General features: G+C 69.1%; 55 protein-coding genes and 1 tRNA gene. 28 read left to right on the forward strand and 28 right to left on the reverse strand.

Going from position 1 to position 56,376, the window contains the following annotated elements:
- The first annotated feature begins 225 nt into the window (after positions 1 to 225).
- From AD72_RS11700 to AD72_RS11710, 3 genes are read left to right on the forward strand one after another with little or no spacing between them, the layout of a single operon-like run.
- Positions 226 to 714 carry a DUF6319 family protein gene (locus AD72_RS11700; RefSeq protein WP_031466499.1) on the forward strand — a complete coding sequence of 163 codons (489 nt, stop codon included), beginning with the start codon at positions 226 to 228 and terminating at the stop codon, positions 712 to 714.
- A gap of 16 nt (positions 715 to 730) precedes the next feature.
- Positions 731 to 1,933 carry a Na+/H+ antiporter NhaA gene (gene nhaA, locus AD72_RS11705; RefSeq protein WP_031466500.1) on the forward strand — a complete coding sequence of 401 codons (1,203 nt, stop codon included), beginning with the start codon at positions 731 to 733 and terminating at the stop codon, positions 1,931 to 1,933.
- A gap of 30 nt (positions 1,934 to 1,963) precedes the next feature.
- A complete protein-coding gene (locus AD72_RS11710) occupies positions 1,964 to 2,488 on the forward strand; it encodes a phage holin family protein (protein WP_031466501.1) in 525 nt (174 codons plus the stop codon).
- A 1-nt stretch (position 2,489) separates the two neighbouring features.
- On the opposite strand, the gene AD72_RS11715 is transcribed toward AD72_RS11710, so the two are convergent.
- The 4 genes from AD72_RS11715 to nth are packed head-to-tail and all read right to left on the reverse strand — an operon-like array spanning position 2,490 to position 5,721.
- Positions 2,490 to 3,674: a MarP family serine protease gene (locus AD72_RS11715; RefSeq protein ID WP_031466502.1), complete on the reverse strand. Its 1,185-nt coding sequence runs from the start codon at positions 3,672 to 3,674 to the stop codon at positions 2,490 to 2,492.
- Positions 3,671 to 4,414: an NUDIX hydrolase gene (locus tag AD72_RS11720; protein ID WP_051898516.1), complete on the reverse strand. Its 744-nt coding sequence runs from the start codon at positions 4,412 to 4,414 to the stop codon at positions 3,671 to 3,673. Before AD72_RS11720 ends, AD72_RS11715 begins: the two co-directional genes overlap by 4 nt.
- On the reverse strand, positions 4,415 to 5,035 hold the full coding sequence (locus AD72_RS11725) for a TlpA family protein disulfide reductase (protein ID WP_031466504.1): 621 nt from the start codon (positions 5,033 to 5,035) through the stop codon (positions 4,415 to 4,417).
- Positions 5,035 to 5,721, reverse strand: coding sequence for an endonuclease III (gene nth, locus AD72_RS11730; protein ID WP_083933491.1), 687 nt, complete (start codon positions 5,719 to 5,721; stop codon positions 5,035 to 5,037). The genes AD72_RS11725 and nth overlap by 1 nt, the downstream gene beginning before the upstream one ends.
- Positions 5,722 to 5,898: 177 nt before the next feature.
- Between nth and AD72_RS11735 the strand changes: the two genes are divergently transcribed.
- The 3 genes from AD72_RS11735 to AD72_RS11745 all read left to right on the forward strand — a co-directional run bounded on the left by AD72_RS11735 (position 5,899) and on the right by AD72_RS11745 (position 8,643).
- A complete protein-coding gene (locus AD72_RS11735) occupies positions 5,899 to 6,150 on the forward strand; it encodes a hypothetical protein (RefSeq protein WP_026197202.1) in 252 nt (83 codons plus the stop codon).
- A gap of 63 nt (positions 6,151 to 6,213) precedes the next feature.
- On the forward strand, positions 6,214 to 6,888 hold the full coding sequence (locus AD72_RS11740) for a Crp/Fnr family transcriptional regulator (RefSeq protein ID WP_031466506.1): 675 nt from the start codon (positions 6,214 to 6,216) through the stop codon (positions 6,886 to 6,888).
- Between the two features lie 561 nt (positions 6,889 to 7,449).
- Positions 7,450 to 8,643, forward strand: coding sequence for an MFS transporter (locus AD72_RS11745; RefSeq protein ID WP_156365144.1), 1,194 nt, complete (start codon positions 7,450 to 7,452; stop codon positions 8,641 to 8,643).
- Here AD72_RS11745 and AD72_RS11750 read toward each other — a convergent pair.
- The gene (locus AD72_RS11750; RefSeq protein WP_031466508.1) at positions 8,627 to 10,048 is read right to left on the reverse strand and encodes a CehA/McbA family metallohydrolase; all 1,422 of its coding nucleotides are present in this window, start codon (positions 10,046 to 10,048) and stop codon (positions 8,627 to 8,629) included. The genes AD72_RS11745 and AD72_RS11750 overlap by 17 nt on opposite strands.
- 92 nt (positions 10,049 to 10,140) lie before the next feature.
- Between AD72_RS11750 and dnaN the strand changes: the two genes are divergently transcribed.
- Positions 10,141 to 11,223 (forward strand): DNA polymerase III subunit beta, encoded by a 1,083-nt coding sequence (dnaN, locus tag AD72_RS11755; protein ID WP_031466509.1) that lies wholly within the window; start codon positions 10,141 to 10,143, stop codon positions 11,221 to 11,223.
- On the opposite strand, the gene AD72_RS11760 is transcribed toward dnaN, so the two are convergent.
- Together AD72_RS11760 and AD72_RS11765 are read right to left on the reverse strand one after the other, a co-directional pair.
- Positions 11,224 to 12,006: an MBL fold metallo-hydrolase gene (locus tag AD72_RS11760; protein WP_031466510.1), complete on the reverse strand. Its 783-nt coding sequence runs from the start codon at positions 12,004 to 12,006 to the stop codon at positions 11,224 to 11,226.
- The gene (locus AD72_RS11765; protein ID WP_231644800.1) at positions 12,003 to 12,881 is read right to left on the reverse strand and encodes an NUDIX hydrolase; all 879 of its coding nucleotides are present in this window, start codon (positions 12,879 to 12,881) and stop codon (positions 12,003 to 12,005) included. Before AD72_RS11765 ends, AD72_RS11760 begins: the two co-directional genes overlap by 4 nt.
- 50 nt (positions 12,882 to 12,931) lie before the next feature.
- Between AD72_RS11765 and AD72_RS11770 the strand changes: the two genes are divergently transcribed.
- On the forward strand, positions 12,932 to 13,819 hold the full coding sequence (locus AD72_RS11770; protein WP_082468888.1) for a Gfo/Idh/MocA family protein: 888 nt from the start codon (positions 12,932 to 12,934) through the stop codon (positions 13,817 to 13,819).
- A gap of 23 nt (positions 13,820 to 13,842) precedes the next feature.
- Here the strand turns inward: AD72_RS11770 and AD72_RS11775 are convergent, their stop codons facing one another.
- Together AD72_RS11775 and sp36 are read right to left on the reverse strand one after the other, a co-directional pair.
- On the reverse strand, positions 13,843 to 14,331 hold the full coding sequence (locus tag AD72_RS11775; RefSeq protein ID WP_051898518.1) for a RidA family protein: 489 nt from the start codon (positions 14,329 to 14,331) through the stop codon (positions 13,843 to 13,845).
- On the reverse strand, positions 14,328 to 14,483 hold the full coding sequence (sp36, locus tag AD72_RS35565; RefSeq protein WP_082468889.1) for a Sp36 family protein: 156 nt from the start codon (positions 14,481 to 14,483) through the stop codon (positions 14,328 to 14,330). Before sp36 ends, AD72_RS11775 begins: the two co-directional genes overlap by 4 nt.
- 128 nt (positions 14,484 to 14,611) lie before the next feature.
- Here sp36 and bagA point away from each other — a divergent pair, with 128 nt between their 5' ends.
- Together bagA and bagB are read left to right on the forward strand one after the other, a co-directional pair.
- Entirely contained in the window at positions 14,612 to 15,628 is a 1,017-nt protein-coding gene (gene bagA / locus AD72_RS11780; RefSeq protein WP_037345508.1) for an ATPase BagA, read from the forward strand.
- Positions 15,618 to 16,748, forward strand: coding sequence for an ATPase BagB (gene bagB / locus AD72_RS11785; RefSeq protein ID WP_031466515.1), 1,131 nt, complete (start codon positions 15,618 to 15,620; stop codon positions 16,746 to 16,748). Before bagA ends, bagB begins: the two co-directional genes overlap by 11 nt.
- Before the next feature lie 26 nt (positions 16,749 to 16,774).
- On the opposite strand, the gene AD72_RS11790 is transcribed toward bagB, so the two are convergent.
- Positions 16,775 to 17,074: a WhiB family transcriptional regulator gene (locus tag AD72_RS11790; RefSeq protein WP_020497233.1), complete on the reverse strand. Its 300-nt coding sequence runs from the start codon at positions 17,072 to 17,074 to the stop codon at positions 16,775 to 16,777.
- Positions 17,075 to 17,353: 279 nt separating this feature from the next.
- Between AD72_RS11790 and AD72_RS11795 the strand changes: the two genes are divergently transcribed.
- The 5 genes from AD72_RS11795 (at position 17,354) to AD72_RS11815 (ending at position 21,983) form a co-directional block, all read left to right on the forward strand.
- Positions 17,354 to 19,678: a penicillin-binding protein gene (locus AD72_RS11795; protein ID WP_051898519.1), complete on the forward strand. Its 2,325-nt coding sequence runs from the start codon at positions 17,354 to 17,356 to the stop codon at positions 19,676 to 19,678.
- A gap of 344 nt (positions 19,679 to 20,022) precedes the next feature.
- Positions 20,023 to 20,973: a metallophosphoesterase gene (locus AD72_RS11800; RefSeq protein ID WP_031466517.1), complete on the forward strand. Its 951-nt coding sequence runs from the start codon at positions 20,023 to 20,025 to the stop codon at positions 20,971 to 20,973.
- A 19-nt stretch (positions 20,974 to 20,992) separates the two neighbouring features.
- Positions 20,993 to 21,066, forward strand: a tRNA-Pro gene (locus tag AD72_RS11805).
- Positions 21,067 to 21,173: 107 nt separating this feature from the next.
- Positions 21,174 to 21,647, forward strand: coding sequence for a GNAT family N-acetyltransferase (locus AD72_RS11810; RefSeq protein WP_031466518.1), 474 nt, complete (start codon positions 21,174 to 21,176; stop codon positions 21,645 to 21,647).
- Between the two features lie 9 nt (positions 21,648 to 21,656).
- Complete coding sequence (locus tag AD72_RS11815) at positions 21,657 to 21,983, forward strand: hypothetical protein (protein ID WP_031466519.1); 327 nt, start codon at positions 21,657 to 21,659, stop codon at positions 21,981 to 21,983.
- Here the strand turns inward: AD72_RS11815 and AD72_RS11820 are convergent.
- On the reverse strand, positions 21,980 to 22,633 hold the full coding sequence (locus tag AD72_RS11820; RefSeq protein ID WP_037345492.1) for a vitamin K epoxide reductase family protein: 654 nt from the start codon (positions 22,631 to 22,633) through the stop codon (positions 21,980 to 21,982). The genes AD72_RS11815 and AD72_RS11820 overlap by 4 nt on opposite strands.
- Before the next feature lie 25 nt (positions 22,634 to 22,658).
- Here AD72_RS11820 and AD72_RS11825 point away from each other — a divergent pair, with 25 nt between their 5' ends.
- Complete coding sequence (locus tag AD72_RS11825; RefSeq protein ID WP_031466521.1) at positions 22,659 to 24,482, forward strand: prolyl oligopeptidase family serine peptidase; 1,824 nt, start codon at positions 22,659 to 22,661, stop codon at positions 24,480 to 24,482.
- An 84-nt stretch (positions 24,483 to 24,566) separates the two neighbouring features.
- On the opposite strand, the gene AD72_RS11830 is transcribed toward AD72_RS11825, so the two are convergent.
- Together AD72_RS11830 and AD72_RS11835 are read right to left on the reverse strand one after the other, a co-directional pair.
- Positions 24,567 to 25,010, reverse strand: a complete 444-nt coding sequence (locus tag AD72_RS11830) for an organic hydroperoxide resistance protein (protein ID WP_031466522.1) — start codon at positions 25,008 to 25,010, stop codon at positions 24,567 to 24,569.
- Positions 25,011 to 25,061: 51 nt separating this feature from the next.
- The gene (locus tag AD72_RS11835) at positions 25,062 to 25,622 is read right to left on the reverse strand and encodes an NADPH-dependent FMN reductase (protein ID WP_031466523.1); all 561 of its coding nucleotides are present in this window, start codon (positions 25,620 to 25,622) and stop codon (positions 25,062 to 25,064) included.
- Positions 25,623 to 25,693: 71 nt separating this feature from the next.
- Here AD72_RS11835 and AD72_RS11840 point away from each other — a divergent pair, with 71 nt between their 5' ends.
- Positions 25,694 to 27,112 (forward strand): alpha/beta hydrolase fold domain-containing protein, encoded by a 1,419-nt coding sequence (locus AD72_RS11840; RefSeq protein ID WP_082468890.1) that lies wholly within the window; start codon positions 25,694 to 25,696, stop codon positions 27,110 to 27,112.
- 99 nt (positions 27,113 to 27,211) lie between these two features.
- Here AD72_RS11840 and AD72_RS11845 read toward each other — a convergent pair whose 3' ends face one another.
- On the reverse strand, positions 27,212 to 27,556 hold the full coding sequence (locus tag AD72_RS11845; RefSeq protein ID WP_031466525.1) for a metallopeptidase family protein: 345 nt from the start codon (positions 27,554 to 27,556) through the stop codon (positions 27,212 to 27,214).
- A gap of 5 nt (positions 27,557 to 27,561) precedes the next feature.
- Complete coding sequence (locus tag AD72_RS11850) at positions 27,562 to 28,440, reverse strand: septum formation family protein (RefSeq protein WP_051898520.1); 879 nt, start codon at positions 28,438 to 28,440, stop codon at positions 27,562 to 27,564.
- An 84-nt stretch (positions 28,441 to 28,524) separates the two neighbouring features.
- Here AD72_RS11850 and AD72_RS11855 point away from each other — a divergent pair, with 84 nt between their 5' ends.
- The 9 genes from AD72_RS11855 (at position 28,525) to AD72_RS11895 (ending at position 38,402) form a co-directional block, all read left to right on the forward strand.
- A complete protein-coding gene (locus tag AD72_RS11855) occupies positions 28,525 to 29,163 on the forward strand; it encodes a hypothetical protein (RefSeq protein ID WP_031466527.1) in 639 nt (212 codons plus the stop codon).
- Complete coding sequence (locus AD72_RS11860) at positions 29,164 to 30,327, forward strand: glutathionylspermidine synthase family protein (RefSeq protein WP_031466528.1); 1,164 nt, start codon at positions 29,164 to 29,166, stop codon at positions 30,325 to 30,327. It abuts the gene before it with no gap.
- A gap of 104 nt (positions 30,328 to 30,431) precedes the next feature.
- A complete protein-coding gene (locus AD72_RS11865) occupies positions 30,432 to 31,988 on the forward strand; it encodes an alkaline phosphatase D family protein (protein WP_031466529.1) in 1,557 nt (518 codons plus the stop codon).
- 116 nt (positions 31,989 to 32,104) lie between these two features.
- Positions 32,105 to 33,292, forward strand: a complete 1,188-nt coding sequence (locus AD72_RS11870) for a macrolide family glycosyltransferase (protein ID WP_031466530.1) — start codon at positions 32,105 to 32,107, stop codon at positions 33,290 to 33,292.
- 83 nt (positions 33,293 to 33,375) lie between these two features.
- Positions 33,376 to 34,575, forward strand: coding sequence for an ROK family protein (locus AD72_RS11875; RefSeq protein ID WP_037345495.1), 1,200 nt, complete (start codon positions 33,376 to 33,378; stop codon positions 34,573 to 34,575).
- Entirely contained in the window at positions 34,566 to 35,762 is a 1,197-nt protein-coding gene (locus AD72_RS11880) for an alanine racemase (RefSeq protein WP_031466532.1), read from the forward strand. The genes AD72_RS11875 and AD72_RS11880 overlap by 10 nt, the downstream gene beginning before the upstream one ends.
- Before the next feature lie 22 nt (positions 35,763 to 35,784).
- On the forward strand, positions 35,785 to 37,221 hold the full coding sequence (locus tag AD72_RS11885; protein WP_031466533.1) for an APC family permease: 1,437 nt from the start codon (positions 35,785 to 35,787) through the stop codon (positions 37,219 to 37,221).
- The gene (locus AD72_RS11890) at positions 37,196 to 38,119 is read left to right on the forward strand and encodes an ROK family protein (protein ID WP_082468893.1); all 924 of its coding nucleotides are present in this window, start codon (positions 37,196 to 37,198) and stop codon (positions 38,117 to 38,119) included. Before AD72_RS11885 ends, AD72_RS11890 begins: the two co-directional genes overlap by 26 nt.
- A gap of 7 nt (positions 38,120 to 38,126) precedes the next feature.
- A complete protein-coding gene (locus tag AD72_RS11895; RefSeq protein WP_031466535.1) occupies positions 38,127 to 38,402 on the forward strand; it encodes a DUF2277 domain-containing protein in 276 nt (91 codons plus the stop codon).
- 12 nt (positions 38,403 to 38,414) lie between these two features.
- Here AD72_RS11895 and AD72_RS11900 read toward each other — a convergent pair whose 3' ends face one another.
- From AD72_RS11900 to AD72_RS11915, 4 genes are all read right to left on the reverse strand, one after another.
- The gene (locus tag AD72_RS11900) at positions 38,415 to 39,332 is read right to left on the reverse strand and encodes a UbiA family prenyltransferase (protein ID WP_156365143.1); all 918 of its coding nucleotides are present in this window, start codon (positions 39,330 to 39,332) and stop codon (positions 38,415 to 38,417) included.
- Positions 39,333 to 39,431: 99 nt separating this feature from the next.
- Positions 39,432 to 42,104: a serine/threonine-protein kinase gene (locus AD72_RS11905; protein ID WP_037345497.1), complete on the reverse strand. Its 2,673-nt coding sequence runs from the start codon at positions 42,102 to 42,104 to the stop codon at positions 39,432 to 39,434.
- A complete protein-coding gene (locus AD72_RS11910) occupies positions 42,104 to 43,111 on the reverse strand; it encodes a glutamate ABC transporter substrate-binding protein (protein ID WP_037345499.1) in 1,008 nt (335 codons plus the stop codon). Before AD72_RS11910 ends, AD72_RS11905 begins: the two co-directional genes overlap by 1 nt.
- Positions 43,108 to 44,481 (reverse strand): hypothetical protein, encoded by a 1,374-nt coding sequence (locus tag AD72_RS11915; RefSeq protein WP_051898522.1) that lies wholly within the window; start codon positions 44,479 to 44,481, stop codon positions 43,108 to 43,110. Before AD72_RS11915 ends, AD72_RS11910 begins: the two co-directional genes overlap by 4 nt.
- A gap of 245 nt (positions 44,482 to 44,726) precedes the next feature.
- On the opposite strand from AD72_RS11915, the gene AD72_RS11920 reads away from it, so the two are divergent.
- Positions 44,727 to 45,359: a DUF4232 domain-containing protein gene (locus tag AD72_RS11920; protein WP_031466540.1), complete on the forward strand. Its 633-nt coding sequence runs from the start codon at positions 44,727 to 44,729 to the stop codon at positions 45,357 to 45,359.
- A 63-nt stretch (positions 45,360 to 45,422) separates the two neighbouring features.
- On the opposite strand, the gene AD72_RS11925 is transcribed toward AD72_RS11920, so the two are convergent.
- The 5 genes from AD72_RS11925 to AD72_RS11945 form a co-directional block, all read right to left on the reverse strand.
- Positions 45,423 to 46,013 (reverse strand): nucleotidyl transferase AbiEii/AbiGii toxin family protein, encoded by a 591-nt coding sequence (locus tag AD72_RS11925; RefSeq protein ID WP_051898523.1) that lies wholly within the window; start codon positions 46,011 to 46,013, stop codon positions 45,423 to 45,425.
- 217 nt (positions 46,014 to 46,230) lie between these two features.
- Complete coding sequence (locus AD72_RS11930) at positions 46,231 to 46,812, reverse strand: type IV toxin-antitoxin system AbiEi family antitoxin domain-containing protein (RefSeq protein WP_031466541.1); 582 nt, start codon at positions 46,810 to 46,812, stop codon at positions 46,231 to 46,233.
- A gap of 64 nt (positions 46,813 to 46,876) precedes the next feature.
- Positions 46,877 to 47,353, reverse strand: a complete 477-nt coding sequence (locus AD72_RS11935; protein ID WP_031466542.1) for a GNAT family N-acetyltransferase — start codon at positions 47,351 to 47,353, stop codon at positions 46,877 to 46,879.
- A gap of 45 nt (positions 47,354 to 47,398) precedes the next feature.
- The gene (locus AD72_RS11940) at positions 47,399 to 48,352 is read right to left on the reverse strand and encodes an esterase/lipase family protein (RefSeq protein WP_031466543.1); all 954 of its coding nucleotides are present in this window, start codon (positions 48,350 to 48,352) and stop codon (positions 47,399 to 47,401) included.
- A gap of 64 nt (positions 48,353 to 48,416) precedes the next feature.
- A complete protein-coding gene (locus AD72_RS11945; RefSeq protein ID WP_031466544.1) occupies positions 48,417 to 49,103 on the reverse strand; it encodes a hypothetical protein in 687 nt (228 codons plus the stop codon).
- Between the two features lie 158 nt (positions 49,104 to 49,261).
- Between AD72_RS11945 and AD72_RS11950 the strand changes: the two genes are divergently transcribed.
- A complete protein-coding gene (locus AD72_RS11950; RefSeq protein ID WP_031466545.1) occupies positions 49,262 to 50,875 on the forward strand; it encodes a peptide chain release factor 3 in 1,614 nt (537 codons plus the stop codon).
- On the opposite strand, the gene AD72_RS11955 is transcribed toward AD72_RS11950, so the two are convergent.
- The 4 genes from AD72_RS11955 to AD72_RS11970 all read right to left on the reverse strand — a co-directional run bounded on the left by AD72_RS11955 (position 50,811) and on the right by AD72_RS11970 (position 56,350).
- Positions 50,811 to 52,895, reverse strand: coding sequence for a CocE/NonD family hydrolase (locus AD72_RS11955; protein WP_231644797.1), 2,085 nt, complete (start codon positions 52,893 to 52,895; stop codon positions 50,811 to 50,813). The two genes, AD72_RS11950 and AD72_RS11955, sit on opposite strands and share 65 nt — an antisense overlap.
- A 177-nt stretch (positions 52,896 to 53,072) precedes the next feature.
- Positions 53,073 to 53,828, reverse strand: a complete 756-nt coding sequence (gene otsB, locus AD72_RS11960) for a trehalose-phosphatase (RefSeq protein WP_051898526.1) — start codon at positions 53,826 to 53,828, stop codon at positions 53,073 to 53,075.
- Positions 53,825 to 55,675 carry a phosphogluconate dehydratase gene (gene edd / locus AD72_RS11965; protein WP_031466548.1) on the reverse strand — a complete coding sequence of 617 codons (1,851 nt, stop codon included), beginning with the start codon at positions 55,673 to 55,675 and terminating at the stop codon, positions 53,825 to 53,827. The genes otsB and edd overlap by 4 nt, the downstream gene beginning before the upstream one ends.
- Before the next feature lie 138 nt (positions 55,676 to 55,813).
- Positions 55,814 to 56,350: a GNAT family N-acetyltransferase gene (locus AD72_RS11970; protein WP_051898527.1), complete on the reverse strand. Its 537-nt coding sequence runs from the start codon at positions 56,348 to 56,350 to the stop codon at positions 55,814 to 55,816.
- Positions 56,351 to 56,376: the final 26 nt, after the last annotated feature.

Below are 56,376 nucleotides of genomic sequence, written 5' to 3' on the forward strand. Positions count from 1 at the left end.
GTGATGGACCAGATCACCAAGGGCCTGCAGGCCGGCGGCGAGGACTGAGCGCCGCACCGGCCAGGGACGCACCGATCGAGCAGGCAAAGCCCCGCCGGGAGCGATTCCGGCGGGGCTTTTCGCCGCCCGGTGCCGCGGGTGCCCGCCGACCCGGAACCCGCGGCATCGAACGCGTGTTCTACAGTGTTGTCCGCGTGAGAGCAGCTGAGCGAGAGGAAACCGCAGGTGACCGCACCGGCCGAGAACGCAGCAGAGGAAACACAGACGCCTTCGGGTGGACTCGCCGCGCAGGCAACCCCGGTCACACCGGATGGCGCCCCGGCGAACGGCCAGGCAGGCGAATCGACTGAACCGGCCGAGGGCAGTGCCGAGGAGGCCCCCAAGCCGAAGCGCGGGCGCCCCAAGGGCGGGGCCCGCAAGACCCGCAGTGTGGAACTGATCCTGACGATCAGCGGCGGCGCGGACGGCGAATGGCAGGCCGACCTGCGGCACGGCACCGAACGGCTCGTGCAGGGGATGATCATTCCCGCGGCTGCGGTCTCCCGCGCCGCCAAGGAGCTGCACCCGGAGATCTCCGGCGGGATCGAGACGGTGCTCGACGAGACCCGCAAGCAGCACCGGGAACGCCTCGAGCAGCTCGAAGCGGAGATGAGCAAGGTCAAGCAGGCCCTCGCCGAACTCGAAGACGAAGAAGAGGAGGCAGACTCCGCCTAACCGGTACGCTTGCCCTGTGACGGACGGTGACGAGGAAACGGACAAGCGGACCCCCGTCGCCGAGTTCGCCCGGTTCCTGCGCACCGAGACCGTGGGCGGCATGGTGCTGCTCGGGGCGGCCGCGCTCGCACTGATCCTGGCCAACTCGCCGCTGGACGAGGTGTACCGCGCGATCCGCGAGTTCACGATCGGGCCTTCCGCGCTGCACCTGAACCTGAGCGTGGAGACCTGGGCCAAGGACGGGCTGCTCGCCCTGTTCTTCTACGTCGCCGGGCTCGAGCTCAAACGCGAGCTCGTGGTCGGCGAGCTGTCCACGGTGAAGGCGGCGACCCTGCCCGCGATCGCCGCGATCGGCGGAATGATCGCGCCCGCGCTGCTCGCCTTCGCCGTCGGCGGCAGCCAGATCGGGGACGCCTGGTCGGTCCCGGTCGCCACGGACATCGCCTTCGCGCTCGGGGTGCTTGCCCTCGCGGGTTCCAGGATGCCCAGCAGCGCGCGGGTCTTCCTGCTCTCCCTGGCGGTGGTGGACGATCTCGGCGCGATCGCGGTGATCGCGATCCTGTTCACCGACTCGATCAACTGGCTCGCCGCGGGCGCCGCTGTCCTGCTGCTCGCGCTGTACTGGTTCTGCCAGCACAAACGTATTCGCACCCCGTTCGTCTACGTGCCGATCGCGCTGCTGACCTGGTACGCGGTGCACGAGGCCGGGGTGCACGCCACCATCGCCGGGGTGCTGCTCGGCCTGCTGACCAGGGTGCGCCCCGATCCGGAGGAGCACGAGGCACCGGCGGTGCGGATGGAGCACCTGCTGCAGCCGTGGTCGGCGGGCCTTGCCGTGCCACTGTTCGCACTGGTCGCGGCCGGGGTACCGGTCAACGGCGAGGCGATGTCGGCGGTGTTCACCGATACGGTTCCGCTCGCGGTGATCGTCGGGCTCATCGTGGGCAAGTTCATCGGGATCACCGGCTTTTCGTTCGCCGCGGTCAAGCTCGGTCTCGGCGCCAAACCCGCGGGGCTCGGCTGGCGGGATGTGGCCGCGGTCTCGATGCTCGGCGGGGTCGGTTTCACCGTGTCGCTGCTGATCGCGGAGCTGTCCCTGACCGGGACGCAGGCCGATCACGCGAAGGCGGCGGTACTGATCGCCTCGGCGGTGGCTTCCCTGCTCGCGGCCGCGATGCTGGTGCGCCGCAGCCGCGTACACACCGACCTGCGTGAGTGATGCGTAAGGCGGCGGGTGCGATGTGGCACGATGAGCCGCGTGAGCACCGAGGAGCAGCAACCACATGGCCGCTTCGAGCCGGCGGTGCCGTCTATCCCGCTGGCCGAGGACAACGCCTACGCGAGCGGCATTCCGCGCAGCGGTGACGGGCAGCAGTCCGTCGGCGCGCTCGTCCGGGACGCCTCGACCCACCTCTCCACGCTCGTGCGCGCCGAGGTCGAACTGGCGAAAGCCGAGGTCACCAAGGAGATCAAGAAGGCGCTGACCGGGAGCATCTTCTTCATCATCGCCCTCGTGGTGCTCGGCTTCAGCGCGTTCTTCTTCTTCATGGCGGTCGCCGAACTGCTCGCCGATGTCGGGCTGTACCGCTCGGCCGCGTACGGGATCGTCTGGGGCGCGATGTTCGTTGTCGCCGCGCTCGCCGGGCTGCTCGGCTTCCTCAAGGTGCGCAAGCTGCGCGCCCCGCAGCGCACGATCGACTCGGCGAAGGACACGGTCGCCGCGCTGCGCAACCGCGGTTCGGCCGAGAAGCCGGACGAGACCCCGCAGAGCTAGTTCACGCCGCGCAGGCCCCGGTGGCGACCCGGCTGGTCGAATCCACGTTCTCCAGCGCGGCGGTGACCTGGCGCCTGGTCAGGGCATAGCCGGTCTCGCTGTCGTTCACCCCGGCACCGAACACCACGCCGAGCACGCTGCCGCCCGGCGTGATCAGCGGCCCGCCGGAGTTCCCGCTGCGCACGGTCGCCCGCAGGATGTAGACCTGGCGGGTCACCCGCTGCGATTCGTAGATGTCCGGGATCCGCAGTGCCTGGTCCTCGCGCACCTTCGCGGCCACCGCGGTGTACGGGCCGTCCAGTGGGTAGCCGAGCACGATCGCGTCCTGCCCGGTGCTCGCCTCCTGCGAGCTGAACTCCAGCGGCCGCGCGTGCAGCGAGGGAGCCGAGAGGATGGCCACGTCCACCTCGGGGTCGTAGTAGACCACCCGGGCCGTGTAGGTGCCGCTCGTCGACTCCACGGTGGTGCTCGTGGTGCCCGCGACCACGTGCGCGTTGGTCATGATCTTGCCGGGCGAGACCACGAAGCCACTGCCCTCGAGCGCGCGCGAACAGGAGGGGGCACGCCCGCGCACCTTCACCACGCTCGGGCGGACCTTGCGCACCACGGCGGAGCGCTGCAGCGCGGTGTTCGGCGGGCCGACCTCGCCGCCGACCGGGGTCTGGGTGAACGGGCTCTCCACGGTCGGGAAGCCCGGGAAGTTCAGCTGCCGGCGCAGCTCCGAGGGCAGGTCCTTCGCGGCCTGGGGCATCAGCGAGTTCACCCCGGCGAGCACCTTGGAGCTGTTGATCGCCGAGACCAGTCCGGGCATTCCCGGCATCCCGGTCAGCGAGAGCAGCACGAACCAGGCCACCACGAGCACCACGGCCGCCTGCAGCACCGCACCGAGAGCGTTGTCCACCCCGGCGACGTGCCGGTTCGTCATCCGCTTCTTGAGTAACCGCCCCAGATAGACGCCGATCGTCTCGCCGACCGCGGCCAGCAGTACCGGGATCCCGACCGAGAGCGCGGCACGCAGACCGAGCGATTCGATCCCGGAGACCAGGGACGGCGCGAGCTTGATCCCGACGACGGCCCCGGCCAGCATCAGCACGATCGCGGGCAGGGTGACCACGAGTCCCTGCTTCGCCCCGATCAGCGCGACCGAGATCGCCAGCAGGATCACGAGCACATCGACCCAGTTCACGCTTGCACCCTCCCCCGCAACGGCGGCATCTCCCGTACGGTCCGCCAGGCCTCGTCGAGCTCGAGCACTCTATCGTGGCCGCGGTCACTACCGGTGTCCCAACCACCCAAGGAGAGCAGACCGGTCAGTACGAGGCCGGTGAAGCCCCAGACGAGCATCCCGGGGACCAGGAAGGCCGGGCCGGTGTACCGCTCGCGCACCCGCACCTGGACGCGATTGGCCGGGTCGAGCAGGTGCCGCATCGGGACCCTGGCCACCGCGGCCGTCTCCTCCGGATCGATCGCGCTCACCGGGACATCCCGGGTCCAATGGGCGAGCACCGGGGTGACCGTGTAGCCGGAGACCGGGATCATCAGCCGGGGAAGCACCCCGATCGGGCGCACCGCGTCCGCGGGAAGGCCCACCTCCTCGCGGGCCTCGCGCAGCGCCGTCTCGACCGGGCCGTGATCCCCCGGTTCGGCCCCGCCGCCGGGAAACGACACCTGTCCGGCGTGCGCACCGAGGGTGTCCGCGCGCAGCTGGAGCACCACGTCCTCGGCACCATCCGCGCCGAAGACCACGAGCACCGCGGCCTCCCGCGTGCCGCCGCCCTGTTTCGCCAGCCGCTGCAGCAGCCCGCCGTCCAGTTCGCCGCTGGCCCCGGTCAGGGTGCGCAGCCAGGAGGGAACCAGCTCCGGGGCGACGAGCGGTCCCGCGAAGGGTTCGCCGGACCAGGCCGGATAGGCGGGGTTGTCAGCCATTCAGCGCTCCTTGTACCGGTCGACGGCCGCGGCGATCGAGTCGGTCTCGGTGAACACCCGCGGTTCGGTGACGAAGTGCACCGCGCCGTCGGCGGTCACCACATAGGAAGCGGGGAGGGCGGGCGGCACCGCGAGCGCCGCCCGCGCCGCGCCGGAGTCGTGCACCGCGGGCAACCGGACCCCGAGCTCGCCGAGCATCGCGCGGCCCTGCTCCGGATCGCTCTGCACCTGCACGAGCAGCACGTTCGCCGCACCCTTGCGGTTGGCGTACTCGGCGAGCCGCGGCAGTTCCTCGCGGCACGGGGCGCACCAGCTCGCCCACACGTTGACCAGGGTGGTCCTCCCCGCGAGCGCGGCCCCCAGGTCCACATCCGAACCGTCCGCGAGGCAGTTCGTGTGCACCCCGCGCAGCTGGGCGACCTGTCCGCCGCTGCCGCCGGGGCACCCCGGCAGGTTCACCCGCACCGGTGGCTGTGCCGCGGAGGTGCGCACCGGGGCGGGGGCGGCCCGATCGGATCCGCCCTGGTCACCGCCACGCGGCCACAGCGCGATGACGCAGGCGAGCACGAGCACCGCGACGACGAGCAGCCACCGCAGTCCCGTTTTCCTGCCCCGGTCCATCAGCCCAGCTCATCCGCGAGCGCGAGCAGGTGCTCCGCCTCCGGGCCCTTCACCAGCGCGGCGGCCTCGTCCCGTCCGGTCGGGCCGATGCCGTAGGAGGGGCACTCCCTGGCCAGGAAGCACGCCCCGCAGGCGGGTTTGCGCGCGTGGCACACCCGCCTGCCGTGGAAGATCACCAGGTGCGAGAGCTGGGTCCAGTCCTTGCGCGGGATGAGCTCACCGATGGCGTGCTCCACCTTGACCGGATCCTCGAGCTCGGTCCATCCCCAGCGGCGCACCAGCCTGCCGAAGTGGGTGTCCACGGTGATCCCGGGGATGCCGAAGGCGTTGCCGAGCACCACGTTCGCGGTCTTGCGCCCGATCCCGGGCAGTTTGACCAGGTCCTCGAGCCGCGCCGGGACCTCACCACCGTGTTTCTCGGTGAGCGCGGCGCCAAGACCGATGATCGAGTTCGCCTTGTTCCGGTAGAAGCCGGTGCTGCGGATGTACTCCTCGAGCTCGGTGCGGTCGGCGCCCGCGTAGTCGGCCGCGGTGCGGTACCTGGCGAACAGCGCGGGGGTCACCTTGTTCACCCGCACATCGGTGCACTGTGCGGACAGGATCGTGGCGACGAGCAGTTGCAGCGGGGTGGTGAAGTCGAGCTCGCAGTGTGCCTCCGGGTACCCGCGGTAGAGCGCGCGCAGCATGCGACGCGCCCGGCGTACCACGGCCAGGTGCGAGGTCGAACGTGCGGTGACGGCCACCAGAACAGGTTACGCATGCCCGTTTCGGCCAGGCGTGACCTGGGGCGAATGCCGGAGCCGACACGCCAGGGGCACCCCATGCGTCACGCGGGTTCGGCCATGAGCCAAGATAAGGACATCATGGCTGCCTGGTTCATCCTCATCGTGCCGTTGGTGATCATGTTCTTTGCGCTGTTCATGGAGCGTGTGGAGCACCGGCTGCGGGATGTCGCACTCCGCGAGGAAGAGGTCGAGGAGTTCCTCGAGCAAGCCCGGCCGGACGAGGTCAGGGCGCTGTACGGGCATGGCATCGGCCGCGCACTTGATATGTTTCGGCTGCGCCGGTCCCCACGCCGTACCTCGCAGACAAAGGCCCAGCGCCCTGCGGCGTAAAGTGCGCCTAGTATGCGACAGTAGTGACCGACCGCACAGCAGATGTAGTCAAGGAGGCACGAGGTGGATGAGGCCCTGGCCCGAGCGGGCATCTTCCAGGGTGTTGAGCCCGCAGCCGTAGAGGCTCTCGTCCAGACCCTGGAGTCAGTCGAGTTCCCGCGCGGCCACGTCATCTTCGCCGAGGGTGAGCCGGGCGACCGCCTGTTCATCATTCAGTCGGGCAAGGTCAAGATCGGCCGCAAGTCGCCGGACGGCCGGGAGAACCTGCTGTCCATCATGGGCCCCTCGGACATGTTCGGTGAGCTCTCGATCTTCGACCCGGGTCCGCGTACCTCGACGGTCACCGCCGTCACCGATGTGCGCGCCTACTCGATGGGCCGCCCCGAGCTGCGTGACTGGATCTCGAAGCGCCCGGAGATCGCCGAGCAGCTGCTCCGTGTGGTCGCGCGCAGGCTGCGGCGCACCAACAACATGCTCGCCGACCTGATCTTCACCGATGTTCCCGGCCGGGTGGCCCGCGCGCTGCTGACCTTCGCGCAGCGGTTCGGCTCCCAGGAGGCCGGTCTGCTCCGGGTCACCCACGACCTGACCCAGGAGGAGATCGCGCAGTACGTCGGTGCTTCCCGGGAGACCGTGAACAAGGCGCTCGCCGACTTCGCGCACCGTGGCTGGCTGCGCCTCGAGGGCAAGAGCGTGCTGATCCTGGACCCGGAGCGGCTCGCCCGTCGCGCACGCTGAACACCTGATCCACGAGAAAGGGCGGCCGGTTCGCGAACCGGCCGCCCTTTCTCGTGTGTTCTCCGGGCACGCAACAGGGGCCAGGCGCCGCCCCCGACGCGGCGCGCTGGCCCCTGTTGTGTGTACGCGGTTTATCCCCGATAACCCGCGCTCCCCTACCCTCCAGCCTCTGGCCCCGAACCTTCAGCCGGGAGGGCGCCTTTTACGGCGTTTGACTTATTGCTGCGTGCCGGTTCCCGAGCAAAGTACCGGCCGCGTGGTGACAGACCCGAGTTCTGTGGTCGATCACCTCACCGCCCCGAATGCGGCTACTTCCGATGATCGCGCCGGTTCGCGTGTCTGTCATTAGGTAAGACTCCCGGGAACCCCAAAACGTTGCGAGCTTGCACGGTTTGAGTCGTCCCTGTTACCGAACCGATATCAAACCCCGGGGCAACCCGTCGTGGTGACCAGACGCACCACAAATTTACTGGTACGCAGGTACTAAAATAAGTCAGACTGGTACTCGTGTCCAGCAACGCCAAACTCGCCGACTACCGCGCCGCGCTCACCCTGCCCTCGATGCGACTGCCCGTGCTCGCATCCTTGCTCGGCCGCATGCCGATCGCCATGGTCAGCATGTCGTTGCTGCTGTTCGCCCGCCAGGAGCTCGGCGCGTTCTGGGTGGCCTCGCTGATCTCCGGGGGCAACCTGATCGGGGTCGCGCTCGGCGCGGTCGCCCAGGGCCGGATGCAGGACCGGCTCGGCCCGACGAAACCGTTGCTGATCGCCTCGGCCGGGCTCATCGTGTTCTCCGTGGCCGAGATCCTCGCGGTGTCCGCCAAGGCCACCCCGGTCCTGCTGGTCGCGCTCTCGGTCGGGATCGGGCTGAGCCAGCCCAACGTCGGCTCGGCCTCCCGGGCACTGTGGCCGCGGGTGCTCACCGATCCGCACCAGCGCCAGGCCGCCTACTCCTACGAGGCGATCAGCCAGGAGGTGTTCTTCATCCTCGGCCCCGGGATCGCCGGTGCGCTGATCGCGCTGCCCTGGCACGGCACCGGTGTCGTGGTCGCGGTCGGCGTGATGGCCTTCGGCGCGGTCGCCTTCGCGCTCACCCCGACCGTGCGTTCCTGGGGACCGGAACAGGAGCAGTCCAAGGCCAGCCTGCTCGGCCCGCTCGCGGCACCGGGTATGCGCACCCTGGCGCTCGGCGCGCTCGGCTTCGGGCTCGCGATCGGGTTCGTCGAGGTCGCCGTGCAGGCCGCCGCGACCCGCTCGGGTGCACCCTCGGCCGGTGGCCTGCTGCTCTCCCTGTGGTCGATCACCTCGGTGCTGGTCGGGGTGTTCTACAGCCTGCGCCCGGTCCCGCGCCCGCTCGGGCTCCGGCTGCCCGCCCTGCTCGGCCTGTTCGGCGTGTTCATCGGCCTGATGTCGCTGCCGGGCGAACTGATCGGGCTCGGCGCGGTGATGCTGGTCGCCGGTTCGATGCTCGCCCCGCAATCGGCGACGCACTCGGTGCTGATCGAGACGGTCGCGCCCAAGCAGATGGCGGGCGAGGCCTTCGCCTGGGTGATCACCGCGGCCACCCTCGGGCTCTCGGTCGGCCAGTCGATCTCCGGACAGCTGGTGGACGCCTCGGGCCCCTCGCTGGCCTTCGTGGTCGCGGGTGCCGCCGCGGTCGTGGTCGCCGCGCTGCTGCTGATGCTGCACCGCACGATCCGGCCGCCGGACACCGCGGCTCCCGCACAGTTCGAACTGGCTACCGCGGGCCGATGAAGATCGGGTTCGTCAGCGCGACCATGGCCGAACCCCGGCGCACCTCGGCCCGCACCCATTTGGTGTAGCGCGGCCGGGTCTCCCAGCTCAGCGGCCCGGTCCCGGTGGCGACCGGGCCCAGCTGGCTGAGCACCCGCGTGGTGCATCCGGGCACGCCGTCGACCTCGAGCTCCACCCGTACCTGGTCACCGGGCCCCGCCCGCAGCCGTTCGCCGATCTCCGCGCGGGCGTTCGCGGTGGCGGCGGTGAACCGCAGGCCGACCTTCGCGGACTCGGCGAGCCAGGAATGCCCGCCGTGCAGACCGGCGAGCAGATCCGCGCGGCGCAGGCTCGCCGCGCGCACCACGGTCTGCGGCAGCCCGACCACATCGGTGGGCTTGTGCGCGTCCGAGTCACCGATCGCCGGGATGAACCTTCCGGTGCGCAGCAGCCCGTCCCAGGTGGTCACCGCGGCCTCGTCGTCCGGGGTCCACGGCCCGTTCCACACCTCGACCAGATCGGCGAGCTCATAGGAGAACTCGTAGGTGCAGCCGAAACAGTCCGCGAACGGATGCGCGGCGATGACCAGTCCACCGGCGGCGTGCACCTGCCTGGTGAACTTCGCGAACGCGCCGGGATCACCCGCGCGGTAGCGCCAGTCGATCCAGGTCCCCGCGGGCAATCCGATCGCAGGCCAGTGCCCGCTGCGGGTGGTGACCTCCTCCCCGTTGAGCATCAGCAGGTCCCCGCGGGCGTGCTCGCCGAGCACCAGCTGCGCGCTGTGCGTGTTGTGCTCGGTCGAGGTGATGAAGTCCAGACCGGCCGCGCGCGCATCCGCCACGAGCTGGTCCAGGGTTCGCTTGCCGTCCGAATACACGGTGTGCAGATGGTTGTCCCCGCAATACCAGGAAGGGCCGCGGTCCCGTGCCGGAGCGGTGAGCGGGGCGGGCACCGGACGGCGTGGCTCGCCCGGTTCGCCGAAGCCGATGGTCACGGTCACGCGGTAACGCATCCCCTGCGGCGCGACCGTGTACGGGCCGAGGCAGACGTGCCAGAGTCCCGGGGTGATCGGTCCCGGGATATAGCCGGGTGTCGCGTCCCCGGCCCGGATCACGAACTGCTCGCGGGCCCCGCCCGAGTACCCGCGGAATTCCCCTTCCGGGCCGAAGATCCCGATATCGCAGGCATTTCCGTACTGACCGGCCGGAGCCTGCGGCTTGTCGTAGGAATAGCCGACCTCGATCCGGTTCGCCCCTTCCGGAACCTCGACGGGCAGGTAGTACCAATCCGGCGCGCCCGGATCGAACCTGCCGTCGATGGTCTTCGCGCTGTCCCTGCCCTGCTGCCCGTTCGCCGCGAAACTCAGCGTCGGCAGGAAAGCAGCGGCCGCGGTACCGGTCGTCAACAGCAGGGTGCGTCGGTCCATGGCGGGCACCCTAGAAGGAGAAGACCACGTGCGGGTGAACGTGCACCCGATTCTGTCCGTTCTTGTCAGACCCCCTCGCTAGCGTCCGGGCCATGGAGTTCACCACGAGCCGCACCGAGCTCGATGCCGCGTGTTCGGCCGCCGTCCGCCTGCTTCCCGCACGGCGATCGGATCCGGTGCTTTCCGGTCTGCTGCTGCACGCGGGCCCTGCCGGGCTGCGTCTTGCCGCCGTGGACAACGAGCGCGCACTGGTCAACGACATCGAGGCGATGGTGCACACCGAGGGTTCGGCCCTGGTGCCCGGGAAACCGTTCGCGGAGACCGTGCACGCCCTCGAGGCCGGGCAGGTCCGGGTGCGCGTCGAGCAACAGGCGCTCGTGCTGCGCACCCCGGGGGCGCGGTTCTCCCTTCCGCTGATGAACCTCGGGCTGCATCCCGGGGTGCGCGAACCACCGCCCGTGCTCGGGGAACTCGACGCCGCCCGGCTCGCCGAACCGCTCGCGGTGGTCGCCGCTGCCTGTTCCACCGATCTCGCGCTGCCGATGTTCACCGGGGTGCGGTTGCGCGGCCGGGCGGGAACACTGCGGATGACCGCGACCGACCGCTATCAGCTCGCGGTGGCCGATCTGCCCTGGGACGGCAAGGATTTCGATGTGCTCGTCCCGGGCAAGGTGCTCGGCGAGGTCACCCGCAGGGCCACCGGAACGGTGCGGTTGCACGGGGACGAGGACCGGTTCGCGCTCGGCTGGTCCGGCGGCGTGGTCAGCACCGCGCTGCTGGCCACCCCGTTCATCGACGAGCAGCGCTATCTCGACGAGGCCGCCGATGCGGTCGTGGAACTCGAGGCAGAGGCGCTCGCCGGGGCGGTGCGCAGGGCGGGCCTGTTCGCCGACGGGCGCGGGGCGGTGCTGCTCGACCTCGGTGAGGACGAGGTGCGGGTGCGCGCGACCGCGGAGGAGGGTGCCGGGTTCGGCACGGCGAGCGAAACCGTGAAGGCCTCGGTGACCGGTCAGCTCGCCCAGCACTTCCGCAGCGCGTACCTGCTCGGCGCGCTGCGTGGGTTCGGCTCGGCCACGGTGCGGATGCGGGTGCTCGACGGCATGCGGCGAACCCTGCTGAGCTCCCCGGATGTGCCCGAACTGCGTTACGTGATCATGCCGATCGTGGGGAGGTGATCATGCGCCGCGCAGATACTCCAGCTGCGCGCGGACCGAGTGCTCCGCGGCGGGCCACAGCGAGCGGTCCACATCGACGTAGACGTGCTCGACCACCTGCCGGGCACTCGCCTCGGGGCCGAGCACCGCCAGCGCCCCGCGCACCTGGTCGAGCCGCTGCTCGCGGTGCTCGAGGTATTCGCGCGCGGTCTCGGCGATATCGCCGAGCTCCGGGCCGTGGCCGGGCAGGCCGATCGCCGCACTGGGGGTATCGGCCAGCCTGCGCAACGAGCCGAGGTAGTCGCCGAGGCTGTCGATCACCGTGGTCCCCTTGCCGAGGATCGTGTCCCCGGTGAGCACGACCGGCCCCGAGGCGCGGTGCACCACGAAGCTCACCGAGTCGTGCGTGTGCCCCGGGGTGTGCAGGACCTCGATGTCGAGCCCGGCCGCGTCCACCCGTTCGCCGTCACCGAGCGCGGTTCCCCCGCCGAGACACAGTTCCGCGTCGAAAGCCCGCACCGGGGCACCGACCCGATCGGCGAACTCGGCGGCCGCGCCGTAGTGGTCCGGATGGTGGTGGGTGATCAGCACCAGCTCCACCGCGCCCGCCGCCTCGGCGAGCACGTCGAGATGGGCGGGATCGGGCTCACCGGGGTCAACGACCACCGAGGCGGCACTGCCCGGGGCGCGCAGCACGAGCGAATTGGTGCCGTCGAGGGTCATCACGCCGGGATTGCGCTGCAGCACAACCGTCGCGAACTCGGTGACCTCGCGCGGTTCGGCATAGGCCGGGTGTCCGGTCATCGCGCTCCTCCTCCACGCCGAATTCCGTCCGGCTCGGTTCCGTTGGCCAGTCCGTTGGCCAGGACTCGCCGGGCCTTCTCGGGGAGCACGAGGAACGCGTCCCCGTTCTCCCGGACCAGCCTCGGCAGCAACGGTTCGATCTCGCGTTCCGCGGCCATCGCCGCTGCGACGCTCGGATGCGCGGCGAGCTCGCTCAGCGTGACCCTGGTCGGCGGCAACAGCACGCTGTGCCCGCGCTCGTGGTCCTCGAGGGCTTCGGCCGGGCGGCGCCAGGACGTGTGATCGGCCTCGCTGGTGTCCCCATCGGCGCGCTGGCCGTCCGGCAACGCGGCCACGAAGAACCGGGTGTCGTACCGGCGCGGTTCACCGACCGGGGTGATCCAGTGCGACCACGGCCGCAGCAGATCCGCGCGCAGCACGAGCTCGTTCGCGGCGAGGAACTCGGCGAAGGACAGCTCCCTGCGCACCAGGGCACCACGGGCCTCGGCGAACTTGCCCGCGTCCGCGACCACGGTGTCCGCGGAGGGGCCCGCCAGCAGCACCCCGGACTCCTCGAAGGTCTCCCGCACGGCCGCGCACACCAGGGCACCGGCGAGCGCGGCATCGCAGCCGAACCTTTCGCCCCACCACGCGGCGGGCTCGCCCGCCCAGGCGATACCGGCATCCGCGTCCCGCGAGTCGACGCCCCCGCCGGGGAACACGGTCATCCCACCGGCGAAGGCCATCTGGGTCACCCTGCGCTGCAGGAACACCTCGGTCCCCGACTCGGGCGCGGCCCGCAGCAGTACGACGGTCGCCGCATCGCGCGGCGTGACCGGTTCGGCCGGTTCCTCATCCGGCACGAACCCGTCCGGCAACTTGATCTGTTCCGGCACCTCATCCACCCGGACACCCTAACGACGAGCCGATCGTTATGGTCCCTGCCGTGAGCAGGATCAAGATCGGACTGGTCGGAGCGGGCCCATGGGCGAACCGGGTGCACGCGCCCTCGATCGCCGCGCATCCGCGCACCGAGCTGGCCGGAATCTGGGCGCGCCGGGACGAAGCCGCACAGCGGGTGGCCGGGGCCAACGGCGGGCAGGTGTTCGGCAGCCTCGAACACCTGTACGCCTCGGTGGACGCGGTGACCTTCGCGGTGCCACCGCAGGTGCAGGCCGAGCACGCGCTCGCCGCGGTACGGGCCGGACGGCACGTGATCCTGGAGAAGCCCATCGCGGCGAGTCTCGAGAGCGCCGAACGACTGGTGGCGGCCATCGAGGCGGCCGGGGTCGCCTCGATGGTGATGCTGACCCGCCGGTTCGCGGACGAGACCCGGAACTGGCTCACCGAGATCGGCGAACGCGAGGACTGGCAGGGCGGGATCGGAACCTGGCTCTCCGGCGCGCTGCTCGGCGGGGAGTACCGCGATTCCGCGTGGCGGCACGAGCGGGGCGCCCTGGACGACATCGGCCCGCACGTGCTCGACCTGGTCGACGCCGCACTCGGCCCGATCACCGAGGTGCGCGCCGCCCAGCACACCGCCGACGGACTGTGGCAGCTGCTGCTCGGCCATCAGGGCGGGCGCACCAGCACGGTGACCCTCTCGCTGCACGTCCCGGTGCGGCCGAGCAGGCTGAAGTTCACCGCCATCGGTCCCGCGGGCGCGAGCTCACTCGAGGGCCGAGAGACCCCGGCCCCGGACAGCTTCGCGATGCTGCTCGACGAGTTCACCGCGATGCTGGACGCGGGCGAGACCAGGCATGCCTGCGACGCACACCGTGGTCTCCACCTGCAGCGCCTGCTGGCCGAGGCCAGGGAACGCGCCGGAAGCTGAGTAGCCGACCGGCGCAGGCTCGTTCAGCCGACCTCGGCGATCAGTTCGACTTCCACCGGGGCACCGAGCGGCAGCTCGGCGACCCCGACCGCGGACCTGGCGTGCGTGCCCGCCTGCTCGAAGATCTCACCGAACAGCTCCGAGGCGCCGTTGAGCACCCCTGGCTGGCCGCCGAAACCGGGCGCGGAGGCGACGAACCCGGTGACCTTCACGATCCGGGTGATCGCATCGACCCCGACGAGCGCGTGCACCGCGGCGAGCGCGTTCAGCGCACAGGTGCGGGCATAGGCCTTCGCGTCCTCCGCGCTGACCTCGGCGCCGACCTTGCCGGTCGCGGCGAGTTCCCCGTTCACGAACGGCAGCTGGCCGGAGGTGTACACGTACGAGCCGCTACGCACCGCGGGCACGTAGGCCGCGACCGGGGTGGCCACCTCGGGAAGCGTGATCCCCAGCTCGGCGAGCCGCTGCGCGTGCCCGGCCGGCCTCGAAGACTCGCTGCCGAGCTCGCTCATGCCTTCTCGCGCTTGAGGTAGGCCACGTGCTGCTCGCCGGTCGGCCCGGGAAGGACGGTGACCAGTTCCCAGCCGTCCTCGCCCCACTGGTCGAGGATCTGCTTCGTGGCGTGCGTGAGCAACGGAACCGTTGAGTACTCCCACTTCGTCATGACCCGAGCCTACGGAGGTTTGACGTCGGCGGCGGCATCGGGTTTCCTACGCGGAAGTAGGTGCCAGCACCCGGTGTCGCCGGGCTCACCCCCGGCGACCGTTCGAGAACGCATAGGCTGAACTGATGATGCCCACCGACCAACCGTGGGACGCCGAACTCGCCCGCGCGCGACTGCACGTCGTCACGGGCAAGGGAGGCACGGGCAAGACCACGGTCGCCACCTCCCTGGCACTCGCGCTCGCGACCGGCGGCAAGCGGGTGCTGCTGGTCGAGGTCGAGGGCCGCCAGGGCATCGCGCAGCTGTTCGACATTCCCCCGCTGCCCTACGCGGAGGAGCACGTGGCGGCCGCGCCGGGCGAGGGCGAGGTGCGCGCGCTCGCGGTGGACACCGAGGCCGCGATGCTCGAGTACCTGGACATGTTCTACAACCTCGGGTTCGCGGGCCGCACCCTGCGCCGGATGGGCGCGATCGAGTTCGCGACCACGCTGGCCCCCGGGCTCCGCGATGTGATCCTCACCGGGAAGGTGAAGGAGACGGTCACCCGCACCGAGGCGCGCGGGCGGCACCTCTACGACCACGTGGTGCTCGACGCGCCGCCGACCGGGCGGATCGTGCCCTTCCTCGACGTCACCCGCGCACTCTCCGATCTGGCCAAGGTCGGCCCGGTACGCGGGCATTCGGACGGCGTGATCAACCTGGTGCACTCCCAGGACACCCGGGTGCATCTGGTGACGCTGCTCGAGGAGATGCCGGTGACCGAGACGCTGGAGGCGATCCGTGATCTGGACGCCGCCGATCTGCGTCCCGGCGCGGTGATCCTGAACCGGGTGCGCCCGCCACGGCTGCCCGCGCGCTCGATCTCCTCGGCCGCCGATGGCCGGGTGGACAAGAACCGGATCCGCGATGGGCTCTCCAGCGCGGGACTGGATCTGCGGCTCGAGGAACTGGAAGGGCTCGTGGAGGAGACCGTGGAACACGCGGTCCGCGTCGACGCCGAGGCTCGCGCCCGCGCCCGGCTCGACGGCACCGACCTCCCGGTGCTGGAACTGCCCGAGCTGACCGAAGGGGTGGATGTGGCCGCCCTCTACGAGCTCGCCGAAGCACTGAACGCACAGGGAGCCGGGGGAAGCCGTGTCAGCTGAGCAAGCGGTGGATGTCGACGGCCTCATCGACGACCGGGACACGAAGGTGATCGTGTGCTGTGGTTCCGGCGGGGTCGGCAAGACCACCACGGCGGCCGCGATCGCGGTGCGCGCGGCCGAGCGGGGCCGCAAGACCGTGGTGCTCACCATCGACCCGGCACGCAGGCTCGCGCAGGCACTCGGGCTCGCCGAGCTGGGCAATCATCCGCGCGCCGTGCAGATCGAGGGATTCGACCCCAAGGGCGAGCTCTCCGCGATGATGCTGGACATGCGGCGCACCTTCGACGACATGGTGCTCGCGCACGCCACGAAGGAGCGCGCCGACGAGATCCTGGCGAATCCCTTCTACCAGACGATCTCGGCGAACTTCTCCGGAACGCAGGAATACATGGCGATGGAGAAGCTCGGCCAGCTCGCGCAGACCGGGCAGTGGGATCTGATCGTGGTGGACACCCCGCCCTCGCGGTCCGCGCTGGACTTCCTGGACGCGCCGCAGCGGCTGTCCACGGTGCTCGACGGGCGGGTGCTCAAACTGCTCGCCGGGCCCGCGCGGGCGGGCGGCTCCGGGCTGCGCAAGATCGTGGCGGGCGGGTTCGGCATCTTCGCCAAGGCCGTGTCCACGATCATCGGCGGGCAGCTGCTCACCGACGCCTCGACTTTCGTGCAGGCCTTCGACTCGATCTTCGGCGGGTTCCGGGAGCGCGCCAAGAAGACCTACGAGCTGCTGCGCTCGCCGGGCACCGCGTTCCTGGTCGTGGCCACCCCGGAACCGGACGCGCTGCGTGAGGCGACCTTCTTCGTCGAGCGGCTGGCCACCGAGCGGATGCCGCTGGCCGGACTGGTCGTGAACCGCACCCACCCGCTGCTGACCGAGCTGGCCCAGCCGCGGGCGATCGCCGCGGCCGAACACCTGGAGGAACTCGGGCGGGCACCATTGGCCGCCGCGGTCCTGCGGCTGCACGCCGACCGCGCCGCGCTCGCGCACAAGGAAGAGCGGCTGCTGGCCCGCTTCGCGAAGGCACACCCGAGCATCGCGACCATCGGGGTACCCGCGCTCGCCGGAGACGTGCACGATCTGGACGGGCTGCGGGAGATCGGGCTGCGCCTGGTCGGGGTCTGAGCGAGCGCGGCCGGGACTCCGGCCCGCTAGCCCGCCTTGCTCTCCTGCACGAACTCCTCGCGGGCCGAGCTGAGCAGCTCCTGCCAGGAGCCGACCTCCGGACGACGGCGCAGCAGCGCACGGCGTTCCCGTTCGGTCATCCCGCCCCAGACGCCGAAGTTGATCCTGCGGTCGAGCGCCTCGGCGAGGCATTCGGTGCGCACCGGACAGCTCATGCACACCATCTTCGCTTTGCGCTGCTCGGCCCCGCCGCGTACGAACAGTTCATCGGGATCGGTGTCGCGGCACGAGGCCAGGCTGCGCCACCCGTTCCGATCGTTCCCCATCGAGAACCCCCTATCGGTTATCAACAATCCACATCCGGGTTCCCCTTCGAATCCGGATACCGCGAGCGGCGACGGCCTCCATCCATGCCGCGCGGTCGGCTCAATTCGTGGATTGCGACGCACTGTAATAGCGATTGGTTCCATCAGTCCAGAAATCGATTTCCTGACCACCCGGAGATGGGTAATCCGATCGAGTGAACACGGGATACCTGGAGAGAGAGTGCGATTACGCGGCGTGGAGGCAAGCCTGGCTTTACGTCGCGCACGTATGCTGGCCGGGTGCGTGTGCGAGATGGTCTTTTCAAGCTGATCGGGTTGTGCCTAGTCGCCGGGGTGCTCGTCGCCGGACTGCTGTTTCCCGCAGCTGGGGGCGCCGGAATCCTCTCCAATCAGATGAGCAACACGGTGGACGATCTCTCCGCCGATCTGACCTCGAACCAGTCCCCCTTGGTGACCAGGGTGCTGGACAAGGACGGCAACCAGATCGCTTCGCTGTACGACCAGTACCGGTTGCCCGCCGCACCCGATCAGATCTCGCAGAACATGAAGGCCGCCATGGTCGCGGTCGAGGACCGGCGGTTCTTCGACCACGGCGGGGTGGACTGGAAGGGCACACTGCGCGCGGCGATCAACGACGTCGGCGGCGGCAGCACCCAGGGCGCCTCCTCCATCACCCAGCAGTACGTGAAGAACTTCCTGGTCAACGTCGTGCACCGGAACAACAAGGCCGAGCAGCTGCGCGATCAGGAGGCGAACATCGCGCGGAAACTGCGCGAGGCACGCATCTCGATGCAGCTCGAGCAGCGGATGAGCAAGGACCAGATCCTCGCCGGTTACCTGAACGTGGTGACCTTCGCGACGAACGTGTACGGGGTCGGGGCCGCGGCCAAGACCTTCTTCGACACCACCCCGGACAAACTCACCATTCCCCAGTCCGCGCTGCTGGCCGGCATGGTGAACAACCCGATCGTGCTCGATCCGTGGAAGAACCCGGACAAGGCCCTGCAGCGGCGCAATTTCGTGCTGGACAAGATGGCGGAGTCCAAGGCGATCACCAAGCAGCAGGCAGCGGACCTCAAGAACGAGGGACTCGGCATCGTGCCCGAGCGCAAGCTGCCCTCGCCAAGCTGCGTCGGCGCGCCGGACTACGCCGGATTCTTCTGCGACTACGTCAAGGAATACCTCGAGGAGAACGGGTTCACCAAGGACCAGATCGAGACCGGCGGCTACACCATCAAGACCTCGCTGGACCCGAAGATGTCGAAGGCCGCCCGGGACTCGGTGAAGAAGTCCGTGGCACCGGACTCCCCGAACGTCACGAACTCCTTCGCGGTCGTCGGTTCCGGACCGCAGGCGCACCAGGTGCAGGCCATGGTCTCCAACCGCACCTATGGCATCGATGCCGACGAGGGCGGGCGCAGTTACAACGTCGTCTCGGATCCCTCGGTGACCTTCGGCGGCGGGTCCACGTTCAAGATCTTCACCTCGGCCGCGGCGCTGGAGAACGGCGACGCGGGCCTGAACACGGTGCTGCCGAACCCGAAGAGCGTCTCGGTCAAGCGCAATGGCGCACCCAGGTTCGAGCAGCCCCAGCACACCTCGAACCTGAACGGGACCGGGCCGACCATCTCGCTGCGTTCCGCCCTGGAGAAGTCCCCGAACACCGCGTTCTTCCTGCTGGAGAACAAGGTGGGGCTGTCCAAGGTGCTGCAGATGGCCCAGCGGCTCGGGCTGCGGCACACGATGCAGTCCAACACGATCGGGAATCCGCCGATCACCGATCCGGACGATCAGCGTTCCAAGGACGACCGGCTCAACCAGCCGCAGTCGAAGTTCTACCAGACCAAGCTCTCGTTCACCCTCGGCGTCAGCGCGGTCAGCCCGCTCGAGATGTCGAATGTGATGTCCACGATCAACTCCGGCGGCACCTGGTGCCCGCCGAACCCGGTGCTGTCCATCACCGACCGGGACGGCAAACCGGTCCCGGTGCCGAGCAAGCCCTGCGAACAGGTCATCTCCCCGGATGTGGCCAAGGCGCTGGCTCAGGGTATGTCCGAGGACACCATCGGCGGTACCTCCGCGGCGGCGGCCCGCGCGGCCAACTGGAACCGGCCCGACTTCGCCAAGACCGGTACCACCAACTCCAACGAATCGGTCGCCTTCGCCGCGGGCGTGGACAACTACGGGGTCGCCTCGATGGTCTACTCCGACGGCTCCAACCCGGCTCCGCTCTGCGGCGGGAAACCCATCGTCGCGGGCTGTTCCGGCGGCGACAAGGGCGGTGCCTTCGGTGGTTCCGCGGCCGGTCCGCCCTACTTCGACGCCTTCAACGCCATCCTGGGCGACAAGAAGGTCAAACCCGTGCCACCGGCCCCCGACTCGATGCTCACCAGCGGCGACCGCGCCCCGGTCGTGCCCTATGTGGTGAACCAGGACGTCGACTCCGCCAAGGAAGCGCTCAGCAAGGCCGGATACACCAATGTCGTGGTCAAGGAAACGACCGGGAAGGCCAAACAGGGCACCGTCCTCGCCGAGACCCCGCAGGGCAATGTGGTGAAGGGGCAGCAGATCACCCTCTACACCTCGGATGGCAAGCAGCAGTAGCCAACGGACGAGCGCGCTCCTGACCACGACCGCCGGGTGCGCGCTCGCCGGAGCGATCCTCATCCACGCCAGGGCCCCTCCGGCACCTGTACCGCATGCGTGTTCCCGAGACCTGCGACTACTACGACCCCGCTCTCCCGACGAGGTCGCGACTCGGTTCTTCCCGCTCAGCCGGAAATGCGACGCCGACACCGACCTCGTGCCCGGCTACGTCAACCCGGCGATCCTCGCCCCGGTGGCGCTCGCACTGGTGAGCGCCACAGCCGCACTCCGCACCACGAGCAGCGTTAAGCATAGGTAAGGACCATTACCCATCCCGCCCGCGAGTACGTAGCATCGAGGGTATGAACCGTATCCAGCGCTCCGCTTTGTCCGTATTAGCGGCCGGTGCAGCGACACTCGCCTATGCCGGGATCTACGAGCGGCGGCGATGGACCCTGCGCGAGGCGACGCTTCCGGTGCTGCCGCCGGGCGCGGAGCCGCTGCGGCTGCTGCACATCTCGGATCTGCACATGATGCCCGGCCAGCGTTCCAAACAGCGCTGGGTGGCCGAACTGGCCGAGCTACAGCCCGATCTGGTGATCAACACCGGGGACAACCTCGCCCACCGCAAGGCGGTACCCGCCGTGATGCGCGCGCTCGGCCCGCTGCTGAACTTCCCCGGTGCCTTCGTGTTCGGCAGCAACGACTACTACGCTCCCAAGCCGAAGAACCCGGCGCGCTACCTGATGCCGCGGGCGAACAAGAAGCGCATCCACGGCGTCCGGCTGCCCTGGCGGGATCTGCGGGCCGCGCTGCTCGAACGCGGCTGGATGGACGCCACGCACTCCCGTGGCCATCTGGATGTGCACGGCAGGGATGTGTTCCTCGCCGGGGTCGACGATCCGCATCTGCGCCGGGACCGGTACGACCGCATCTCGGGTGCCGCGGATGTGCGCGCGGCGGTGCGCCTCGGGCTCACCCACTCGCCGGAGCCACGGGTGCTCGACGCGTTCGCCAACGACGGATACAACCTGGTGCTCGCCGGGCACACCCACGGTGGACAGCTGCGCATTCCCGGTTACGGCGCGATCGTCACCAACTGTGAGCTCGACCGTTCCCGTGCCCGCGGCGCCTCGCGCTGGGGCGCGCACATGTGGCTGCACGTCTCCGCGGGCCTCGGCACCTCGCCGTATGCCCCCGTCCGGTTCGCCTGCCCGCCGGAGGCGAACCTGTTGACGCTGGTCCCGGTGCCGACCGCGAACTCGGACAGCCTGAGTGGGGCCGGTTTCGGCCGCGGTGAAGCCATCGGCTAGACTCATGCACGGCTCATCTCGGGGTGTGGCGCAGCTTGGAAGCGTGCCTCGTTCGGGTCGAGGAGGTCGTGGGTTCAAATCCCGCCACCCCGACAAATAGCCGGAAGCCCGGGTCCGTACGGACCCGGGCTTCTTTATTGGGTTGCCGCCTTATTGGGTTGCCGCCGAATTTCGGTTGCGGGGGCACCGAAACTGGTGGGGTGACCGAGATCCGCGCCGTTGCGCCGACCGACCCGGACGACCGGCTACTGCTGCGCGAATACCTCGGCGAGGTGATCGGGCGCTACTACGGAAGGCCCGCGACCGAGGCCGAGATCGACGAGGAACTCGCCGAACGCCCCTACCACCTCGCGGTCACCCTGATCGCCTACGTCGACGGGGAACCGGCAGGCTGTGCCGGGCTGCGCGAAGCGGACGGCTACCTGGAACTGAAGCGGCTGTACGTGCGGCCCGCGCAGCGCGGGACCGGGCTGGCCAGGCTCCTGGTGGCCGAGACGGAACGGCACGCGGCCGAACGCGGCGCCTCGGTGATCCGCTTGGAGACGCGGACGGACCTGGTCGAGGCGCGGCGGCTCTACGCGCGGCTCGGCTACACCGAGATCCCCGGCTACGGTGACGATCCGTACACGGACCACTCCTTCGAGAAACGGATTGCCCGCGCCGCTACCTGGTAAAATGCCCCGGTGAGCGGGTTCCCCAAGGACTGGCAGGTCGGCAAAGAACAGCAGGACTGGCTCGATTCCCTTCCCCCGGAGAAACGGCACGCGATCGCCGATTCGGCGAACGCCCTGCGGGTGGCGCATCTCAGCGCGGCGGAGTCGATCGAGGAAATGCTCGAATCGATGCTCCGGAAATCGGACGGCAGCGACTCATCGGCCGATTTCCTGACAAGTGTCGCTTTCCTTTCCTATTCCCTGCGTGCCTCGGCCCGCGGGAATTTCGCGAAAGCGACCGAACTCATGCGGACGGCGAACCGCTATCAGCGCTCCGCCCTTCCCGAGCTCGATTAGAAGACCACCGCCCACTGGTCCCAGAAGTAGCCGACGATGATCCCGAAGATGATCAGCAGCCACACGATCGGCACGACCGGGTGGAACCGGGCGATCGCGCGCATCGGCCGTTTGACCGCTTCCGGTGCGCCGACCCGGTCGGTGGAGAACAGCACGAGCACGGTGTAGCTGAAGATCGCGATCATCACGATCCAGACCGCCATGCAGTACGGGCACAGCTTGTGGATGACGAAGACGCTCTCGATGAACAGCCAGTGGATGAAGCCGACCCCGAAAAGGCAGCCGAACAGCAGGCCCATCCAGAACCAGTCGGGGAAGCTGGCCCGGCAGAGCAGCGCGACGCCGATGGTGATGACCACCGCGAAGCCGAAGATGCCGATGACCGGGTTCGCGAACCCGAACGCCGAACCCTGCGGGGTGTTCATCACCGAACCGCAGCTGATCAGCGGATTGAAGTTGCAGCTGGGCACATAGTTCTTGTCGGCGAGGCTGTTGATCTTCTCGATCGTCAGCATGATCGCCGAGGCGGCCCCGATCAGCCCGCCGATGAGCAGAATCCAGGGAAAGACCCGCTCGACGCCGGTCTGCTCCTCCTCGAATTCGTCCTCACCTAGCTCGCCGTGTTCGACCTGTGCCATCACGTCGCTCATAGTAGAACCGTGCGATGATCGCGCCGTGACTGGTACCGCGCATCCGCAAGCCCCCGTTCCTGGACAGCTGTTCGACGACGCGAGCGCGGAGTCGCGCTGGCGGGCCCGGTTCACCGCGGCGCGGATGTCCCTGCCCGACTGGGCGGAGCACGCACCCGCCCGTTCGCTGTACGTCTCCAACGCCTCCGGGGTGTGGGAGCTGTACGCCTGGGACCGGGAGACCGGCGAGCACCGCAAGGTCACGGACCGGCCGAACGGCACCATTCACGGGGCGCTGTCCGCCGACGGCGAGTCGATCTGGTGGTTCAACGACACCGATGGCGACGAGTTCGGGCACTGGATACGCGAACCGTTCACCGGCGGAGCGGGCACACCCGCGGTTCCCGAGGCCGCCGACGGTTACCCGGGCGGGCTCGCCATCGGCCGGAACACCCGGGCGGTCGGCGTCTCCACCGACGAGGGCAGCACCGTCTGGCTGGCCACCGGAACGGACCCGGCCAGGGTGATCTACCGGCACGAGACCGATGCCGGGGTCTCCGCACTGTCCGAGGACGAGACCCTGCTCGCGATCGGGCACTCCGAGCACGGCGACAACCGCCACCCCGCGCTGCGCGTGTACTCCGTCGCGGACGGCTCGGTGGTCGCGGAGAAGTCCGACGGACCGGGCAAGGGACTCGAGGCGATCGCCTTCGGCCCCACCGAGGGGGACAACCGGCTGCTGGTGGTGCACGAACGGCGCGGCCGGGAGGAACTGCTCGTCTGGGATCCGGTGCGGGACGCCGAGACCGAGATCCTGCTCGATCTGCCCGGCGAGGTGGTCGCCGACTGGTATCCGGACGGATCGGCACTGCTGATCCTGCACACCCACGAGAGCCGCAACACCGTGCACCGTTTCGACCTGCGCACCATGCGGCTGACCGCGCTGGACACCCCGAAGGGCACCATCGGCTCGGCGAGCGCGCGCCCGGACGGATCGGTCGAGTACTCCTGGTCCGCAGCGTCCACCCCGGGCAAGATCCGCACCCTCGGTGCGGACGGCGCCGAGCGGGTGCTGCTCGAGCCGCCCGGTCCGATCGCCCCGGAGTCGGTCCCGGTGACCGATGCCTTCGTGGCCGGTCCCGGTGGCACGGTGCACGCGCTCGTGGCCTCCCCGGGCGGCGAGCGGCTGCCGACGGTGTTCTCCGTGCACGGCGGCCCGCACGCCAGCGACGAGGACCGGTTCTCCGCCTACCGCGCGGCCTGGGTGGACGCCGGGTTCGCGGTCGTGGAGGTCAACTACCGCGGTTCCACCGGATACGGTTCCACCTGGCGGGACGCGATCGAGGGCCGCCCCGGACTGACCGAGCTCGAGGACATCGCCGCGGTGATGGACTGGGCCGTGCAGACCGGGCTCGCCGATCCGCGGCGGTGCGTGCTCGGCGGCGCCTCCTGGGGCGGCTACCTGACCCTGCTCGGCATCGGCACCCAGCCGGAGCGCTGGGCGGCCGGGCTCGCCGTGGTCCCGGTCGCCGACTACCTGGCCGCGTACGCCGACGAGATGGAGCAGCTGCGCGCCTTCGACCGGGCACTGTTCGGCGGCTCCCCCGAGGAACTTCCCGAGCTCTACGCCCGGTGTTCCCCGCTGACCTACGTCGACCAGGTGCGTGCGCCGGCACTGGTGATCGCAGGCGAGAACGATCCACGCTGCCCGATCCGCCAGATCGAGAACTACCTCGACCGGCTCGCCGAGCGCGGATCACCCTACGAGGTGTACCGCTACGACGCGGGGCACGGCTCGCTCGTCGTCGCCGAGACCATCAAGCAGACGGCCATCGAGATCGATTTCGCGCGCCGCGCCCTCGCCGAATAACGGTCCACGTGTTCTTCAGCGGCGTAGCCGCTGTTCACCACCCACGCACCCGGCGCTACGGGGACCGCCCCCAACGCTGACCTCTCAATGAGTTACGGCGCTGACCTGGACCTCGATGTTGCCCCGGGTGGCGTTCGAGTAGGGGCACACCTGGTGCGCGTTCGCGGCCAGCTGCTCGGCCTTGCCCTGTTCCAGGCCGGGCAGCTTGACCTGAATGGCGACGGTGAGCCCGAAGCCGCCCGACTCGGTCTTGCCGATGCCCACGTTCGCGGTCACCTCGGTGTCCTCGCCGAGCTGTTCGCCCGCCTGCTTGGCGACCAGCCGCAGCGCACCGTGGAAACAGGCCGCGTACCCGGCGGCGAACAGCTGCTCCGGGTTGGTGTGCAGGCCGCCGGGGCCGCCCATCTCCTTCGGAGCCGCGAGCTTCTCGTCGATCACCCCGTCGGAGGAGCGAACCTCCCCGTTGCGGCCGTCCCCGCTGGCGATCGCGGTCGCGGTGTACAGCGGGTCGATGTGTGCAGCTGCCATGTCGTCCGTCCTTTCGTATCGGTCTCCCGTACAACCAACGGACGGCCTTCGCTATGCCGCCCGGCGGGTGGCGAACTCGGTCACCTGCGCGCCGATCATCGCCAGGTTCGCCGCGACCCGGTCATCGGTGCAGCCCCCGGAGGCGTCGAAACCGACCTCGATGGAGTTCACCGCGGCACCGAGCGGGGTGGGCCAGCCCCGGGTGGCGTGCGCGATCGAGCGCAGCGCGTTGAGCGTGTTCACCGAGGCCTGCCAGCCCGCGGCCACGGCGACACAGCCGATCGCGCGGCCGTCCAGATAGGGCCGGTCATCGGTGCGCAGTTCCTCGATGTAGTCGAGCGCGTTCTTCACCAGCCCGGAGACGGTGCCGTGATAGCCCGGCGAGACGAACACCACTCCATCGGCGGCGCGCAGCAGCTCGATCATCGAGACGGCCGCAGCGGGCCGTTCGGTGATCGAGGGGTCGTAGAACGGCAGCTCGAGATCGGCGCCGGTGACCGCGCTGACCTTAGCGCCGGCCTGTTCGGCCCCGGCGAGCACGAGCCGCATCGCGCGCCCGGACTGCGAGTCCGGCCTCGTGGAGCCGCCGATCCCGACAATGCTGACCGTCATGCCTACGATCCTTCCCATACGTGGAGTACCCCGCAACCAGTCTGACACCTCAACCTAAGTAGAGGTCGAGCATGATCCTGGGCACACTGATCTACGACGGCGACTGCGGATTCTGCTTGCAGAGCAAAGATCTGCTCGCCCGGCTGGACCACCACGGACGGGTCGCGCTGCTGCCGCTGCAGGATCCGGGCGCCACCGAGCTCAGCGGGGTGAGCCGGACGGAGCTCGCCGAATCGCTGCACTGGGTCGGCGCGGACGGGAAGCGGACGACCGGGGCCGAGGCGGTCAACACCGCCCTCGCCGCGGTGACCGGCAGTGGTCTCCCGGTGACGCTGTATCGCCTGCCGGTGATCCGGCAGGTCCAGGACCGTACCTACCGCTGGGTCGCCGAGCACCGGGGCAGGTTGGGTAGCCTCACAGCCAGGTTCTCGAGGAGGTCAACCGTGGTCGATGCGACAAAGCTCGTCAGCAAGCTCCCGCCGAGTGTGAACACCAAGTTCGCGCGCACGCTGTTCAACCTGCCCGCACCGATACGCAAAGCCCTCTCCGGCCGCCCGATTCGCCTCGACGGCCAGACCCTCGACCCGGACATGCGGCTGCTGCTGCGACTGCTCGAACTTCAGGGCATCGACGGACTCAGCGCGCCGGGCGGACCGCCCCTGGCCCGCAAACACCTGGTGGAGAACGGTCCCGCGGTGGATGTGCCGCGCATCGAGCCGGTCTACGCGAGCACCATGCAGATCGGGGAACTGCGTTCCCGGCTGTACACCCCGGCCGGGCTGGCGGACGGCTCGCCGCTGCTGGTGTTCTTCCACGGCGGCGGCTGGGTCATCGGAGATCTGGACACCCACGACAACGCCTGCCGGTTCCTCGCGCAGAACGCCGGGGTGCGGGTGCTGTCCGTCGACTACCGGGTCGCCCCGGAATTCCCCTTCCCCGCGGCGGTGGACGATGCGCTCACCGCCTACCACTACGCCCGCGCGCACGCGGCCGAACTCGGCGCCGATCCGCGGATGATCGCGGTCGGCGGGGACAGCGCGGGCGGCAACCTCGCGATCGTCACCGGGCTGCTCGCCGATCCCGATTTCGTGCTCGCCTTCTACCCATCCACCTCGCCCGAGCCGACGCGCAGCCGCAAAGAACTGTTCCCCTCCGGTTTCTTCATCACCGACAAGGACATGGACTACTTCGCGGACTACTACTGCCCGCCCAAACAGCGCACCGACATCCGGTTCGCGCCCGCACTCGCCGACGACCTTTCCGGGATGCCGCCGACCTACATCGCGACCGCGGGCTTCGACCCGCTGCGCGATGACGGCGAGGCCTTCGCGGCCAAACTCGCCGAGGCCGGGGTTCCGGTCGTACTGCGCCGCCACCGCGACCTGATCCACGGCTACATCAACATGCTCGGCGTCGGCCCGCGCCCGGCTCAGGCACTCGCCGAAGCGGCGGGCACCCTGCGCAGTGCCTTCGCCATGCCCACCAGCTGAGCGATTCAGGCAGCGGCTTTGAGAAGGTGATCCCGGAGCGGGGGAGCGCCTGAGGTTCCGCTACCCGAGCCGCCAATCAAGCCGATCCGAGCACCGTGTTCACGCCCAGCCGTAGTCGTGGAGGGTGTCGTCGTCGATCCCGAAATGGTGCGCGATCTCGTGTACCACGGTGATCTTCACTTCCTCCACCACTTCGGCAGGTGTGGCACAGCGGGCCAGGATCGGCAGCCGGTAGATGGTGATGCGATCCGGTAGCGCCCCGCCGTATTCGGTGGTGCGCTCGGTCAGCGCGATGCCGTGGTAGAGGCCGAGCAGTCCGGGTTCGCCCGGTTGCTCGTCCTCCACGAGCACGACCACGTTGTCCATGGCGGCGGTGAACCGTTCCGGGATTCCGTCCAGTGCCTCGCCGACCAGTTCGGTGAACTCCGCCTCGGACAGGTGCATGCCACTCACCTGCGGATGCTCCCGGTCGTCGTCTTGAGCCCGGACCCGTCCTTCTTCAGCGCGGCCACCTTGCAGTTGATCTTGTGCGAACCGGCCGCCCAGCTGTCCTTGCCGATGGTGTCCCAGGTCAGTTGCAGACCGAGGCCGCTGTAGTCGAGCTTGGTGTACTGCTTGGCCAGCGCGGTGCACCGGTCCACGAGACCGTGGCGCTGTTTGCTCTCGCTCGGATAACCGTTTCCGAACAATTCCTTCTCGTCCACGGTGCCGACGATCTCGTAGGCGTGCGCCTTCCCGCAGTCGGTCGGGTCCCCCGGCGCGCCCTTGTCCGTCAGGCCGACACAGGTGCCCGGCTCACGGACGTTCGACTGATCCTGGCCGCGCACCGATCCGGTCACCTCGAACAGCCGCTTCCCCGAGGGTGCGGCGGCCCGCAGCCCGCACACGAGCGTGTGTTCGCCGGAACTCCACTGATCCGCGTCCGGGGCGAGGGCACCGACGCTGAACTTGCCCTGGGAATCGAGCGGACCGCCGAGGTAGGACGCGGCCTGCGCGGTGCATCGCTGCGCGCTGAGCTGCTGGAGCGCGGCACCGGCCGGGGGCCGGTCGCCCGCGGGCAGGGCCACCTTCCCGATGGTCTCGAACAGATGCGGCCGGGCGCAGTCCACCGTGCCGATCTGCCGTTGGCCCGGCTGCTGCCAGCTCAGGCAGGTCCCCGGCGGCGCGGCGAGCGCGGTCGCCCGCTGTTCCTGCTGTTCGGCGGCCGCGGACCGGGTCGGATGCCAGGAGAAGGCGCCCGCCACGACGAGCACGATGACCGCGCCCAGCGCGGCCGCGGCGAGCAGCGCGAAGGGGCGGGATCGGTTCGTCCTGGAGTAGCGCGCCATCGGCTCTATCATGCCAGCACACGAGGCAGGCGTGGCTGAGGTAGCGTCGTAGGTACAAACCGGGCGCCGAATCAAGGAACGATCGTGACCGAGCACCAGAACGACGAGAGAACTCCCGAGCCGGAGGAGCAGGAGCCGACGCCCCGTGGCTCGATGCGCTACCAGGATCCGGAGTCCACTACTCCCCGTGAGCCCTCGGTAGCCGAACAGCGCGCCCGCCGCAAGGCCGAGGAACGCGAACAGGCCCGCGCCCAGGCCGAGGCACAGGCCGCGCAGGAGCAGCTGGAGAAGGCCGAGCGCAGGCGCAAGCTGATGATCGGCGGCGGGGTCACCGTCGGGATCGCCGCGCTGATCGGTGCCTGGTACATCACCTCCACGCCGGACGAGGTCACCGCGACCTGCACCGACAAGGACGGCAACGTCGCACCCGACGAGCGCATGTGCGACCAGAAGTACGTGGAGCAGAACGGCGGGCATCCGGGCGCCGGTGGCATGATGTTCATGCCACTGCTCATCCCGGGTGGCGGATTCGGGCAATACCACTACAACTACGGCGGGACCGTGCAGAACGGCCGCGTCACCGGCGGCTCGTTCACCAAGCCCGAGGGCGCGAACATCAAGACCAAGAGCGGCAAGACCATCCAGCGCGGCGGCCTCGGCACCGGCAAGGGCGGCTTCGGTGGGAAAAGCGGCGGTTTCGGCGGCAAGAGCGGCGGTTCCTGAGTGCGCAAGGAAAGTTCGAAGGTCCGGAAGAACTGGCTGAAGATCGTCGAGGACCTCGGCCTGGTCTACGGCACTCCGGCCAAGGACGCGGCGGGCGCGCCCCGGCCGTACTGGGACGAGTCGGTGCACTACGTGTTCTCCATGGACGAGATCCTGTCCATCGAGGCGGATGTGGAACTGCTGCACTCGATGTGCCTGGAAGCGGTCGATTCCGTGGTCACCACCGAGCGGTTCGCCGAGTTCGGCATTCCGGAGTGGGCCTGGCCCGCGATCGCCGAATCCTGGCGGCGCCGTGATCCGCACATCTTCGGCCGCTTCGACCTGCGCTACGACGGCACCGGCCCGGCGAAACTGCTCGAGTACAACGCGGACACCCCGACCACTCTGCTCGAGGCTTCCGTCGTGCAGTGGCAGTGGAAGACCGAGATGTTCCCGGACAGCGACCAGTGGAACTCCATCCACGAACGGCTCGTCGAGCGGTGGAAGGAAGTGCGCGGGCTGCTCCCCTCGAACCAGGTGCACTTCACCTGGTCCAGCGGGGACCCGACCGGCGAGGACCACGTCACCACCGCCTACATGCAGGAGACCGCGGCCGAGGCCGGGGTGGACACGGTCGGGCTCGCCATCGAGGACATCGGCTGGGACGAACTCATGGAACAGTTCGTCGACCTCGAAGAGTCCCCGATGAACTCCATCTTCAAGCTCTACCCCTGGGAATGGCTCGTCGACGACGACTTCGGCAAGCACGCGGCCGCCAAACTCCCGCAGACCATGTGGGTCGAGCCGATGTGGAAGATGCTGCTCTCCAACAAGGCGCTGCTCGCGATCCTGTGGGAGATGTACCCCGACCACCCGAACCTGCTGCCCGCTTTCCTGGACCAGCCCGGATTCCTCACCGAATACATCCGCAAACCGCGGCTGGGCCGCGAAGGCGCGAACATGCAGATCGTCGCGCCCGGCTACGAGACCGAAACCGGCGGAGTCTACGGCGAAGAGGGCTACGTCTACCAGATGTTCAACCCGCTGCCCGAATTCGACGGGTACCGGCCCGCACTCGGCGCGTGGATCGTCGGGGACGACGCGGCCGGGCTCGGCATCCGCGAATCCGCGGGGCTGGTCACCGATGACGGGGCCGCCTTCATTCCGCACCGTATCGAGGAATGAGCGCAGCGAGGCGGGGCGGAACAATTCACCGCGCGCACACCTGAAATTCGCCACGGCCGGATAGGAATCACTGTTGATTCCTCCGACCGAAAGGCGATGCGCGCGTGTCTTCGTTCTCCACTCGAGCTCAGCTCTCCCGGCGAACCCTGTTCTCCGGCGCCCTCGCCGGTGGCGCGGCGGTGCTCACCGCGGCACCGGCCCCGGCACTGATCCGCGGCGGCCGCCCGACCCTGCCGCACGGACTGCAGAGCGGGGATGTCGGCGCGCACACGGCCACGGTGTGGGCGCGCGCCGACCGCCCGTCCCGGATGGTCGTGGAGTACGCGACCCGGCCGGATTTCCGGGACGCGCGCCGGTTTTCCGGGCCGCCGCTGCTCGGCGAGACCGACTTCACCGGTAAGGCCGTGCTTCCCGCGCTGCCCTCGGGAAGCGATGTCTACTACCGGATCACGCCCTACGACCTCGCCGATCCGACACTGGCCGGGCAATCCCGCACCGGCCATCTGCGCACCGCATCGGACGGTGCCCGGGACATTTCCTTCGTCTGGTCCGGCGATCTGGCCGGGCAGGGATTCGGCATCGACACCGCACGCGGCGGGTACCGCATCTTCGACCGGATGCGCGAACTCGACCCGGATTTCTACCTGTGCAACGGGGACAACATCTACGCCGATGATCCGATCGAACCGAGCATCACGCTGCCCGACGGTTCGATCTGGCACAACCTGGTCACCGAGGAGAAATCCAAGGTGGCCGAAACCCTGGCCGAGTACCGGGGCAACTACAAGTACAACCTGCTCGACGAGCCGCTGCGCCGGTTCTACGCCGAGGTCGCCCAGATCCAGCAGTGGGACGACCACGAAACCCGCAACAACTGGTACCCGGGCGAGATCCTGGACGATCCGGCCTACCGGGAGAAGCGCGTCGACGTCCTGAAATACCGCGCCCGCAAGGCATTCCACGAGTACGTGCCGATGCATCCGCGCCATGACGCCGAAGGACGGGTCTACCGGGTGCTGCGCCACGGCCCGCTGCTCGACGTCTTCGTGCTCGATATGCGCTGGTACCGGGACGCCAATTCGGCGAACAAACAGCGGTACAACAACGGCGGGATCCTCGGCCGCCGCCAGGCCGAATGGCTCAAGCGCGAACTCGCCGCGTCCACCGCGACCTGGAAGATCATCTCCAACGACATGCCGCTGTGCGAAGTGGTTCCGGACGACGGCGGGAAATTCGAGGGGGTCGCCCAGGGCGACAACGGCGCGCCGCTCGGCAGGGAACGCCAGATCGCCGACATACTCCGGTTCCTGAAGCACAACGGAATCCGCAACGTGGTGTGGCTGACCACCGATGTGCACTACACCGCCGCGCACTATTTCGACCCGGACAAGGCCGCGTTCCCCGAATTCGACCCGTTCTGGCAGTTCACCTCCGGACCGCTGCACGCGGGTTCCTATCCGCCCGACGCCGTGGACACGACCTTCGGCGCGCACCAGGTCTTCGTCAAGGCGCCACCGGTGAAGAACGCCTCCCCCGCGACCGAATACCAGTTCTTCGGCCAGGTCTGCATCGACGCGGCGAGCAAGGCGCTCACCGTGCGACTGCGGGACAACGGCGGAACCGTGCTCTGGTCCACCGAACTGCCCGCTCATCCGAAATAGGCCCGATCGCCGAAATGTCCGGAGGCCGCGATGTGTCGGCCCTCACGCCCATTCGCAGTGCACCGTGACCGTGTCCGTTCGGGCACAATCGGTATGTACCGACCGAGGGAGTGAGTATGGCCAAGCATTTCGCGTTCTTCAGCATGCCGGCGCACGGACACGTCAATCCGACCCTTCCCCTTGTCGCGGAACTGGTGCGCCGTGGCCACCGGGTCAGCTATGCGACCGGGGAGGATTTCCATGCGCAGGTGCGTGCCGCGGGCGCGGAACCGGTCGCGGCCCCCTTCACCCTGCCCGATGTCCCGAAGGGCGGTATCCAGTTCGACACGGAGGAATTCCTGAAGCGGATCGGTACCTTCGTCAATTCGGTCACCGACACGTACCCGGTGCTGCTCGAGCGCTATGCCGCGGACCGCCCGGATGTGATCTGCGCGGACGCCATGACCAGCGTCGCCGCACTGCTCGCGCGGAAGCTGGACCTGCCGTTCGCCTACCTGCACCCGAGCCATGCGAGCAATGAGCATTTCAATGTGCGGCAGGCGTTCATGGAGAACGCCGACACCAGCGGATTCGAGAAGATGCGCGCGGCTTTCGAGAAGGTCAACGATCAGGTTCGCGTGTTCGCCGAAGGGCAGGGCATCAGCGGGGACGTCGATTTCCTGAACCAGATCGCGGAGCTGAACCTGGTCTTCGTGCCCCGGGAATTCCAGTTCTCCGGCGAGACCTTCGATGAGCGGTTCGTGTTCCTCGGCCCGGCCGTCGAGGACCGGGTGGACTCGGGAAGCTGGCAGTCGCCGGGTGATCCGCTGCTGTTCATCTCGCTCGGCACGGTGTTCAACGCCCAGGAGAAGTTCTACCGCACCTGTCTGGAGGCGTTCGGCGACACCGAATGGCGGGTGGCCATGTCCATCGGGGAACACGTCGACAAGTCCGAACTCGGCGCGATCCCGGCGAACTTCGAGGTGCGCGATCGGTTCCCGCAGCTCGATGTGCTCCGTTCGGCGCGCGCCTTCGTCTCGCACACCGGGATGAACTCGACCATGGAAGCGCTCTATTTCGGGGTTCCGCTGATCTCCTGTCCGCAGCAGCCGGAGCAGGCGGCCAATGGGCGGCGGGCGGCCGAACTCGGTTACGGCACGGTCCTGGATCAGGAAGGACTCACCGCCGAGGGCCTGCGCGAGACGGTGAACAGCACCGCGGCTGATGTCGGCATCCGGACACGGCTCACGGACATCAGCAACAAGCTCCAGACCCACCCCGCCGCGGCAACCGGGGCCGATGCGCTCCTCGCCTTCATGTCCTGACCTGGTCTTTCATCACATCTTGACACCGCGCTCGATCAGGCATACATTTCAATCACTCTGCAAATATTTCACTGTGAGTCGAAATGGTCGAGACAGCGGATACCCGAGTGGCGAACCGGTCCAGCGTGCTCGCCGTGCTGCTCGCCTCCGGGCGACGCAGCCGGCCTGAACTCGGCCGGGCGACCGAACTGAGCCCGGCGACCGTGTCCAGGGTCGTCGAGGACCTGCTCGAGGAAGGCCTCATCCGGGAGGGCGCGCCGGTCGAGACGGGCAAACGCGGCAGGCAGGCCGTGGCGCTCGAGGCGGCGACCGAGCGCGGCGTGGCCTGCGGGGTGGACCTCGGCGGCACCACCTGCCGGCTGCTCGGCACCGATCTGGTCGGCGGCGCACCGCGATACACCACCGATGCCACCCCGCAGGGCAGCACCGCGGGTGAGCTCGCGGACTGGCTCGCCGAGCGGATCGACGGACTCGCCGTGCAGGCCGCCAACGCCGAACGGGTGATCGTGCTCGGCCTGCCCGGCGCGGTCGCCGCGGACGGGAGCACGGTGCGCGGCGCGACGAACCTCCCGCAGATCAACGGCACCGAATTCACCTCCCGGCTGCGCGAGCGACTCGGCGGCACCGTCACCTTCGACAACGATGCGAACCTCGCACTCGAAGGAGAACTGCGCCATGGCGCGGCGAGCGGGGCACAGGACGCGGTCATGTTCACCATCGGCCACGGGTTCGGCGCCGGTGTCGCGCTCGGCAGGCGGGTGCTCGGCGGGCGAACCGGGCTCGTCGGCGAGTTCGGATTCCTGCCCTTCGAAGGGGAACCGGTGGAGCGACTGGTCTCCGCGGAGGGCCTGATCGAGAACAGCAAGAGGACCCGGTACCCGGTCACCACCGCAGAAGAACTGTTCCGCAGCCAGAAATACGCGCACCGCCCGGTGCTCGAACAGTTCGAGCGGGCGCTCGGTTTCGTGCTCACCGCGGTGACTATGGCCTACGAACCGGAACTCGTCGTACTCGGCGGGCGGGTCTCCGAATCGATCGGCGCGGAGATGCGCGAACGGATCCGCGCCCGCGCACAGGACGGACTCCCCGAATGCCCGCGGCTGGTCCCCCCGGAACTCGGCGACCGAGCGGGCGCGATCGGCGCCGTGGCCCGGGCGCTCGCCGTGCTGCACACCCGGTTCGGGGTGGAGACGGACACCGCACTCGCACTCGGCACCACGCTCGATATCGGGCTGCTGCTGAACAACACCCCACTCAACGAAGAAGGCAAGCCATGTTCCTGAACCGTCTCCTCGAGAAAAACCCCCGGCTGCCCAGCGCCGCCATCGAGGCACATCAGCGTGGCGAACTCCCGGCGAACACCTACGTGCTGGACACCGACATGATCGCGCGCAACGCGGCGGTGCTCGCCGAGGCGGCCCGGGGCAACGGATTGCACACCTATCTGATGGCCAAGCAGTACGGCCGCAATCCGGACGCGAGCGAGGCGGCCATCGCGGCGGGGCTCGGCCCGGTCGTCTCGGTGGATCCGGTGTGCACCTACGCGGCGCACCGGCACGATGTACCGGTCGGCCACGTCGGTCATCTCGTACAGCCGCACCGGGGAAGTGAGGGGTTCCTGCTCGACGCGCACCCCGAGGTGGTCACCGTGTTCTCCGTGCCCACCGCGGAACGGATCGGCGCGGCCGCGCGGGATCGCGGCATCGAGCAGGCCGTGCTACTGCGGGTGCAGGCGCCCGGGGACCGGTTCTACTTCGGCCACGGCGGCGGCTTCGCCCTCGCGGACATCGAGCGCGAAGCCAAGGCGGTGCAGGCGATCGAGGGGATCCGGGTCGCCGGAGTGACCAGCTTCCCCTGCCTGCTCGCGGACGCCGAGGCCAGGCGCATCGTGACGACGCCGAACGCGGGCACCGTGGCCGAGGCCGCGGATCGCTTGCGCACGGCCGGTTTCCCGATCGAACAGGTCAACATGCCGGGCACCACCTCGGCGCGTACCCTCCCCGAGCTCGCCGCGGCCGGGGCGACCCACGTCGAACCAGGCAACGCGGTGCTCGGCACCACACCGCTGCACCTGTTCGAGGATTCCGCCCCGGAACTGCCCGCGATCGTCCTGCTCAGCGAAGTGTCGCATGTGGACGGTGAAGACGCCTATGTGTTCGGCGCGGGCTACTACATCGACAAGGTGCTCGGGGAATTCCAGCTGACCGCGGTGGCCGGGCGCGATGAGTCCGCATTGGACACCGTGCTGAACGTGGACACCGCGGACGACGGCGCGATCCACTACTACAACGTGTTGTGCGGGGCGCGCAAAGCCGGGATCCGCGAGGGCGACTCCGTGGTGTTCTGTTTCCGCCCGCAGAGCTTCGTCACCCGCGGGCGCACCCTTGCCATGACCGGACTGCGCGCGGGCGCACCCGTACTGCGCCCGCGCTACGACCAGGAAGCGAACCTGGTCGCCGAGCCGGTCTGAGCGATACCCGAGGAGCCGAGAAATGTCCGGAAAAGATCCGACCAAACTGCGCGGGAACACCCTCTCGGTGTTCAGCGCAGTCGCCATGTGCATGGCGTTCATGGGACCGGCGACCAGCGTCGCGTTCAACACCGGCCAGGCCGCGAGCGGGGCGGGATACGCGGTCCCGCTCTCCATCCTGCTGGCCATGATCGCCTGCCTGCTGGTGGCGAACACCATCGCCGGATTCGCGCGCAAACTGCCCACCGCGGGATTCGCCTACACCTACAACAGCCACGGATTCGGGCCGAGCGGCGGATTCCTGTCCGGCTGGCTGCTGCTGCTCACCTACGGCATGGTCGGCCCGATGCTGTTCGCCGCGCTCGGCAACTACAGCGCGATGTTCGTCAAGGAGCTCTCCGGGGCCGAACTGCCCTGGCAGCTGTTCTCCGTGGTTTTCGTGCTGATCGTGTGGGTGGTGAACTCGCTCGGGGTCTCCAGTTCCGCGCGCACCGCACTGGTCTTCCTCGTACTCGAGGTCGGGGTGCTGCTCGGGCTCGCCGCCACGATCCTGGCCAAGGGCGGGGACGCGGGCATCTCGCTCGCCCCGTTCAACCCGATGCATTCGACGAACGGAATCGGCGGGATCGGCACCGGGATGCTGTGGGGAATCCTGATGTTCATCGGTTTCGAATCGGTTTCCACGCTCGGCGAGGAAGCCAAGAGCGCGAAACGCAGCATTCCGCTCGCCCTGTTCAGCGCGGTGCTCGTGATCGGTGTTTTCTACGTTTTCATGACCTACACGGCTTCGATCGGTTTCGGCCCGGAAAACGCGCACGCGATCGCCGCGGATTCCCCGTGGAGCGCGCTCGTGCACCGTTATTGGGGAATCACCTGGATTTTCACGCTCACCGTGCTGATCAGCCAGTTCGCGAACGTGGTGTCCGGTTCGAACGCGATCGTGCGGGTGCTGTTCTCGATGGGCCGCGAACACGTGCTCCCTCGGCTGCTCGGCAGGGTGAGCAAGCGCGGGGTGCCGCAGTTCGCGATCACCGCATACCTCGGATTCGCGCTGGTGTTCACCATCGGAGTGGGCAGTGCGATCGGGGCGCTCGGGGTGTACAGCTTCGCGGGAACCCTGCTCGGACTCGGCATGGTACTCATCTACATGCTGATGAGCATCGGGCTCATCCGGTTCTACTATCGCAAACACCGGGATGAATTCTCGGTTTTCCGGCACGCGGTACTTCCCGTTTTGACCGTGGCACTCATGTTGCTCCCGATATACGGCCAGCTCATTCCGTTCCCCGGATTCCCGGACGGGCTCGCCCCCATATTGTTGGTAGCCTGGATGATCATCGGCGGTATCTATCTGGCGATCGCCAAACGCAAACGACCGGAAGTGCTCTCCGCGATGGGGCGGGTGTTCGAGGAAACCGAGGAAAAACCGAACGATGAACGAACCCCGGCCCGTACCTGAGCCACTCGTCGCCGTGGACATCGGCGGCACGAAAACGGTGATCGCGTGCGAACCCTTCGGCACCGAACGGCTGCCCACGATGGACGCGGGCGAGGACGGTCCGAGTGCGCTACGCAGGATCCTGCGGATCACGGCCAAACTGCTCTGCGACACCGGGCACGCGCACATCGGGATCGTGTGCCCGGGGCATGTCACGGCCGAGGGCATCGCGCTCTCCCCGAACCTTCCCGGCCTCGAACGGTTCGACCTGCCCGGCGCGATCCGCGCGGAACTGCCCGGGCACACCGTCGCGCTCGGCCACGATGTGCGCGCCGCGGCGCTCGCCGAACTGCGCACCGGGGCGCTGCGCGGAGTGGATCCCGGGGTGTACCTGAACCTCGGCACCGGGGTGTTCGCCGCGCCGATCCTGGACGGGCGGATCCTGACCGGGGCCAACGGGTTCGCCGGGGAGATCGGCTACGCCAGGATTCTCGGCGACCCGCGAATGCTGGAGGAGATCGTGGGCGGTGGCGCGCTCGTGGCCGCGGCCGGGCGGGGAACCGGGGATGGGGACCTGACCGCGAGCGCGATCCTGCGCTCCACCGATCCCCGGCTCGCCGCGATCGCCGGCGAGGCGCTCGACCGGCTCGCCGAAACGCTCGCGCAGCTCGTACTCGTGCTCGACCCCGCCGTGATCGCGGTCGGCGGCGGGCTCATGTCGACCGGATCCGCGCTGCTCGAGGCCCTGCGCACCCGCCTCGCCGCGCTCGGCGCCGACCGGTGCGAGCTGCGCGCCGCCGCCTACACCCAGGACGCGGCGCTGCGCGGGGCCTTCACCCTCGCCGAGGAGGCGCGCACCGGGCGGCTTCCCGGCTGGGCGGTCCGCACCGATGGCCAGAGCCCGGCAGATCGGTCATAGTGGACCCATGTGCCGAAACATTCGCGTCCTGCACAACTTCGCCCCGCCCGCGACCACCGATGAGGTCGACGCCGCCGCGCTGCAGTACGTGCGCAAGATCAGCGGAACGACCCGCCCCTCCGCCGCGAACCAGGAAGCCTTCGACACCGCGGTGCGCGCGGTCGCCGAGGCCACCCAGACGCTGCTCGACCAGCTGGTGACCAAGGCCCCGCCGCGCGATCGCGAGGAGGAGGCCGCCAAGGCACGCGAGCGCGCGGCGAAACGTTTCGGGACCGCTTCCTGAGCCTGCCCGAGCCTAGGTCAACAGCACGAGCGCACTGGCGACGAGGGCCAGTTGTGCCACGCTGTAGAGCTGGTAGTCGATCCGGTCCCCGCGCCGCCCCCGGTGCAGCGCGGCGTGCGCGGCGGTGCCCCAGCACAGCGCGGTGAACACCGCCGTGATGACCGCGATGACGGCCGGAGCCGCGCCGCTGTCCCGGAACAGCAACAGCCAGGCGAGCACCGGCCAGGCCAGCATCATCACGATGAACCAGGCCCGGACCGGGCGCGCGCCGAGTACCAGTGCCAGGGTCCTGCGCCCGATCGCGCGATCGCCCTCGATGTCGCGAATGTCCTCGATGGGCAGCGGGAGCACGAACAGCAGCGCGCACCCCAGCACCCAGCGCCAGCCCGTGCCGTCCAGCGGGTGCGCGATGGACCAGCCACCGGCCAGCTGCGCGCAGACCCCGAGGACCATGATCCACGGTTTGACGTACAGGTAGTGGCGCTGCGCAACCCTGCGGTGGAACAGCGTGATACTCGCCGTCCAGATCGCCGCGCACAGCAACGGAATCCAGCCGCAGCACGCCGCGATCACCAGGTACAGCACCGATCCCGCCACCGCCCTGCGCCACATCCCGGTCTCGGTGACCAGTCCGGCGGGAATGGGCCGGTAGGGCTTGTTGATCCGGTCCTCGTGCGCGGCCGCGGCCTGGTTGCTCGCATCGACCACATAGATGAACAGCACCGACCACAGCAGCGATCCCAGTACGGAACCGGCCAGGGCCACCCCGCCGAGCCCGTAGCGCAGGGCCGCGACCACGGTGAACGCGAGCGGGGGCAGCGCGCTGATCACGATGTTGTCCGCGAGCAACCGGGCGGTGATGCGCAGCTCCCGCCGCACCGGGCCGATCGTGGGCGGGGCGGGGGAACTCGGTACCGAGGTGACGGGCATTCCGCCATGCTGTCCGTCCTGCGGCACCGAATCCAAGCTCCGGTTCCGGGAGACGGAACGGTCGTGAGACGGAACGGTCGTGGGGCAGAACAGCCGCGGCTAGGTCCTGGTGCGCGGGCGGACCGCGTTCGCCTTGTCCACCAGGGCGATGCGTTCCTCGGCGGTACCGGCCAGCCGGGCCAGCGAGCGGTAGTGCCGCTCCAGCCCGAACCGCAGATCCCGGTCATCGAGCGCGCAGCCGAGCACGGTCGCCGCGCCGTTGCCCGCATTGGGTTTGCCCGCGGCGACCCAGTCCCGCGCCGCGGTGAGCACATCCGCGCTGATCCGGTGCCTGCGTTCGGCGTCGATGCGCAGCCGTTCGAGGCGCTGCCCCGCGGCCACCAGATCGGCCTCACGCAACCGGTCGGCCGAGGACGCCTTGGTCCGGGTGGTGATCGCGACCAGCTGCGCGATGACGTAGTGGCTGGACCGGTCGGGCACGGATTCGAGCACGTCCAGCGCCCCGGACCGGTCGCCCTGGGCGAGGTAGACCCGGGCGAGCCCGAAGGCAGCGGAGACGTAGTTGCGATCGGTGCGCCAGACGAGCTCGTACAACCGTGCCGCGGCGAAGAAGTCCCCGCAGTACTCCACGCTCACCGCGAGCGCCAGCTTGGGCGCGAGTTCACCGGGAACGAGGTCGTAGACCTGGTCGAAGAACTGCCGCGCGTCCCTCGGCCGCCTGCTGGCCAGGGCGAGCAGTCCGCGGTTCCAGTTGATCCGCCAGTCCGGGGGCAGCTGGTTGCCGTCCTCGTCCACGTTGTTCGCCTCGGCAGCGGCGAGTTCCTGGGCCGCCGAGTAGAGCTCGCCGAGTTCGATGCGGGCCCGCGCGCGCCACAGCGGGGCCTCGACGGAGTCCTCCGGGGCACCGCGCAGCACGTCGAGCAGTTCGCGCGGTTCGCTGCCCGCGGCCGAGGACACCAGGCCCGCCGCGGGATCGGAGGTGTCCGACTGCGGGACCGGGAGCGCGGCGATCACATCGGACCACTCCGGCGGCGCGGGGCGTTCCCCGTCCCAGCCGTGCAGCATCTCCTCGGAACCGAAGGTGCGCAGTTCGGGGCCGAACTGGGTGGACCGGCCGGGCCGTTCCTGTCCCGAGGACAGCGCCAGCACCTCGCGCAGCACACCGACGAGCTGGTCGGACATCTCCTCGGCGGAGGCGAACCGGTTGTTCGCGTGCTGGTGGGTCGACCGGCGCAGCAGCCGGTAGTAGGACTCGAACAGGGAGAACAGCGGCACTTCCTTCGGCGAGGGAAGGCTGTACTGGTACCGCTTGGTGTAGCCGGAGAAGTCGAAGGACAGCACCGCGAGCATCCGGCCGACCGTGTAGATATCGGACTGCACGGAGGGCCCGTCCGAGGCGAGCTCCGGTGCGGCGTACCCGGTGGTGAAGAAGATCGGGCTGGTCATGTCGTCGATGCGGCGCACGGCACCGAGATCGATCAGCTTGAGCTGGTCGTGGGTCTGCAGCACGTTGTCCGGCTTGAGGTCGCTGTAGAGCAGCCCCACGTTGTGCAGATAACCGAGCGCCGGAAGGACCTCGAGCGCGTAGGCGATCGCCTGCGCGGGCGGCAGCGGAACGGTCTTGCCGCTCTCGTCGGTGTGCGCGAGGGCGAGCTCGCGCAGCGACTGACCGCCGACGTACTCCATGACGATGTAGCCGACCTCGCGCCCGGTGTCCGGATCGGGGTGGCGCACGAAGTTGTAGATCTTGACGATGTTCGGGTGCTCGACCTCGGCGAGGAACTGCTGCTCGGCGACGGCCGCGGCGAGCGCGGAGGGGTCGCCGGTGTCGATCAGTCCCTTGAGCACCACCCAGCGCTCGGAGACGTTGCGGTCCTTGGCCAGGTAGATCCAGCCGAGACCGCCGTAGGCGAGGCAGCCGAGCACCTCGTACTGCCCGCCGACCACCTCGCTCGGGCGCAGCTTGGGCAGGAAGGAGTAGGCGGTCCCGCAGTTCGGGCAGGTGCCGCGGGCACTGGCCCTGGTCTCCCCTTCGGAACGGGCGACCGGCTTTCCGCAGTTGCCGCAGTAGCGCTTGCGTTCGGCGACCACCGGGTTGGACATGATCGCCGAGGACGGATCCCGGTAGGGCAGCCGCGCGACCTCGACCAGCCCGGCCCCGATCCGCATCCGCTTCGAGGTGCGGGTTCCGCTGCCACGCCGTCCCCTGGCCCGGCTGCCGGTGGAACCGCGCGAGGAGGACTCGGACTGCGATTCGCTGCCGCGCCGCGACTGGGATCCGCGCGACTGCGGCCCCTGCGAACCACGGCTCTGCGACTCCCTGCTCTGGGACTCGCGGCTCTGCGAACCACGGCCCTGGGACTCACGGCTCTGGGACTCACTGCCCCGTTCGTGTTTGCCGCGGCCCTGGTCCGGGCGGATCACCGTGGTCGCGTCCGGGGGCTGCGGCTGCTGCCAGGGCGGCGGGACCGGGGCTTGCTGCGGTGCCGGTGGCTGCTGCGGAGCCGCGGGCTGCTGCGGCGCCGGAGCCTCCTGCTGGGGCACATCGGAGCGCACCGGCGGCGCGAACGCGGTCGATTCCGGGGACAGCGGCGCCTGGCGGGGCTGCTGCGGGCGCACGACCGAGGTCGGGCGCACCATCGAGGTCGGGGTCGGCTCGGCGATCGCCGGGCTGCCGGTCCCCTGCTGCGGACCGGTTTCCGGGGTGCCGCAGGAATTGCACACCCCGCCGACGATCTCGCCGAAGCATTCGGCACGGACACAGCGGGCCATCAGGTCTCCTTCGGCGGTTTCCCGGCACCCGGGTAGTGCGGTGCCGGTGGTTCGGGTTGCGGGCCGAGCCGGTCGCCGATCCAGCGGGCGTAACTTCCCGGCCAGGTCTGCTCCCGGAACTGGTCGAGCACGCCGTTGACGAACCGGACCAGGTCCCCATTCTGCTTGCCGACACCGACAGCGTAGGGCTCCGACTCCTGTTTCGGGCCGACGATCGCGGTCTTCGGGTCCTGCGCGGCCATCCCGGCGAGGATGGAGTCATCGGTGGAGATGCCCGCGACATCGCCCTGCTGCAGCAGCACCAGGCAGTCCGCCCAGTCGTTCACCGCGACCGGAACCGGTTTGCCCGGCGTGTTCGCGATGGTGCGCAGCGAGGTGGATCCCTTGGCCGCGCACACCTTGCGCCCGCCGAGGTCGGCGAGCGATTTCGCCCCGCTCGCCTTGTCCACGAGCAGGCGCTGCGCGGCCGTGTAGTACACCGAGGAGAGCCCGATCTGCTTCTTGCGCGCGCAGTTGGTCGTCATGGTGCGCACCACGACATCCACTTTGCCACTGCGCAGCGCGGGCACCCGCTGGTCGGAGTTGATCACCACGAACCGCACCCGGTCGCGGTCCCCGAACAGGGCCTTGGCGATCGCGTGCACGACATCGATGTCGAAGCCCTCGATCACCCCGGAGCGGGGATTGCGGTACCCGAAAAGATAGGTGGTCTGGTCCACGCCCGCGGTCAGATAACCCCGCTGGGCGATCCTGGCCATGGTGGAACCGCGCGGCATCTTGCCCGGCTCGGGCAGCTTGTCCGGCGGCCGCTGGCTCACCGTGGGATCCCCGCAGCTGGTATCGGTGCCACTGTCCGCGGGCACCGCCTTCGCACCGACCAGCTGGCCGAGCGGATCCTTGGCCGGTGGCACCGCGCTGATGTCCACCGGCCGGTCCATCCCGGCGCATCCGGTGACGGTGAGCAGCAGCCCGCACGCAAACGCTCCCGCGAACGGCCGCGCCCTCACCGGTATTCCCGGATGCGTTGCCACAGCCCGCCCGCCGCACCGGCCGCGGCGACCACGCAGAGCACGATCACCCCGATGTCGAGCAGCAGCAGCGAGTTGTGCGCGGAGTTGGTGCTGCTGACGAACTCCTGGCGGGCCTTCTTGATCGCCGAGTCGAGCGCGGCGTCCACCTTGCCGAACTGGGTGGCCGCGCTGTCCGCGGCGGTGCCGACCGCCTGCTGGATGGCCTGCTTACCCTGACCGGAGGAATCCTTGTCCCGCAACGACTTGTGTGCCTTCAGCCAGCTGTTCAGGGATTCCCCCGCGGTGCGCACATCCCGTTCGATGGGGGTACCCGCCGCCTTGCGTTCCGCCGCGCCGATCAGCCCGCCGTTGCCGCCCTCGGTCTGCAGCTTGGCGATCAGGTCGTTGAACTCCTTCTCGTACTTGTCCGCGTCCTTCGCGACCAGGGCCAGGTTCTCGCTGCCGCGGGCCTGCACGGCGAGCAGCCGCACCCGGGACAGGTCCAGCATCTGCCCGGACCCCTGCTCCTTGCCCGTGGCCACGTGCAGCCCGGAAATGGTCAGCGCGGCCGCCGACCACAGCAGCATCGCGAGCACCGCGACGGTGGAGACGACCAGACCCACGTTGAAGGTCCGGTTGGTCCGGCTGCGCAGGTGCCGCTGCACCAGGATCAGCGCGATCAGCAGCAGCACGGTGAGCGCCGCGACCACCCAGGGCACCGCGCCCGCGTCGTCCTCCTCGCCGCTGAGCTGGGTCATCTGCTGGCCGTAGAGGATCTGCGCCGGTTCGATCATCGACTCGTGCAGCAGATTGCTGGCCTGCACCAGATAGGAGGCGCCGACCGGGAGACCCTGGCGGTTGTTCGCATAGGCCGTGGCGAGCTGGCCCGCGTACCGCGGCAGCAGGCTGGCCAGCTTGCGCGCGGGATCGTCCATGCCCGGGGTCTTGGTGGCGTCCCCGGCAGCGATCGCGAGCGCCCCACCGGCGACCTCGAGCGCGTGCTCGTAGTCGTCGTGCATCTTCCCGGCGTCCGCGTCACCGGAGAGGAAGGCCGCCGCCGCGCTCGCCTCGGACTCGGTCAGCGAGTGGTAGATCACCTGGCTCGCCTCGCTCATCGGCTCCCGGTGCTTGACCAGGTCCTCCAGCGAGGACTGTTTGCCGAACACCATCAGGCTGCCGACCACGCCGACCACCAGCGAACCCACGACGAGCCCGATCAGCATCGTGCCGAGCTTGCCGGGACTGGTCGCCGCCCAGGCCCGCACCGCGCGCACGAGCTCGGCGGGGAGGCTGATCAGCTTCGCGCGCTCCCCGGCGGTCGGTTCCTCCTCCGGCTGCGCCTCCGCCGAGGATCCGGGCTGGGACATCCCTGTCACCATTGCCTGCTCGCTGTGCTGGCCACGCTTCAACCCCACCCCTACGCGTATGGTCCCGTTCTTCGACAAACCTGGCTCTGGACAAACTAGTCGATGCTTCGACTCGCGTGGTGCGGACGTGCGCCTTCGCGACATCGAGGTATCGGATTGAGCACGCACTGTATCCAAATCGAGGCAACCTCACCACGGGGCCAGGCGTCCTTTGGGGTGAGTAAGACAAACAGGAGGAGGTCACCATGCGGTACCGCGTACTGCTCGCTGGTGGCGCCGCGGCCGCCCTGCTCGGGCTCGTCGGCTGCGGCCAGCTCGAGAACAACACCGCGTCGTCCCCGTCATCGTCGTCCCAGGCGCCGTCGTCCGCGCCGGCACCACCGAGCATGTCCGCCGAGTCGCCCACGCCCAGTACCTCGCCGAGCAGCTCCGGAGATTCCGCGCAGAACCCCGGCTCCCCGAGCACCTGCAAGGCCCCCGACCTGAAGCTCGCGCTCGGCACCGGGGACGCCGCGGCCGGTACCGCCTACCGCCCGCTGACCTTCACCAACAAGAGCAGCAAGCCGTGCACCATCCAGGGCTATCCGGGCATCTCCTACGTCGGCGGGGACAACGGGGCCCAGATCGGCCAGGACGCCAAACGGGTCGGCGGTAAGGGCGGGCCGGTCACCCTGCAGCCAGGTGCCTCGGCCTCGGCCAACATCGGCTTCGTCCAGGTGCGCAACTTCGACGCGAGCTCATGCAAGCCCACGCCGGTGCGCGGGCTGCGCGTCTACCCGCCGCACGACACCGCGGCCATGTTCGTGCCCACCGAGGGCACCGGCTGCGCGGGTGACACCCCTGATCCGCAGCTCACCGTCGCCACGGTGCAGCGCTAGAAACCCCGGTGGGGTGACCACGTTCCTGCCCTCGCTTTCGTGGTCACCCCGCCGGTCCCTCCTTCAGGACAACCGTCGGTCTGCTGCTGCCCAGAGCTGCCGCTCGGCACGCCAGGTCCAGTTCTCCGGCTTCGGCAGATCGCCGCGCAGCAGCGGGTCGGCGAACGCGATCACCTGCTCCAGAACCCGGTCGAACCGTTCCGGAAGGTGCTGGGCTTCCTGAGCGATTCGCCATCGCTGCCATCTGGCCTGGGCCCGCGACGCGTAACCGTCGAGCAGCTCGGCCAGCGGGAACAGCCGTGCACCACGGTGCTCGGCTACCGCACCGACGGCAAGCCGCAGCTCGCTCTCCGCGATGTCGTGGCGGCGAGTCAGTTGATACATATCGGCATAGTCGCGCCACCGCGTGTTCGTGGTGGACCGTTGCACCGCCGTGACCAGTTTCTCGGCGAGCACCATCGAGAGCGGATATCCGATCACACTGATAGGCGCACCACCCAGCAGCCGGGGAACCGCGATCTCCCGTGCGGGTGGCCGCACTGGATCACCCACGTTGAGATCGATGTGAAAGACCAGACGGGCCCGATCGAGTCTGCCCCGCACGGTGACCCGCACGCCGGTGTAATCCTCTTCGTCCCGGATCTGCCTCGCCACACAGGTCCCGGGTCGGCCTGCGCGCGTCGAAGGCAGCGAGCAGCATGCCGCCCTCGAGCACCAACTGTCCACGATGACGCGAACCCGCCAACCGAGCCAGGAATCCTTCGAGGGCGTACAGATAGAGCAATTCATCGGTGGTACGGCCGGTGGCGCGCTTGCCGCTGCAGTTCCAGGTACGCGCGCCCGGAACGGGAGGCATAGCCCGGTTTCGGGCTCATCGCATGATCTCGATCGTGCGCTCCAGTGCGGGAACGGTTCTCGGCCACCACGTGCTCGCCAACCGCAGCAACGTCGAGGGCTGTGTACCACGATCACGTAACCAGCGCCGGAGGGCTTCGAACGCGAGGTCTTCCCCCTCGGTATGCCGCAGCCGGAACATGTCGATCAGCGAGCGCTCGGCGTTGTAGAGACCGATCTCGGTATCGGCGATGGCGATCGTCTCCCGCCCGACCTGGAACCGTTCCGTATCGAACCGGTGCCAGTGCACCCGGGCCTGCACCGCCGGCGGACGGCGGCTCCGGGGAAGGGCGATGTCGATCTTGGGTGGAATGAAGTCGAGCAGACCATGCCACGCGAGAGCGGTCGCCAGGCACAGGGCACTTCCCGGCGCCCGGTGAGCGAGTTCGGTCAGATCGGGATCGTCGGCGGTGTCCTCGATCCGGCGAAACACCGCACGTCCGATCTGCTCCACCACTCCCTGGTCGCGGAGCCGGTAGACCTGATTCTTCGCCAGGCCAGCAGCACGGGCCTGCACATACGTGAAGCTCACGGGCAATGTTCTCGGCAACTCGGACATGTCTCCTCCTGGGGAGAAGTGTAGCCAGTGACCGCCCTAGTGGCCACATTTCTCCCCAGCTCCTTCAGGACAGCCTGATCCGGAACACCGGCAGCATCCGGCCCGGGATCGAACCCGATGGGGCGCTGCCCGCGGGTTCGGCGCCCATCGCCCGGTAGAAGCCCTCGGCGTTCGGATCGGCGGTCACCACCAGGCTCTGGAAACCGTGCTCCCGTGCCGCACGGACGGCGTGTTCCCACAGCATCCGGCCGAGCCCGGCACCGATCCGCGCCGGTTCCAGCCACAGGTTGCCGAGTTCCCCTTCGGGCGGGGTGCCCTCGATGTTGTAGAAGCCGAGGATCTCGCCGCCCGTCTCGGCGACGGTCATCCGCCGCGGTCCGAGTTCCTCGGGGGCGAAGCTGAACTCGACGGCGAACGCGTCGAGTTGTTCCTGGCTGTATCCCCAGTGCGCTTTCGACCGCAGCGCGAGCGCACCGAGCTGTTCCGCTTCGTCCGCGCGGGCCCCGCGGAAGTTCACCCCGTCCGTACCAAACACCGTCATCCGGGAACCGTGTCAGCTCCGCGGACCAGCCCGCCACCGGATTATCTAGCCGGACTGTTTGCCCGGCGAGGAGATCACCGGCGGCACGAACCGGCAGTCCGGAGTGCGCGCGTGCGCGGGATCGAGCGCGTTGAGCACGAGCTGCTGCGCGATCGGGTCGTAGGTGATCCCGATGTGATCGGTGAAGTCCTTCGCGCACACGTCCTGGAGCCATACGTTGTGCACGTTGGGGGCGGGAGCGAGGAACGCGCTCCGCGGCGGGGTGACCACATCGTCGTACTTGGTCTGGAGCACCGTGTAGTCGACACCGGGAACGGTCTCCCCGCCCTTGTTCAGATCCGCGAGGAACCGCGAATGCGTCTCCTGATCGTTGATCGCCGGCGATGGCAGCCCGATCAGATCCCTGGCCAGCGGGAACTTCTGGACCAGGCTGAGCAGGCCATAGAAGGTGGTCCCGTGGTTCGACGGAGAGAGCCCGATGAGCTTGCCGATCTTGTCCGCCCCGCCGAGGTTCTTGATCCAGTACCGCGGACTCATCCCGCCCTGGGAGTGCCCGACGATGTCGAGTTTCTTCGCACCCGTCGCGCGCAGCACCTTGTCCCCGAATTCGGCGAGCTGGCCCGCATTCCCCGCGACCGGGCCCACGGTCTGGATGAACGCGCCCGGCGAGCCGCCGATGTTCGTGCTGAACACGCAGTACCCAGCATCCTTGAGCCGCTGGGAGAGACCGGCCCAGTCGTCGTAGGAGTTCGCGATGGTGCCGTTCGACAGCAGCACCGGGTTCGGATGCGCCTGGCTCGGCTTGCAGTTCCAGTCATTGGTGCCCGGCGGCATGATCCGCGGATTGGGCAGCGCATAGGCACCGGCCGCGAGGATGTTCGGCTGTGGTGGACCGGTCGGTTCACGTTCCGCCGCGTTCGCCACCGCCCCGGTGCCGAGTGCCAGTCCGAGCGCCGCGGCGACCACCCCGGCGCGCACCACCCATCCACGCATACGCATGAGCCGACCTCCTCGTCAGGTGGTTAACCAACGAGTAGGTCGGCTCTGTGGTTACGCGGAGCTGCTAGGCGGCCACGATCCGGCGGAAGGAACCGGCTGCGCTGAGCTCGTAACGGCCCTTGGCGAACATCTGCGGTTCGCCGTCGAGGCTGCCCATGGTCGAGGTGCGCGCCTCGAGCGCGATCGGCTCGGTGCGCTGCTCCCCTTCGAACACCAGGCCCTCGGCCGAGGGGGTCGCGGTGACGTGGCTGAGCGTTTCCTCCTGGCCGTCCAGGCGCAGCTCGCCGTCCAGGTACAGCCGCCGGGTGACGGTGTCGGTGCTGTCCTCGCGGCGCACCCGCAGCGCGGAGCACTGCTCCTCGGCGAGCTCACCGCCGCCCATGAGCACGGTCGGGGCGATCACCCGCGCGCCCCAGTGCGCCGCGCAGCGCTCGGCACCGGCGAGCAGCGAGTCCCTGGTGACCACGACAAGGCCGACGTTCTCCGCGGCCGGGATCTGACCGAACGGCGGAAGCGGCGCGATGTCGACGAGGCCACCGGCTTCGGCGCGGGCGAGCTCGGTCAGCGCGGCACGCACCGCGCGGCTGCCCTTGTCGAAGCCGCGCACGATCGCGATCCGGGAGCTGGGATCGAACGGCGCGATGGCGCTCGACCGCGCACCGGTGAACAACCCGGCGACGGCGCCGACGAAGTCCTCGACGAACCGGTCGGCGGAAGCGCTTGCCATGACCGGGGATTCGCTGATCGTCAACTCCAGCTCCTGTCCTCGTACTCGTTTCCTCGACCCGACCCTAGCCAACGGGCTAGTCGCCACGCCGTACGGTCCGTCCTGGTGTGACGCGGATCAAGTCGGACGAGCCGGTAGATTCGTCACGGGGGTTCGGTCTTTTCGCGAAGGGATGTGTCGGTTTGTCGGCGAGTCAGGACGTTGCCGTATCCAAGGTCGAGGTACGCGACGAGGCGCACCGGCGCAGGACGTTCGCCGTGATCAGCCATCCGGACGCGGGTAAGTCCACACTCACCGAGGCACTGGCGCTGCACGCGCGGATGATCTCCGAGGCGGGCGCGGTGCACGGCAAGGGCAACCGGGGCGGGGTGGTCTCGGACTGGCTGGAGATGGAGCGCACCAGGGGGATCTCGATCACCTCGGCGGTGCTGCAGTTCTCCTACGCCGAGAAGGTGATCAACCTGCTGGACACCCCCGGCCACGCGGACTTCTCCGAGGACACCTACCGGGTACTGGCCGCGGTGGACTCGGCGGTGATGCTGCTGGACTCGGCCAAGGGCCTGGAACCGCAGACGCTGAAGCTCTTCGACGTGTGCCGCTACCGGGGTATTCCGGTGATCACCTTCATCAACAAGTGGGACCAGCCGGGCCAGGAGGCTCTGGCACTCTGCGATGAGCTCAGCGAACGGATCGATCTGCAGCCGATGCCGCTGACCTGGCCGGTCGGGGTCGCCGGCCAGTTCAAGGGGGTGCGCGATCTGCGCACCGACGAGATGGTGCGGTTCCAGCGCGCCCGCGCGGCCAGTGAGGCGGCGAGCGAGGAACGGCTGGACGCGGACACCGCCCTCGCCGAGGAGGGCGAGGAGTGGACCCGCGCGGTCGAAGAGGCCGAGCTGCTGCTCGAATCGGGCGGGCAGTTCGAGATCGAGCGCTTCCTGGACGGTTCGGCGACCCCGGTGCTCTTCGGTGCCGCGCTCGCCAACTTCGGCGTCCGCCACCTGCTGGACCTGCTCGTGGAACTCGCCCCGGAACCGGTGGAGCGGGTGGACGAGAAGGAGAAGGCCCGCGAGCTCGACGCGCCGTTCTCCGCGTTCGTGTTCAAGGTGCAGACCGGGATGGACCGCGCGCACCGCGACCAGATGGCCTTCGCCCGGGTGTGTTCGGGACGCTTCGAGCGCGGCATGGTGGTCACGAATGCCACCACCGGACGCCCGTTCGCCACCAAGTACGCGCAGCAGATGTTCGGCCAGCGCAGGGAAACCGTGGACATCGCCTACCCGGGAGACGTGATCGGGCTGGTGAACGCGAGCGCGCTGCGCGTCGGGGACACGCTCTACTCGGGAAAACCCACCGTGCGGTTCCCCGGACTGCCGAGCTTCGCGCCCGGTTTCTTCGCGGTGGCCAGGGTGCGCGATCTGGGCCGTGCCAAGCAGTTCCGCTCCGGGGTCGAGCAGCTCGCCTCCGAGGGCGTGGTGCAGGTGCTCCGTTCGGACAAGCGCGGGGACGCCGCCCCGGTGTTCGCCGCGGTCGGGCCCATGCAGTTCGAGGTGGCCTCCGCGCGGATGGCGGCCGAGTTCAACGTGGAGATCGAACTGTCCCGGCTCTCCTACAGCGCGGTGTGCCGCCTGACCGACCCGAAACAGCGCGCACTGATCGATTCCAGTGGCCGCGGCGAGGTGCTCACCCGTACCGACGGCACCGAGCTCGCCCTGTTCAACGACGACATCGCGATCAACGTGTTGCGCCGCCAGCATCCGGAACTCGCGGTGGAACCGTTGGTCGGCGCGGGTTCTTAGCTCCCTGGTCGAGCGGGAGATTGACGAAACTGGGTGCGTTCGGGTCGAGCCGCAGGTGTTGCGGTTTCGATTCGGGGTTGAACAGCGGCCCGAACATCTGCCCCTTCGGGAAGTTCCCCGCGAAGACGTCGATGCGGATCCGGTGTCCGGGCTGGATCACGGCATCGGTGGCGTTCAGCCCGACGTCGAGGCTGGTCGGTTCACCCGGTTTCGTCGGCTGGCGGTCGGCCAGATCGAGGGTGTAGTACGGATCGGTGTAGTCGCCGTTCGGTGATTTCTGGCTCTTCGCCTCGTCGATCTTGCGCAGTGACGCGGTGAGCTGGCCGGTGGTCAGTACCCGGGAGGCGCCATCGGGCGCGACATCGTTGACGGTCGCGGTCCAGTAGCCGTCGCGGGTGTCCTGCACGGTGTTGAGGTGCACGTTGACCGGACCGGAAAGCCGGGTCGGCGCCGTGGCCTCGGCACCGGTGAAGGTCAGCGCGGCGTGTTCGGCGATCCGGGAATCCTTGCCACACGCGTCGAGCACCCCGAGCACACCGGCCAGTTCCTGTGCCGAGTCACGGGAACACAGGGTCAGCGGGGTCGGCCCGATGGTGAGTTCGCGCGCCGTGGCCGGTTTGCTCGCGGTAAGGCTGCCGTCGTGCACGCTGCCCATGGTGGTGCCGCTGGCCCGATCGCTGAGGTACAGGCGCCGATACGTCATACCCTGGCGGGGGAAGGCCGGCGTGGTCGACCATTTTCCACCCTGTTCCTGCAGGGTGATCGGCCCGTATTTCTCGATGCCGTTGTCGATCCCCTTGAGCCAGTGGTCGAACCAGGCGCGCTGCAACACATCCAGGCGCGGCGGTGCCCCTTTCTTCCCGGCTCCGGCGCTGGTGGTTACGTGGTAGGTGTCGCCCATGACGAGTTGCTTGACGCCCGGCTTCAGCGGAATCCTGTTGTAGGTCCGGGTTTGGCTGTCGACGAACAGGTCGTGCCAGCCACCGGAGATCATGGTCGGAACATCGATCTTGTCCACCGGAGTGGCCAGATCCCTGCGCAGCGGGCTGTTCGGATCGACGACGTCCTTGAGCAATCCCGGCGGATTGTTCGGATCGCCGCCCGGCCAGGTGATGTCGCCGATGACGGAATCCAGGAAACTGGCCGGATCGGCGAGGCGGTCGAGCAGCCAGCGCACATCGAATTTCCCGTGCAGAATATCCTCGATATTGGGCGCCCATTTGATGGCATTGACCGCGGCCAGCCAGAACGGCAGGAAACCGACACCGATGCCGCCGCCGGGAATCACCACATCGCGGATCACATCCGAACTCGGCACCACGGGGAAGATCGCTTTCAGCGCCGCCGGACGTTTGCTCGCGGCCTGGAGCTGGTTGATACCCGAATACGAGATACCGGTCATCCCGACCTTGCCGTTCGACCAGGGTTGTTTGCTGACCCAGTCGATGGTCTCGATGCTGTCCTGCTGTTCGCGTTTCTGCAGCAGATTCCATTTTCCTTGGGAGCCACCGGTTCCCCGCACATCGACCACGACCTGCGTGTAGCCGCTGCCGATGAGTTTCGGATCCGGCCCGAACGAGCCCGCCAGCCCACCGCTGACGATCCGGAGCTGATCACCGAGCCCACTGAGCGGGGTCTTGTCGAGCCCATCGGCGACCTTGTCGGCCAGTTTCCCCAGCCCGGGATTCGCGTTGATCGCACCGGCGAGCGTATTCACGAACTTGGAATACGGCGTCATGTTCAGGATGACCGGGGTGCGGGTGTCCACCGGGCGCCCGGACGCGTCGGCCGGGCGGTAGACATCGGCCTTGAGCACCACCCCATCGCTCATCCGGATCTCGAGGTTCGACTGCTCGTGCATGCGCGGATATTTCTGCGGCCCATCGGCCGTCGCCGCCCACCGCGCGCCCTGGGCACCACCGTCCGGTGGCAGCGCCGCGGCACTCGGGGAGACCAGCATCGGGGCGACGAGGACCGCCACGAGCGGCGCCGCCAGAATCGTCCGCATCCTCGAGCCCACCGGGACCTCCTCGTCGCACAGGCGTTGCTACTCGGGAGTTAAACACGGGTGCACATTTCCGACAAGCGTTCTTGTCGGAAGATGCTCCAGAAAGGGGAGGACCCCTTCAACAGCGTGTTGTGCCGACGCAGCAGGAGAAACCGGCAGGAAAGCGCGGAGCTCTCGGTGAACCGATCGCTAGGCGCGAGCGGCGAGCAGGGTGTGCAGTGCCTCGGTGACCGTGGCACTGTCCGGAACCCGGTAGGCGGCCGCGCTCTCCCCCGCGCCGACCCGGACGCTCACATCCCGGTCGCCGCAGCGGGCGAAGGCGGCCTCATCGGGTTCGTCATCGCCGAAGTACACCACCGCCTCGGCCCCGAAATCGGTGCGCAGTCCGGCGAGCGCGTCGCCCTTGTCCTGGCTGGCCACGGTCAGCTCGACCACCTCGGCGCCGTCGATGACCCGCACTCCCTCGCGCAGCCCGAGGCCGCCGCGCATCCGTTCCCGGACCCAGCGCGAACCCGCGGCGTCCACCCCGCGCAGGTGCACGACGACCCCGGCTGGCTTGCGCTCGAACTCCGCACCCGGGGTGGCCGCGACGAGCGAGCGCGCCTCCTCGGCGAGGCGTTCGAGCTGACCGCGGCGCGCCGGATCGAGTTCCCGCTCCAGGTTCGGCCCGGTCTCCGCGCCGTGGCTGCCGATCAGCGCGACCGGGAACGGCAGCCGGGAGGCGAGCGCCAGATCCCGCAGTGCGCGCCCGGAGACCACCGCGGCCGCGGTGTGCCGCACATCCGCGAGCGCGCACAGGGCATCGAGTGCCCGCCGGTCCGGAGCCGCGCCCTTGTGCGGCGTGAGTGTTCCGTCGAAAGCTGTCGCGACGAGCAACCGGTCCACCCGCGCGGCCCGCCGCAGGGCCCCGTCGAGCCCGAGATGCGTGACTGTCGCCGAACTCATGTCAGCATCATCTCGTGCGTGATTCCGCCGAACACGCTGGCCCCTTCGGCGGCCGGGCCGACGGCGGCGCGCAGCGCGGTGAACAGTTCGCGCCCGGATCCCGCCCACTCCTGCTCGGGCGCCTGCCCCGGCACGCGCGCGGCGAGCGTCTCCGCGTCCACCTCCACATCCAGGGTGCCCAGCTCCGCGTTCAGCCGGACCAGATCGCCGTCGCGCACCAGCGAGATCGGGCCCGCGTCACCGGCTTCGGGGGTGCAGTGGATCGCCGCGGGAACCTTGCCCGAGGCCCCGGACATCCGGCCGTCGGTGACCAGGGCGACCCGGTGTCCCTTGCCCATCAGCGAACCGAGCGCCGGGGTGAGCCCGTGCAGTTCGGGCATCCCGTTGGCGCGCGGACCCTGATGGCGCAGCACCACGACCACATCCCGGTCGAGTTCGCCCGCCCGGTAGGCCTCGGCGAACGCCTCCTGGGTGGTGAACACCCGCGCGGGCGCGGCGATCACCCGGTGCTGTTCGGCGACCGCGGACACCTTGATCACCGCGCGTCCGAGGTTTCCGGACAGCATCCGCAGCCCGCCTTCCGCGGCGAACGGTTCGGCGACCGGGCGCAGCACCGCGGGGTTCCCGGATTCGCGGGCCACCGGGCGCCAGCGCAGTTCGCCCTCGCTCAGGCAGGGCTCCTCGCGGTATCGGTGCAGCCCGTACCCGGCGACCGTGTGCACATCCGGGTGCAGCAGCCCGGCATCGAGCAGTTCCCCGACCAGGAAGGGCACCCCGCCCGCGGCGGCGAAGTGGTTGATGTCGGCGATCCCGTTCGGGTAGATGCTCGCCAGCAGCGGGGTGATCGCGGAGAGGTCCGCGAAGTCGTCCCAGGTGATCCGGATCCCCGCGGCCGCCGCGATCGCGACCAGGTGCAGCGTGTGATTGGTCGAGCCACCGGTGGCCAGCAGCGCCAGCAGCCCGTTGACCACGGCGCGCTCATCGATGATCCGGGACAACGGGGTGTACTCCGGCTGTCCCGCACTCAGTTCGAGCACCCGCCGCGCGGCGAATTCGGTGAGCGCGCGGCGCAGCGGAGTACCCGGCGGGATGAAGCTCGACCCCGGCAGGTGCAGCCCCATCACCTCGACGACCAGCTGGTTCGAGTTCGCGGTTCCGAAGAAGGTGCAGGTGCCAGGCGAGTGGTAGGAAGCGGACTCCGCGGCGAGCAGTTCCTCGCGATCCGCGCGCCCCTCCGCGAAGGCCTGACGCACCCTGGCTTTCTCATCGTTCGGGATCCCGGAGGGCATCGGGCCCGCGGGGACCAGCATCGCGGGCAGGTGCCCGAAGGACAGCGCACCGATCAGCAGCCCGGGCACGATCTTGTCGCACACTCCGAGCAGCAGCGAGGCATCGAAGACCTCGTGTGCCAGCGCGACCCCGGTGGCCATCGCGATCACCTCGCGGGAGAACAGCGACAGTTCCATACCGGGACGGCCCTGGGTGATCCCGTCGCACATCGCGGGCACCCCGCCGGCGAACCGGGCCACCCCGCCGTGCTCGCGCACGGTGTCCTTGATCCAGGCGGGGAACTCCTCGTAGGGCTGGTGCGCGGAAAGCATGTCGTTGTAGGCGGACACGATGCCGACACAGGGCACCTGGGTGCCGCGCAGCGCGCTGCGGTCGGAGCCCGCGCAGGCGGCGAAGGCGTGCGCGAGATTGCCGCAGCCGAGGTTGGCCCTGCTCGGCCGGTCACTCGCCGCACGGGCCATGCGGTCGAGGTAGGCAGCGCGGCTCGGCGCACTCCTGGCGATGATCCGTTCGGTCACCTCGGCGACCACGGGGTGTATTGCGGGCTGATCCGTCACGTCAGCTCTCCTCTGCCTCGATCGGTCACGAGATCGATTCAGGGTAAAAGTATACCTAATCAGCGGGGTTGAAGACAGCGTCGCTTCTTTATCGATTGATGAAGATCGCTGGTACCCGCGGTGTACTCGGGCACCCGATCAGGGGCGCACCCAGATCTGGTGCCTGCCGGTCTCCGCGCGTGCCTGCGGGGCGCGGTCCTCGGTGCGCACCTGCCGGTACCCGAGCTTGCCCGCGATGGCCGCGCTCGCGTGATTGGCCGCATCGCAGTGGATCTCGACGCGCTCGATGTCCGGCATGGCGAGCGCGGTCTCGGTGAGCACCCCGGCCGCGGCGCTGATGTTCCCCTTGCCCGCGTGCGCGCTGTGCGACCAGTAGCCGAGCTCGATCGCGCCGGGTCCGATCCGCCGGTGCAGGCCGAGCACCCCGAGCAGCGCCCGTTCCGCCGCGTCGAACAGGACGAACTCCAGCACCTCTCCGCTGTCCCAGGTGGAGTCCGCCTCGGTGAGCCGGGTGCGCTGACTCTCCGGCTTCGCCGCTTCCGGCCCGGCCCACGGCATCCAGTCGGTGAGCTCGGCCAGGCTGGCGGCCACGGCTCCCGCGATCGCTTCGGCGTGGGCGGGACGGGCGCGCAGCAGCACGCGCCCGGGCAGTTCGATGCGTTCGGGTGACGGCATGCTCCCACTCAAGCACCGCTGTCGAA

Origin of the sequence: Sciscionella sediminilitoris (assembly GCF_000737195.2) — a bacterium.
GTDB lineage: Bacteria > Actinomycetota > Actinomycetes > Mycobacteriales > Pseudonocardiaceae > Sciscionella > Sciscionella sediminilitoris.

What these genes read in the sequence shown, in the direction of transcription:
- AD72_RS11710 (WP_031466501.1), top strand. Translation starts at nt 1,964, where the DNA reads ATGAGCCGCGTGAGCACCGAGGAGCAGCAACCACATGGCCGCTTCGAG.
- AD72_RS11720 (WP_051898516.1), bottom strand. Translation starts at nt 4,414, where the DNA reads ATGGCTGACAACCCCGCCTATCCGGCCTGGTCCGGCGAACCCTTCGCG.
- AD72_RS11725 (WP_031466504.1), bottom strand. Translation starts at nt 5,035, where the DNA reads ATGGACCGGGGCAGGAAAACGGGACTGCGGTGGCTGCTCGTCGTCGCG.
- nth (WP_083933491.1), bottom strand. Translation starts at nt 5,721, where the DNA reads ATGCTGCGCGCGCTCTACCGCGGGTACCCGGAGGCACACTGCGAGCTC.
- AD72_RS11735 (WP_026197202.1), top strand. Translation starts at nt 5,899, where the DNA reads ATGGCTGCCTGGTTCATCCTCATCGTGCCGTTGGTGATCATGTTCTTT.
- AD72_RS11745 (WP_156365144.1), top strand. Translation starts at nt 7,450, where the DNA reads ATGCGACTGCCCGTGCTCGCATCCTTGCTCGGCCGCATGCCGATCGCC.
- AD72_RS11750 (WP_031466508.1), bottom strand. Translation starts at nt 10,048, where the DNA reads ATGGACCGACGCACCCTGCTGTTGACGACCGGTACCGCGGCCGCTGCT.
- dnaN (WP_031466509.1), top strand. Translation starts at nt 10,141, where the DNA reads ATGGAGTTCACCACGAGCCGCACCGAGCTCGATGCCGCGTGTTCGGCC.
- AD72_RS11760 (WP_031466510.1), bottom strand. Translation starts at nt 12,006, where the DNA reads ATGACCGGACACCCGGCCTATGCCGAACCGCGCGAGGTCACCGAGTTC.
- AD72_RS11775 (WP_051898518.1), bottom strand. Translation starts at nt 14,331, where the DNA reads ATGAGCGAGCTCGGCAGCGAGTCTTCGAGGCCGGCCGGGCACGCGCAG.
- sp36 (WP_082468889.1), bottom strand. Translation starts at nt 14,483, where the DNA reads ATGACGAAGTGGGAGTACTCAACGGTTCCGTTGCTCACGCACGCCACG.
- bagA (WP_037345508.1), top strand. Translation starts at nt 14,612, where the DNA reads ATGCCCACCGACCAACCGTGGGACGCCGAACTCGCCCGCGCGCGACTG.
- AD72_RS11790 (WP_020497233.1), bottom strand. Translation starts at nt 17,074, where the DNA reads ATGGGGAACGATCGGAACGGGTGGCGCAGCCTGGCCTCGTGCCGCGAC.
- AD72_RS11800 (WP_031466517.1), top strand. Translation starts at nt 20,023, where the DNA reads ATGAACCGTATCCAGCGCTCCGCTTTGTCCGTATTAGCGGCCGGTGCA.
- AD72_RS11820 (WP_037345492.1), bottom strand. Translation starts at nt 22,633, where the DNA reads ATGAGCGACGTGATGGCACAGGTCGAACACGGCGAGCTAGGTGAGGAC.
- AD72_RS11830 (WP_031466522.1), bottom strand. Translation starts at nt 25,010, where the DNA reads ATGGCAGCTGCACACATCGACCCGCTGTACACCGCGACCGCGATCGCC.
- AD72_RS11835 (WP_031466523.1), bottom strand. Translation starts at nt 25,622, where the DNA reads ATGACGGTCAGCATTGTCGGGATCGGCGGCTCCACGAGGCCGGACTCG.
- AD72_RS11840 (WP_082468890.1), top strand. Translation starts at nt 25,694, where the DNA reads ATGATCCTGGGCACACTGATCTACGACGGCGACTGCGGATTCTGCTTG.
- AD72_RS11845 (WP_031466525.1), bottom strand. Translation starts at nt 27,556, where the DNA reads ATGCACCTGTCCGAGGCGGAGTTCACCGAACTGGTCGGCGAGGCACTG.
- AD72_RS11850 (WP_051898520.1), bottom strand. Translation starts at nt 28,440, where the DNA reads ATGGCGCGCTACTCCAGGACGAACCGATCCCGCCCCTTCGCGCTGCTC.
- AD72_RS11870 (WP_031466530.1), top strand. Translation starts at nt 32,105, where the DNA reads ATGGCCAAGCATTTCGCGTTCTTCAGCATGCCGGCGCACGGACACGTC.
- AD72_RS11875 (WP_037345495.1), top strand. Translation starts at nt 33,376, where the DNA reads ATGGTCGAGACAGCGGATACCCGAGTGGCGAACCGGTCCAGCGTGCTC.
- AD72_RS11880 (WP_031466532.1), top strand. Translation starts at nt 34,566, where the DNA reads ATGTTCCTGAACCGTCTCCTCGAGAAAAACCCCCGGCTGCCCAGCGCC.
- AD72_RS11885 (WP_031466533.1), top strand. Translation starts at nt 35,785, where the DNA reads ATGTCCGGAAAAGATCCGACCAAACTGCGCGGGAACACCCTCTCGGTG.
- AD72_RS11890 (WP_082468893.1), top strand. Translation starts at nt 37,196, where the DNA reads ATGAACGAACCCCGGCCCGTACCTGAGCCACTCGTCGCCGTGGACATC.
- AD72_RS11895 (WP_031466535.1), top strand. Translation starts at nt 38,127, where the DNA reads ATGTGCCGAAACATTCGCGTCCTGCACAACTTCGCCCCGCCCGCGACC.
- AD72_RS11900 (WP_156365143.1), bottom strand. Translation starts at nt 39,332, where the DNA reads ATGCCCGTCACCTCGGTACCGAGTTCCCCCGCCCCGCCCACGATCGGC.
- AD72_RS11905 (WP_037345497.1), bottom strand. Translation starts at nt 42,104, where the DNA reads ATGGCCCGCTGTGTCCGTGCCGAATGCTTCGGCGAGATCGTCGGCGGG.
- AD72_RS11915 (WP_051898522.1), bottom strand. Translation starts at nt 44,481, where the DNA reads ATGTCCCAGCCCGGATCCTCGGCGGAGGCGCAGCCGGAGGAGGAACCG.
- AD72_RS11920 (WP_031466540.1), top strand. Translation starts at nt 44,727, where the DNA reads ATGCGGTACCGCGTACTGCTCGCTGGTGGCGCCGCGGCCGCCCTGCTC.
- AD72_RS11930 (WP_031466541.1), bottom strand. Translation starts at nt 46,812, where the DNA reads ATGTCCGAGTTGCCGAGAACATTGCCCGTGAGCTTCACGTATGTGCAG.
- AD72_RS11935 (WP_031466542.1), bottom strand. Translation starts at nt 47,353, where the DNA reads ATGACGGTGTTTGGTACGGACGGGGTGAACTTCCGCGGGGCCCGCGCG.
- AD72_RS11940 (WP_031466543.1), bottom strand. Translation starts at nt 48,352, where the DNA reads ATGCGTATGCGTGGATGGGTGGTGCGCGCCGGGGTGGTCGCCGCGGCG.
- otsB (WP_051898526.1), bottom strand. Translation starts at nt 53,828, where the DNA reads ATGAGTTCGGCGACAGTCACGCATCTCGGGCTCGACGGGGCCCTGCGG.
- AD72_RS11970 (WP_051898527.1), bottom strand. Translation starts at nt 56,350, where the DNA reads ATGCCGTCACCCGAACGCATCGAACTGCCCGGGCGCGTGCTGCTGCGC.